The following is a 51513-nucleotide window of genomic DNA, read 5'->3' as shown; positions in this document are numbered from 1 at the left end:
GTGAGAGGACGGCGACAGCGGTCAGGGCGGCGGAGGTGACCGTCAGGGATCGCCTGAGGGCCTTCTTGGGTGCGGGCACGAGCGAGAACGTACCGTCCGGCAGCGGCGCGCTCCCACCCCCCTCCCCACCCCGCGCGCGGATCCGGGCGCCCGGCGGCGATACTGGAGCGGTGCCGTGCCCGTCGGGGGGACAACCCCCGGACCCCCGGTCGGTCAGGGGGGCACGGTGATGCGAGGAAAGGTCCGTTTCTGTGAAGCTCAGCCGCCCCGTCTCCTGGTTCCTGCTCGTTTTCGGGGTGTGGAGCTGGATCATCTGGATCACTTTCGTCAACAATCTGATCAAGGACAGCAGCGGGCTCGCCTTCGAGGACGGCGACCCGACGGCCTACTTCTGGGTGCACCTGCTGCTCGCCGTCGTCTCTTTCGTATGGGGGACGGCCATCGGGGTCATCGGGTTGCGCGGACTGCGCGCACTGCGCCGAACGTCATAGGCGTCGCGGCGTCACAACGGAGGGGATACGGCGGCATGGTGGTCGTCTTCGCGCTCGTCGCGTTGACCGTGGTGGGCGTGGTCGTCACGGCGAACTGGTACGTGTGGCGGCGGCTGTTCCGCGACACGACCCGGGGCCCCGGCCCCGTGCGCCGCGTCGGCGCGGTGGTGCTCGCCGGAGGCTGGGCGCTGGCGGTGGGCGCGCTGGTCGCCGAACGCACGGGCGCCCCCTTCTGGCTCCAGCGCGTCCTGGCCTGGCCGGGCTTCCTGTGGCTGGCGCTGTCGATCTACCTGCTGCTGGCGGTGCTGGCGGGCGAGGTCGTACGCCCGCTGCTGCGGCGGCTGCTGGAGCGCCGGGCGGCCGCGCGGCAGACGCGCCCGGAGCCGCTGGTGGCGCCGGCCAAGGACGCGGAGCGCATACCGGCCGCGACGGCCCCGCCCGGGACACCCGAGGCGCCCAGGACACCCGAGGCGCCCAGGACACCCGAGGCGCCCAGGACAGCCGAGGCGCCCGAGGCGCCCGAGGCGCCCGAGGCATCCGAGGCACCTGTGACGCCGGTCACCGACGGCGCCGCCCCCGGAGCCACCCCCGCGAGCCCCCTGGCCGTGCCCTCCCGCCGCCTCTTCGTCTCCCGCGTCGTCGCCGGTGCCGCCGCCGCGGCGGCCGTCGGAACGGTCGGCTACGGCACCTACGGCGTCCTGAACGGACCGCGGGTGAAGCGGGTGACCGTGCCGCTGGCCAAGCTGCCGCGCGCGGCGCACGGTTTCCGCATCGCCGTGGTCAGCGACATCCACCTCGGTCCGGTGCTCGGCCGGGGCTTCGCGCAGAAGGTCGTCGACACGATCAACTCCACGCAGCCCGACCTCGTCGCGGTCGTCGGCGACCTGGTGGACGGCAGCGTGAAGGACCTCGGCCCGGCGGCGGCCCCGCTCGCACAGCTCAGGGCCCGGCACGGCGCGTACTTCGTCACCGGCAACCACGAGTACTTCTCCGGCGCCGAGCAGTGGGTCGCCGAGGTGCGGCGGCTCGGCCTGCTCCCGCTGGAGAACGCCCGCACCGAGCTGCCCCACTTCGACCTGGCCGGCGTCAACGACGTGGCGGGCGAGGAGGAGGGCCAGGGCCCCGACTACGCCCGCGCCCTCGGCGACCGGGACCGGGCCCGCGCGTGCGTGCTGCTCGCCCACCAGCCGGTGCAGATCCACGACGCCGTCGACCACGGCGTCGACCTCCAGCTCTCCGGCCACACCCACGGCGGCCAGCTCTGGCCGGGCAACCTCATCGCGGGCGCCGCCAATCCGACACTGGCCGGTCTGGAACGCTACGGCGACACCCAGCTCTACGTCAGCCGCGGCGCGGGCGCCTGGGGCCCGCCCACCCGCGTGGGGGCGCCCTCGGACATCACCGTGATCGAGCTGGCGTCGCGTCAGGCCTGATCGGCGGCCTTCCTGGCCGCGGGGTCGGGAAGGGCCTTCGTCATCCCGGGCAGGAAGTCCGTGAACAGCTCGTGCACCTCGCGCACCAGCGGGCGCAGCACGCGGAAGCGGGCCAGCACGACGCCCCGCGCGGTGAGCCGGGCGCCGCGCTCGGCGAGGCGGTAGCTGCGCTCGCGGCCCTCCGTGCGGTCGAAGATCCAGTACAGGACGAGGCCCATCTGGGAGAGCCACATCAACTCGGGCAGGATGTCCCGCAGTTCCTCCGGCACCTTGGTCTTCGCGCCGGCCAGCACCGACCGGTGGATGCCGATGGCCTCCACGCGCGCGTGCTCCGACTCCGGGGAGAACGGGCTGAGCGGGCTGTCCGGGTCGGCGGCGTTCTTGAAGAACTGCACCGCGAACTCGTGGTACGGCGTCGCGATGTCCAGCCAGACCTTCAGCACGCCCGCCAGCCGCGCCTCCAGGTCGGTCTCCCGGGCCAGGACCTCCCGGACCGCGGCCCGGTGCTCGGCCGCGATCCGGTCGTAGAAGCCCTGGATCAGGTGCTCCTTGCCGGCGAAGTAGTAGTAGGCGTTGCCGACGGAGACCCCGGCCTCCTGGGCGATGGCCCGCATCGTCGTCCGGTCGTAACCGCGTTCCTGGAACAGCCGCATGGCCGTCTCCAGGATCAGCGCGCGGGTCTGCTCGGACTTGCTGAGGGGGGCACCGTCGTCGGGGCCGTCGTTCTTCGCAGGCACGGGACCAGAGCCTAGCCAGTGGCGCAGGCGCCGTCGTCACAGCCGGGCCCACGGTACGTCCAGCCGAGGCCCGGCTCGTACACCCAGCCGTCCGCGCGCCGGTAGCCGTTGCCGCCCCACCGCCGCTGTCCGCCCCGCCACTTGGCGGCGGCCAGGACGGCCCCCCGGGCCAGCCTGGCCCCGGTGGGCGTGCTGAGCCGGTGGGCGAGCCGGCGGTGCGCGCGCAGCGCCCACAGGACGACGATCCAGGCGGCGGCGCCCCGGTAGACCTGTCCGCCGTCACCGACGGCGGTGACCTCCTCCAGGGAGGCGCCGTGGTCGAGTCCGGGGAACCGCCGCCGGGCCTCGTCCGACCCGGCCGGGAGCAGTTCCAGCGGTACCAGCCGCGGCTGCCGCAGCAGCCAGTCCCGTACGTGGGTGCACAGGGAGCACTCGGCGTCGTAGAGGACGGTGAGCCGGCGCACCGGGGCGCCGGCCGTCGTCGGAGCGGACGTCATCGGCTCAGGCCCCGGCCGCCGGGGCCACCCAGCCCTGCGGCGGGACCGGCGGCACCTGCTCCCGCTCCATCATGCCGCGCCGCCGGATCTTGTTGAGCACGTACACGTTGCCCAGGTGCATCGCGCCGAGCACCAGGAGCACCACGCCGAGCTTGGTCGAGAGCGCCTCGAAGATGCCGCGGGTGTCGGTGACGGTCTCGTCGCCGCTCAGGTAGAGGGCGACGAAGCCGAGGTTGACGAGGTAGAAGCCGACGACCAGGAGGTGGTTGACGGCGTCGGCGAGCTTCTCGTTGCCGTGCAGGACGTCGGCGAGGAAGACCCGCCCGTTGCGGCTGAGCGTGCGGGCCACCCAGACGGTCAGACCGATGCTGACGACCAGGTAGATGACGTAGGCGATGACGGTGCGGTCCATGCCCCACCCCTTCTTGAACGCGTTCAAAACGCTGACGGGACTGACTGTAGACCTGCTTTTGAACGTGTTCAACTCAACGGGGGAGTGGTCCGCGTCACGCGACCGGTGACGGGCGGCGGTTACGGTCGCCGGCCGAGCTCCGGACGCTTGGAGTAGTCGGTGAGGCCGATGACGTTGCCCCACGGGTCGGCGAACTCGACGGTCCAGCCGGTGGCCACGGGGAACGGTTCGTCGAGCGGCGGGACGCCGGCGTCGCGCAGCATACGGGCCGCCTTGCGCGCGTCCGTCACCTCCAGCCACACCCGGGCGGAGGGCCAGAGCGGCGGCTGACGCCCGAACTCCTCCTCCACCCGCAGCAGGAGGCCAGGGGTCTCGCCCCCCACCTTCAGCAGGGCGATGCCGGCCTCGTCGAGCCGGTAGGCGACCGGGAAGCCGACGCGTTCGTAGAAGCCGACGGCCTCCGCGAGGTCCCCGACCGGCAGGAGCACGTTGTCGAACCCGAGCAGTTCGTACGACTCGTCATCTGACATGGTGTCAGGCTAGGACGGTCATCGCCCGGAACGGCTGATTGTCAGCCCTGCCCGGGTGCGGGCTTACTCCGTCCGGCGGCAAGGATCTCGGCGACGTCCAGGGTGACCTCGGCGCCGAGGGAGCCGGGGAGGGTGACGGTCTCACCGGGGGAGTGGACGCGGTGGGTGGAGTAGTCGGCGCAGTCGGGGTGATCTTCGATGTCGGTGTCCACGATCGCCAGGTCCGGGATCGCGTAGTGCTCGGCGTCCATGGGCAGCCGGAGACCGATGCCCTGGTGTACTTCGGTTTCACCGTCGTCAAGGCCCGATGCGATGAACGGGCGCATGAGTGTGGTGAGGGCCCGCGAGTGCGGAACGTCCGGTGGCGGGGTCACGACGAGCCGGCCTCCGGTGATCGCGACGCGGTAGCCCGGATTGCGGTCCATGAGACGGTTCGCCTCAGCGATCAGCGGAAGTCCGCCGTGGGGCAGCCCGACGGATGCTGCGGACATCGCGTGCCTCCCAGGGGCTGGTGTCGAGACCATCGTCGTAGGGCGGCGGGCGCCCTCACGTCCGTCGCGGCGCCCTTCACCCGATGGTGTGGCATATGCCAGAGGGCCCCGTCTCCAGCGGAAACGGGGCCCTCGCGGACGTACGGCGTCGTCAGTCGGCGGACGTCAGAAGCGGCGCGTGATCAGCGCCCGCTTCACCTCCGCGATCGCCTTGGTGACCTCGATGCCGCGCGGGCAGGCGTCCGTGCAGTTGAAGGTCGTGCGGCAGCGCCAGACGCCGTCGCGGTCGTTGAGGATCTCCAGCCGCTGCTCGCCGGCCTCGTCGCGCGAGTCGAAGATGAAGCGGTGGGCGTTGACGATGGCCGCCGGGCCGAAGTACTGCCCGTCGTTCCAGAACACCGGGCACGAGGACGTGCAGGCGGCGCACAGGATGCACTTCGTGGTGTCGTCGAAGCGCTCGCGGTCCTCGGCGGACTGCAGGCGCTCACGCGTCGGCTCGTTGGTGTCCTTCGTGATCAGGAAGGGCATCACGTCCCGGTACGCCTGGAAGAACGGCTCCATGTCGACCACGAGGTCCTTGAGGACCGTCAGGCCCTTGATGGGCTCGACCGTGATCGGCTTCTCGGGGCTGATGTCCTTGATCAGCGTCTTGCAGGCCAGCCGGTTCTTGCCGTTGATCCGCATGGCGTCCGACCCGCAGATGCCGTGCGCGCAGGAACGGCGGAAGGTGAGGCTTCCGTCGAGGTCCCACTTGATCTTGTGCAGCGCGTCGAGGACGCGCTCCTTCGGGTCGATCTCCAGCTGGAAGTCTTCCCAGGTCGCCTCGGCCGAGACCTCCGGGTTGAACCGCCGGACGCGGAAGGTGACCGTGATGTACGGGGAGTCGGCGAAACCGGGCTCGGGGGCCTTGTCGCTCTTCTCCATGACAGGGGTAGCCATCAGTACTTACGCTCCATCGGCTGGTAGCGGGTCTGGACGACCGGCTTGTAGTCGAGCCGGATGGACTCGGCGCCGTCGTCGCCCACCTCGCGGTACGCCATGGTGTGGCGCATGAAGTTGACGTCGTCGCGGTTGGGGTAGTCCTCGCGGTAGTGACCGCCGCGCGACTCCTTGCGGGCGAGCGCGGACACCGCCATGACCTCGGCCAGGTCGAGCAGGTTGCCCAGCTCGACGGCCTCCAGCAGGTCGGTGTTGAACCGCCGGCCCTTGTCCTGGATCGCCACGTTCTTGTACCGGGCGCGCAGCTCGGCGATCTTCTCGACGGCCGTCTTGATCGTCTGCTCGGTGCGGAACACCATGACGTTGGCGTCCATGCACTCCTGCAGCTCGCGGCGGAGCGTCGCCACCCGCTCGGTGCCGGTGGAGTTGCGCAGCCGCTCGATCTGCTCGACGACCAGGGACTCCGGGTTCTCCGGCAGCTCGACGAAGTCCGCCTTCTGGGCGTACTCCGCGGCGGCGATGCCGGCCCGCTTGCCGAAGACGTTGATGTCCAGCAGCGAGTTGGTGCCCAGTCGGTTGGCGCCGTGCACGGAGACGCAGGCGACCTCTCCGGCGGCGTACAGGCCCGGGACCACGGTGGTGTTGTCCGCGAGGACCTCGCCCTCGACGTTGGTCGGGATGCCGCCCATCGCGTAGTGCGCGGTGGGCTGGATCGGGATCGGGTCCGTGTAGGGCTCGATGCCGAGGTAGGTGCGCGCGAACTCCGTGATGTCGGGCAGCTTGGCGTCCAGCTGCTCCGGCGGGAGGTGGGTGAGGTCGAGGTAGACGTGGTCGCCCTCGGGACCGCAGCCGCGGCCCTCGCGGATCTCCGTGTAGATGGAGCGGGAGACGACGTCGCGCGAGGCGAGGTCCTTCATGACCGGCGCGTACTTCTCCATGAAGCGCTCGCCGTCCTTGTTGCGGAGGATGCCGCCCTCACCGCGGGCGCCCTCCGTCAGCAGGATGCCCATGCGCCAGATGCCGGTCGGGTGGAACTGGAAGAACTCCATGTCCTCCAGCGGCAGCCCGCGCCGGTACACGGCCGCCTGGCCGTCACCGGTCAGCGTGTGCGCGTTCGAGGTGACCTTGAAGAACTTGCCGGTGCCGCCGGAGGCGTAGATCACGGACTTCGCCTGGAAGACGTGGATCTCACCGGTGGCCAGCTCGTACGCCACGACGCCGGCGGACTTCTTGACGCCGTCGACCTCGGTGATCAGCTGGTCCAGGACGTAGAACTCGTTGAAGAACTCCACGCCCTCCTTGACGCAGTTCTGGTACAGCGTCTGGAGGATCATGTGGCCGGTGCGGTCGGCCGCGTAGCAGGAGCGGCGGACCGGGGCCTCGCCGTGGTTGCGGGAGTGACCGCCGAAGCGGCGCTGGTCGATCGTCCCGTCGGGCGTCCGGTTGAACGGCAGGCCCATCTTCTCCAGGTCGAGGACCGAGTCGATGGCCTCCTTCGCCAGGATCTCGGCGGCGTCCTGGTCGACCAGGTAGTCACCGCCCTTGACCGTGTCGAAGGTGTGCCACTCCCAGTTGTCCTCCTCCACGTTGGCCAGCGCGGCGGCCATGCCGCCCTGCGCGGCGCCCGTGTGGGAGCGGGTGGGGTAGAGCTTCGTCAGGACGGCCGTGCGGCTGCGCTTGGTCGCCTCGATGGCGGCCCGCATACCGGCGCCACCGGCGCCGACGATGACGGTGTCGTACTTGTGTACCTTCATGATTTTCGCAGCCCCGTGCCTAGCGGATGTTCGGGTCGAAGGTGAAGATCACCAGCGTGCCCAGCAGGATGGTGAACACCGTGGCGGTGTAGAGCAGGCCCTTGAGCCACAGGCGGGTGTTCGGACGCTCCGCGTAGTCGTTGATGACCGTGCGCAGGCCGTTCGTGCCGTGCAGCATCGCGAGCCAGAGCATCAGGAGGTCCCAGACCTGCCAGAAGGGCGAGGCCCAGCGGCCCGCCACGAAGGCGAAGCCGATCTTCGAGACGCCGCCGTCCAGCACCAGCTGGATGAGCAGATGACCGAGGACCAGGACGACCAGCACCACGCCGGACAGGCGCATGAAGAGCCAGGCGGCCATCTCGAAGTTGCCGCGCGTGGACTTCGGGGACTTCTTGGTGCGCTTGCGGGGCGGCTCGATCAGCGGCGCCGGGTTGTCGGCCGTGTAGAGGGAGGCGCCCTCGACGGGGCCGATCCCGGTGGCGGGGGATTCAGTCGTGGACATTGGCGTCAGCTCCCGAACAGTTCACGAGCGGCGTGGCCGAGGACGGGGTAGATCGCCCCGATCATCAGCACGACCCACAGGGCGACGACGGTCCAGAGCATCTGCTTCTGGTAGCGGGCGCCCTTGACCCAGAAGTCGACGGCGATGACGCGCAGACCGTTGAGCGCGTGGAAGAGGATGGCGGCGACGAGGCCGTACTCCAGCAGCGCGACGATCGGCGACTTGTACGTGGCCACGACGGTGTCGTAGGCCTCGGGGGACACACGGACGAGTGCGGTGTCCAGCACGTGAACGAACAGGAAGAAGAAAATGAGGACGCCGGTGACTCGGTGAGCCACCCAGGACCACATTCCTTCCCGGCCGCGGTACAGCGTTCCAGCCGGCACGGAAATTTCCTCCGGGAGCGGGGATTGGGGCCGCGCCGGCTTTCCTTGTCGGTCGGGCCCGGCCGGGTACGGTCCACCGGCCCCCAGCATGGTAGCGACGGTTGCCCGCGGCGCTCACGGCGGGCCTGCCGTTGTGATCAAACTTGCACTCAAAGGAGCGGCGGCGGGTGGGCCACCGGGCGGCCACCGGGTGCGGATTCGAGCGGTGCGCCGGGTGCGGCTGGTCGGTGGTGGCCCGCGTCCGCGCGGCGGAGCCGCGTATCCCTACAGCTCGCGGTCCCGGAGCAGGTGGGACAGCCGCGCCCTCGCCAGGCGCCGGAGTTCGTCCGCCGCCACCAGGCGCTCCTCCTCCGGATCGTTCGCCAATCGTGACCGGATGTCCTCGAGCACGTGGTCCAGGGCCTCGCTCGCGGGCATGCCGTCCAGGCAGATGACGAACGCGTGTCCGAATCGGCTCTCGTAGGCCGCGGTGGCCGCGCTCAGGGCCGTGTGGGCCGCCGCGTACGTGTCCTCCGGCAGGGTCGGCAGCGCCTCCGCCGCCAGGGCCTCCGTCAGGCCGTCCGGGGACAGGTCGTAGGCCGCCTCGTCCGCCGCCGCCAGCAGGGAGGGGAGGTCCGGGTAGGTGCGGTGGGCGGTGAGGCGGTGGGCCCAGTCGCGGCTGTTCAGGCAGGTCAGAAGGGTCTGGACGGCCTCGTCCTCGGGAGCGGTGTTGAAGTGCTCCAGCGAGGGGGCCGTTACCGGTGTGGCGCGGGTTTGCATCGGTACCGGTATGGCCACTCGGCCGGGGAGGTCTGGGAGACGGTGCGCAGGCAGCGTGGATCCTTGTGGGCGTCACGTGTGTGTCGGCAGGGGATTGTGCGAAAGGTGTGCCGTCACGTTATCGAGTGACGGCAGCACGTGTCCGTCCGTTGCTCGAATTTCACCCGAACGGGAGAGTTTCAGAACATGTGGTGGACGCATGGTGAAGCTCACGGCCCTAGGTTGGCGCTGTGAGCCAGCACGGACGCCGGAATCCGGCGCACAAGGTGAGGCAGCGGGCCGTGATCGCCGGTGCGGCGGTCGCCGCGCTCGGTGCGGGAGTCGGCCTGTGGGCCACCGACGGTGAAAGCGACGGCGGGCCGGCGGGGCCGGCGGCGGCCCTGTCCTCCGACGAGGCGGCGGCGCCCTCCACCCCGCCCGGCCCCAGCCGTTCCTATGCCCTGTCCGAGGAGCCGCGCACCATACCCGCCGTGCGCGACCACACCCCGGCCCGCGGCCCCGGCTGGCAGCCCGAACGCGGCCACCGCGTCGTCGTCGCCGAGCGCGGCCTCGCCGACGAGGGGCGCCTGATAGCCGGCGAGCTGGGGCTGACGTACGCGGGGGAGAAGGACGACGAGCGCGCCGGCGACCTGCGTCTGGAGGTGAAGCAGGACGAGGGCGCCGACCCGGAGTCGTACAGCATGACCGTGCGCGACGGCCGCGTCACCGTCAGCGGGCCCGCGGAGGCGGGCGTCTACTACGGCACCCGCACCCTCAAACAGGCGGTGGACGGCGGCGGCACCGCGCCCGAGGGCGTCGTGAAGGACGAACCGGACAAGCCGCGCCGCGGGTTCATGCTCGACATCGCGCGCAAGCACTACGACGCCGACTGGATCAAGGACCGGATACGCGAGCTCGGCGACCTGAAGTTCAACGAGCTGGGCCTGCACTTCTCCGACGACCAGGCCTTCCGCATCGAGTCCGACTCGCACCCGGAGATCGTCTCGGACGACCACCTGACCAAGGCCGAGATGAAGGAGATCATCGATCTCGCCGCCTCGCGCCACATCACCGTCGTCCCCGAGATCGACTCGCCCGGCCACCTCGGCGCCGTGATCGCCGCCCACCCCGACCTGCAACTGCGCAACGCCCAGGGCAGGGCCACGCGCGGTGCCATCGACATCTCCAAGCCGGAGGCCGCCGAGATCGTCGACGACCTGCTCGACGAGTACGCCGACCTCTTCCCCGGCTCCCAGTTCCACCTGGGCGCCGACGAGTACCAGGCACTCGTGGTGCCGGACCCCGAGGCCTCCTACCCGACGCTGGCCGCCGCCGCCCGCGAGGCGTACGGCTCCGGCGGCACCGTCGCCGACCTCACGACCGACTGGCTGAACGACCGGGCCAGGACCGTCCAGGCCCACGACCGAACCCCGCGCGCCTGGAACGACGGCTTCTTCAAGGACACCTCCGTCGAGCCCCTGAAGGACCTCAAGGTCGCCTACTGGACCGGCAAGGAGATCGGCGCCCGGCAGCCGGCGGAGTACCTGGGCGCGGGCCGCGAGGTCCTCAACTACAACGACGAGTTCCTCTACTACGTGCTCGGCGAGCCGCAGACCTTCGTCTACCCGACCGGTGAGCGCATCTACGAGCAGTGGACCCCGCGGGTGCTGCGCGGCACGCAGCCGGTCGACGCCCGGTACGACGACCAGATACTCGGCGGCAGCTTCGCGGTCTGGGGCGACCTGCCGAACGCCCAGACGCAGGAGCAGGTCGCCGACGGCATACGGCTGCCGCTGGCCGCGACGGTCCAGAAGCTGTGGGACCCGGACAAGCCCGAGCTGTCGTGGGCCGACTTCAGGGCGCTGGCGAACCGGCTCGACTGACCCGGGGCCCGCCCGGGGCGCCCCGGACGGCACGCGGATTGCCCGATCCGGCTGCGGACCCGCGCACGGCTGTGGTGGTCTGTGGACGAGCCGAACCGAACACGCCGGGGGGACCGGGACATGGGCTACTGGGGGTATTTCGTCGTGGGCCGCGCCGATCGGCCGCTTTCTGCACTGGATGCGTTGTCGGGCGCCGCGGACATGACCCTGCGCCTGTCCGCGCCGGAGGGCTGGCAGGTGTGGGAGTTCCCCGGTGGCGACGGAGACGTCGGGAACATGAACGACCTGGCCGGGCAGACCGGCGCGCCCGCGCTGTTCGGGTACGTCATGGACAGCGACTGTGTGGTCGTGGAGGCGGCGGCCCCGGAGAGCGGGGCGTGGACGACCTGTCTGGCGCGGACCGCGATGGCCGGATACCTGGGCGCCGAGAAGGAGGGGCTCACCCTGGAGGACTACTTCCTCGAACCCCACGACGCCGCCGAACGCGCCGTCGCCTGGGCCGCGGAGGCCGGACGCACCGCGAACGCCGGGGAACTGGCGGAGGTGCTGGCGGCCGATCCCGGTGCCGGCACCGGAGACGACGGGGTGGCTGAGCACCTCTTCTTCCGGTTCCTCGACCGGCTGGGCGTGGTGCCGCTGTGACGCGGGGCTGAACGCCGGGCCTCGGCAGGGACGAGGCCGCCCCGGTCCGGGAACGAGGGTGTCGGCCAAGGCAACGGCCGGAGCCGCCACCCCCCACAGGAGAGGCCCCGGCCGTCGCGCGGCACGGGCCGCGCGGCGGCCCGTACCTGGTACAGCGCCGGGACTGCGTTTTCTGTCACACCCCCGCGCGTCACGGGTTAGTTGCATCTTGTACGGCAATGCGAGGAGGACATGGACGAGTGGCGGTTTCACGACGTAACGTGCCGTTCGCGCCGACCGGCGGGAGCCTCCCTCCCGCACCAGACCCGCGGTGGACCACCGCGACGATCGACAAGAGGAACCACGACGGCGAGCACCCGGTCCGCGAGAGCGGCACCGGCTTAGGCGCGAAGAGAGGCACGTTCGGTGCTGGGGGACGACGCGGAGCTGACCGCCGCGGTGCGTGCGGCACAGGACGGGGACGAGACCGCGTTCCGGACTGTGTACCGCAGCGTGCATCCGCGGCTGCTGGGATACGTACGGACACTGGTCGGTGACCCCGACGCCGAGGACGTGGCGTCCGAGGCGTGGCTGCAGATCGCCCGCGACCTGGAACGGTTCACCGGCGACGCCGACCGGTTCCGCGGCTGGGCCGCCCGTATCGCCCGCAACCGCGCGCTGGACCACATCCGCATGCGCGGGCGCCGGCCCGTGATCGGCGGCGACGAGACGGAGCTGACCGGCAGGCCCGCCGAGTCCGACACCGCGGGGGAGGCGATCGAGGCCCTGGCCACCGACACCGCCCTGTCCCTGATCGCCCGGCTGCCCCAGGACCAGGCCGAGGCGGTCGTCCTGCGCGTGGTGGTGGGCCTCGACGCCAAGAGCGCCGCCGAGACGCTGGGCAAGCGGCCCGGTGCCGTCCGCACGGCGGCGCACCGCGGCCTGAAGCGCCTGGCCGAACTGCTCGGCGGCGATCCGGAATCGGACGGCGGTCTCGAAGTCCTGCCGCCCCAGCGAGAACCGCGCGGCCGAGCGGTGACGTCCGCGAGTGTGACGCACACGCGTGCGCGGACGCAGAGGGACATGTGATGGCCGACGAGCAGGACGAGTGGCTGGACCGCGAAACGGCGGAGCTCTTGCTGCGCGGAGAGTCACCGCAGACAGTCGACCCGGCGGCCCGCGACCGGGCCGAACGACTCGTCAAGGCCCTGGGCGCTCTCTCGGCCCCACCCGCGCCGGCCGGCGAGGAGCTCCCCGGCGAGGCCGCCGCGCTGGCCGCCTTCCGCAAGGTGCGCGCCGAGCGGGCCGACACGCTGGAGGGGCCGTCGGCCGCCCTCCGTCACGGCACCGCGGCGGGGTCCTCCGACGCCGCGGCGGTCCGCGCCGGCCGGCGCGGCGACGCGGTCCGGCGCCCCCGCTGGAACCGTCCCCTGCGCCTCGGGCTGGCCGCCGCGCTGACCGCCGGCATGGTCGGCGGGGTGGCGGTCGCGGCCGGAACCGGAGTCCTGCCGACGCCGTTCGACGGCACCGAACCGGACCCCGCCGCCACCGTCTCGGCCGTCGCGTCCCCCGACCGCCCGCGCGCCTCGCCGGCGCCGCTGGACGGCGTGCGGGGCGGATCGACGCCGGGCGGCACCCCGCCCGGCACGCCCGACCGGGGCACCGCGCGAGAGGAGGGCGACGACGACGGCGCCCGCGACCGCGAGTCCCGCGAACGGGGGACCGGCGGCTCCGACGCCCGGCGACCGGGCCTCGCCGCGTCCTGCCGCGACGTACGCGCCGGCAGGGCACTGGACGGCACCCGGAAGCGGGCGCTGACGGAAGCGGCCGGGGGCTCGTCGCGGATCGGCACGTACTGCGCGGGCCTCCTCGCCGCTCCCGGTCCCGCGGCCGGGGAGCGGGGCGGCGCCGGGGACGGCGGGGAGCCCGGTGAGCCCGGGGAGGAGCGCCGGGAGCGGCACACCGGGAAGGACTCCGGCGACAGGGACGACCGGGGCGGCGAGGGCGACCGGGGCGGCGAGGGCGGCAAAGGCGGTCAGGACGGCGAGGGCGACAGGGACGACCGGGGCGGTGACGGCGGCAAGGACGACCGGGGCGGCAAAGGCGGTCAGGGCGGAAAGAAGGGGGGCGGCGGCAGGGGCGATGACGACCGCCACCGCGGAGCTCCCCCGCCGCATCCGTCGTCCCGCCTCGGGTCGGCCGCCTGACCCGCGATTCCGCCGTCGCCCGGGAGCGTCTCGCGGGGGTGTGACACTTTCGGCCACCGTGACGCAGTGATGAGTGAGCCGACTGGTCATCGGCTTCCGCACCGAGCCGGGGTTCCCCCCGTACCTACGGCTCGTGCATCTCGGCGCGGGCGGGACACGTTCCCCCTGTCCCGCCCGCGCCCCTTCCGCACGGTGCCGTCTCAGCCGTCTCACCGGTACACGACGACCTTGTCGCCGTTCCTCACCTGCGCGTAGAGGTCCGCGATCGCCGCCTCGTCCCGCACGTTGACACAGCCGTGCGAGGTGCCCGCGTACCCACGGGCGGCGAAGTCGTACGAGTAGTGCACGGCCTGGCCGCCGCTGAAGAACATCGCGTAGGGCATGGCGGAGTCGTAGAGCGTCGACCAGTGGTGACGGGACTTCCAGTAGACGTGGAACACGCCCTCCCGGGTCGGCGTGTACTGCGAGCCGAACCGCACCGGCATCGTCGACACGGTCCGCCCGTCGACCATCCAGCGCAGCGTCCGGCTCGTCTTGCTGACGCACAGCACCCGGCCGGTCAGACAGCGCGGATCCGGAGCGGCGGCCGGCTGACCGCCCATCAGGTACAGCTCCCACCTGCCCGGCTCCCGCGTCATCCCCAGCAGCCGCTGCCAGGTGACGGTGTCGGTCCGGCCCGTTCTGGGCAGCCCGCGCTTGCCCTGGAAGCCGCTCACCGCGCGCTCGGTCAGGTCGTCGTACGTCCCGGTCGGCCCGTCGACGAGCCACTGGACCTGGCGCAGCCGGGCCTGGAGCTCACGGACCTCCGGGCCGGTGTCGCCCCGCCCCCACAGCACCCGGGGCTCCAGACCGGCCCGCGGCGCCCCGGACGGCCGGTCGTCGGCCGGCGTGTTCCCCGACGGTGTCCCGGTGACGCCGATGCGCACCGGTGAGCGCCCGTTGCCGTCGACGCCCGTGCCCTGCACCGTGCAGCCGCCCACCAGCAGCGCGATCCCCAGGGCGACCGCGACCGCCCTCCCGGTGCTCCCCGCACTCCCCGTGCCTGTCGTACGCATCCCGGCCCCCCGTCGTCTCACGGCCCCGCACGGACGTCCCCCTGAGATGTTCCCCGCGGATGACGCGCCGCGAACGGCACGGCATCGTTGTGACCGGGACCGCATCGAGGTTGTGAGCAAGGTCCCAGCGTGCGCCCCTGCACCGGGTGCGCGTGCGCCGATACAGTCCGTCGAAGGGCCGGCCTGTACTGGCGAGTAACTGACGGGTAGTTCGAACATGTCGAACATGTGCTCAGCGGGAGGCATCACACCATGGCGCGCGAGTCGGGCAGTGCACGGTCCACCGAGAGCGGACTGCCCATCGAACCAGTCTACGGGCCCGAAGCCCAGGAGGGCTGGGACCCGGCCGAGAAGCTGGGCGAACCGGGGAAGTACCCCTTCACCCGGGGCGTGTACCCGTCGATGTACACCGGCCGGCCGTGGACGATGCGCCAGTACGCCGGTTTCGGCACGGCGACGGAGTCCAACGCCCGCTACAAGCAGCTGATCGCCAACGGCACGATGGGCCTGTCGGTCGCCTTCGACCTGCCCACCCAGATGGGCCACGACTCCGACGCCCCGATCGCCTCGGGCGAGGTCGGCAAGGTGGGCGTGGCGATCGACTCGATCGACGACATGCGGGTGCTGTTCGGCGGGATCCCGCTGGACAGGGTCTCGACGTCGATGACGATCAACGCCCCCGCGGCCCTGCTGCTCCTGCTGTACCAACTGGTCGCCGAGGAGCAGGGCGTGGGCGCCGACCAGCTCACCGGCACGATCCAGAACGACGTGCTGAAGGAGTACATCGCGCGCGGGACGTACATCTTCCCGCCCAAGCCCTCGCTGCGGCTGATCGCGGACATCTTCAAGTACTGCCGGGCCGAGATCCCCAAGTGGAACACCATCTCGATCTCCGGCTACCACATGGCCGAGGCGGGCGCGTCCCCCGCGCAGGAGATCGCCTTCACCCTCGCCGACGGCATCGAGTACGTGCGGACGGCGGTCGCGGCGGGCATGGACGTCGACGACTTCGCGCCCCGTCTCTCCTTCTTCTTCGTGGCCCGCACGACGATCCTGGAGGAGGTCGCCAAGTTCCGCGCGGCCCGCCGGATCTGGGCCCGGGTGATGAAGGAGGAGTTCGGCGCGGAGAACCCCAAGTCGCTGATGCTGCGCTTCCACACCCAGACGGCGGGCGTGCAGCTGACGGCCCAGCAGCCCGAGGTGAACCTGGTCCGCGTCGCCGTCCAGGGCCTGGCGGCCGTCCTCGGCGGCACCCAGTCGCTGCACACCAACTCCTTCGACGAGGCCATCGCGCTGCCGACCGACAAGTCCGCCCGTCTCGCCCTGCGCACCCAGCAGGTCCTCGCCTACGAGACGGACGTGACGGCGACCGTCGACCCCTTCGCCGGTTCGTACGTCATCGAGAAGATGACCGACGACGTCGAGGCGGCGGCGCTGGAGCTGATGCGCAAGGTCGAGGACCTCGGCGGCGCGGTCAACGCCATCGAGCACGGCTTCCAGAAGAACGAGATCGAGCGCAGCGCCTACCGCATCGCCCAGGAGACCGACTCCGGCGAACGGGTCGTGGTCGGCGTCAACCGCTTCCAGCTCGACGAGGAGGAGCCCTACGAGCCCCTCCGCGTCGACCCGGCCATCGAGGCCCAGCAAGCCGAACGCCTGGCCAAGCTCCGGGCGGAGCGCGACCAGGCGGCGGTGGACTCGGCACTGGCGGCCCTGAAGAAGGCCGCCGAGGGCGAGGACAACGTCCTGTACCCGATGAAGGACGCGCTGCGGGCGCGGGCGACCGTGGGCGAGGTGTGCAACGCGTTGCGGGAGGTCTGGGGGACGTATGTGCCCTCGGATGCCTTCTAGAACCTGCTGAGCCGGGTCGTCACCTCGGACGGGAGATCGGGGGCCGAACGGCGGGGAACGGTGTCGAAGCCGGTGACGAGATCCTCACGCCGGCGACCACTGGGCCGGCCCGCCCGGACGGGCCCCGGTCCGGGCCTCAGGAGCCCAGCCCGAACCGTTCCAGGTAGGTGCCGAGGCCCTCCGGCGTGTCCCCGGCCCATCCGACGTACCCGTCCGGCCGTACGAGGAACAGCCCCGCCCCGTACGCCCCGTACGCCCCGTGCGCGCCCCCGCGCACCACCCGTACCGCCGCCCCCACGCCACGGCCGGGCGCGTCGACGCCCAGCGCCAGCAGCGTCCAGTGCGGCCCCCGGAAGGCGTCGAAGAGCCGTACGCCGTCCACCCTCCCGTCGGGCGCGCGGTCACCGGCCCGTACCGTGCCCTCGTCGACGGCGCCCCGCGTCTCCACCGTCAGCGAGGAGTCCCGGTACCCGATCCCCAGCTGCCGGGTCGCCGCGCCGCGCCGCACCTCGCCGCGGTGGACGGCGGTCGACAGGTCGAGCATCTGCGCGGCGACCGGCCGCCGTTCCTCCTCGTAGCTGTCCAGGAGCGCGGCCGGAGCGTCCCCCTTCAGCACCGCGTCCAGCTTCCAGCCCAGGTTGTAGGCGTCCTGGACGCTGGTGTTCAGCCCCTGACCGCCCGCGGGTGAGTGCACGTGCGCCGCGTCACCGGCGAGGAAGACCCGGCCCGAGCGGAAACGGTCGGCCAGGGCCGCCCGCGGCCGGAAGTCGGAGGTCCAGCGGACCTCGGTGACGTCCTCGGCGGTGATGTGCGAGCGCTCCGCGACGACCTTGCGGACGCCGTCCGGGGAGGTGTCCACGTCCGCGCCCTCCGGGAACCGCGCCATCACCTGGAAGTCCTCGGTGCCGGCCAGGGGGCAGACGGCGAGGAGGTCGTCGCCTTCGCGCGGCGGGAAGACGTGCCAGTTGTCCCGGTCCAGGCCGTTGATCCGGACGTCCGCCACCAGCGTCGGGCCCGGGTCGACGGTCCCGCCGGTCATGCCGATGTCCAGCGCGCGGCGCACCGCCGACCGGCCGCCGTCCGCCGCGAGCAGGTAGCGGGCGCGCACCGTCCCGCCCGAGGAGAGGTGCGCGGTGACGCTCTCGTCGTCCTGCGAGACACCGACGACCTCGTGCTGGAAGGCGATCCTGCCGCCCAGTTCCGCGAGCCGTGCCGCCAGGATCTCCTGCGTGCGCCACTGCGGCACCATCCACGCCCTGTTGTAGGGCGAGTCCTCGCTCGGCTCGGCCGGGTCGAACATGTGGTGCTCGCCGACCCGCTCGCCGTTCTTCCAGATCATGCCGATCGGGTAGGGGCCGCCCGCCGCGTGGATCGCGTCGATGACGCCGAGGTCGTCGAGGACCTCCATCGTGCGGGGCTGGAAGCCCTTGCCCCGCGAGCCGGGGAAGAGCGCCCGCGCGCGCTCCACGACCAGCGCGTCCACGCCACGCCGGGCCAGGTCGACGCCGAGGGCCAGGCCGGTGGGGCCCGCGCCGACGATCAGGACGTCCGTGTTCATGCCGAGTCTCCTTAACGCCGTTAAGTCCCTGTCGCGCCCCAGCATCGCCTTAACGACGTTAAGGTGTCAAGCTGTCCCCCGTGGGAACGGAACGACGCACCCCCCTCGACCGCCGACGGGTCGCGGACACGGCGCTGAAACTGCTGAACGAGGTGGGCCTGGACGGCCTCACCCTGCGCGCCATCGCCAGGGAACTGGACGTGAAGGCGCCCGCCCTGTACTGGCACTTCAAGGACAAGCGGGCCCTGCTCGACGAGATGGCCACCGAGATGTACCGGCGGATGGTCGCCGGCACCGCGCTGGACCCGGACGACACCTGGCGGGAGCGGCTGCTCAAGGCCAACCGAGGCCTGCGCGCGGCCCTGCTCGGCTACCGCGACGGCGCGAAGGTGTTCAGCGGCTCACGCTTCACCGGCGTGGAGCACGCCGAGCAGCTGGAGGACAGCCTGCGTCTGCTCACCGCCGCGGGCTTCAGCCTCCCCCAGGCGGTCCGGGCGTTCACGACGGTGTACCTGTACACCCTCGGCTTCGTCACCGAGGAACAGGGTGTCCAGCCCCCGCCCGACGAGCGCAGCGAGGGCTTCGACCTGATGGAGGAACGCGCCCGCCGGCTGGCCGGCTACCCGTTGGCGGCAGCGGCGGGCGCGGAGCTCTTCACGGACCACGACCGGCACTTCGAGGAGGGGCTGGCGCTGCTGATCGAGGGGATCGGGGTGCGCTACGGCCTCGGCTGAGGCACCCCGCCCGCCTTCGCCCGCCGCGTCGCCCGGTACCGCCGCACCGCCCGGGTGACGGCCGGCGGCAACAGGTCCAGGGCGAGACGCCGGGCCCGCCCGCGGCGGGACACCGGCCGCGCGGGGGACCGCTCGGACCGCTGGGCCTGCTTCACCTGTGCCGGTACCGACGGCGCCTTTGCCCGTGACCGCCGGGCCGCCGCGGACGCCCGGTACCGCGAGGACGGCAGCGACGGCGGCCGCATGCTCCTGTCCTTGGCCCGGACGCGGACCAGCCGGTGCCCGGCGGCCCGCTCCACGCTCACCCCGCAGTCGTCGCGCCCGTGCAGCGCGGCGAGCAGCTCCTCCTGGACGGGCCCGGGGTCGCCCCAGGTGCCGTACAGCTTCTGGCTGCTCAGGCAGACGGGGCGCAGCCCCCGGTTGAGGACGGCCTCCCAGGCGGCGGCGGCGACGCCCGGGGTGTGTTCGGTGCGGAAGTCGTCGAGGACGACGATGCCGTCGGGCCGCAGCAGGTCGCGGGCCGCGGCGATGTCGGAGTGGACGTGCTCGTACAGGTGCGAGGCGTCGATGTGGACGAACCGGCAGCTGCCGGACGCGACCGCGTCGGTGATGGCGGAGGTGGGGGCCTGGACGACGGTCGGCAGGGTGTCGTGGAAGGAGAGGTAGTTCCGCTCGAACGCCTGCCGGGTGAGCGTGGAGTACGACCGTGCCGTCTCGGCCCGGTTCGCGTCGTCCGGCGCGTCGGCCCCGAAGAGGTCACAGACCGTCAGCGTCTCGCCGTCCCGCAGGTGGTGGCCCAGCAGGATCGCGCTCTTGCCCAGGTAGGCACCCAGTTCGAGCAGGTCGCCGCGGGTTCCCCCGGCCTCCTGCCACTGAAGGAACCAGGAGAAGAGCACCTGGTCCAGCGGCCAGAACCAGCCCGGGACGTCGCCCAGCTCGGCGGGGTACTCGTGCGTCTCTTGCGCAGTGGCCATGAGGGGAGCATGCCTCTTGGGGCGTACGACGCGGTCGGCGCGCGCGATCCCATGGACGGAAGATCACACGAATCGCCCAACGGGCCCGGCCGGTTCTCGCTTCCGCTGCCGGACGTCCGTCGTTCACCCCCGCTTCACGGTGGTGGTGCAGATATGGCGGCACCGGACGCAACCGATGTGGGGGGAGAAGCATGAAGAGAACGACGAGACACGGGGCGTGGTCCGTCGGCGTGCTGGTCGTGGCGGCAGCGCTCGTCACCGGGCCGGCCAGGGCGACCGTGGGTGAACCGGTCGGCGACGGGGCCGGAACCTATCTCGCGAGGATCGTGGTGGGCGACACGGAACGCGCCTGTTCCGGGGCGCTGATCGAGGCGCGCTGGATCGTCACGGCGGCGAGCTGCCTCGCCGCCGAGCCGTCCCGGCACGCGTCGCTCGCCGCGGGCCCGCCTCCCCGTCCCACCGAGGTCACCGTCGGACGCACCGGCCCGGGTACCACCGGCCAGGTGCGCGACATCGTCGAACTGGTGCCCCGTGCCGACCGGGACCTGGTGCTGGCGCGGCTCTCCTCGCCGGTGTGGGGCATCACGCCCGTGGCCCTCGGCGCCGAGGCCCCCGTCGCCGGCGAGGAGCTGTCCGTCGCCGGTCACGGACGCACCACCGGCGAGTGGGTGCCCGAACGGCCGCACGCCGGCACGTTCACCGTCACCGGCACCCGCGGAGCGGAACTGGACGTCGAGGGACGGGACGGCGCCGCGATCTGCAAGGGCGACGCGGGCGGCCCGGCGGTCCGCTCCGGCGCCGCCGGCGACGCGCTCGTGGCGGTCAGCAGCCGTTCCTGGCAGGGCGGGTGCTTCGGCTCCGAGGAGACCCGGCGCGGCGCCGTCCAGACCCGCCTGGACGACATCACGGACTGGGTCGGCGCCCAGGTCGCCCGCTGGTCCTTGAAGGCCCAGGCCAACGACAAGTACGTGTCCGCCGAACTCAACGCCACCGGCGCCCAGGAGGGCAGGCTGCGGGCCCGCGGTGACGAGGTGGGGGGCTGGGAGCAGTTCACGCTCCACACCCGCGACGGCGGCACGACGGTGGCGCTGCGGTCCGCCGCCAACCACTCCTTCGTCACCACCGAGATGAACCAGACCGGAGCCTACGAGGGGATGCTGCGCGCCCGCAGCGGGACCGTCAACGGGTGGGAGTCCTACACCCTGGTGCCGCAGGGCGACCGCAAGTACGCCCTGCGGTCCACGGCGAACGGCAAGTACGTCGTCACCGAGGCCAACTACACCGGGGCCGACGCGGGACTGCTGCGCGCCCGCTCGGACAGCGCCGCCGGCTGGGAGCGCTTCACGCTGGAGCACGCCGACAACTTCCGCGTCACGGGCGTCGCCCCGGCAGGCCCGGCTCCGCTGCCCCTGGGCTGACCCCGGCCGCTGTCACCGGCCGCTCGGCCCGGGCCCGGCGCGCGGCGGAGCTCGCTCCGCCGCACACCGGGTACGGGCCGAGCGCGCTCAGCGGGTCCGGGAGAGCACCGACCGCAGCCGCGGTGTGAGCGGCTCCTCGACGAATCGATTCAGCAACCAGGCCAGCAGCAGCATCGCGGCCGTCGTCAGCACGAACGTCGCCGCCGACGGCACGTGCAGGTCCCGGTGCAGGGTGTGGATCACCACCCAGCCCAGGTGCTCGTGCACCAGGTAGAAGGGGTACGTCAGGGCCCCGGCCACCGTCAGCCAGCGCCAGTTCGCCCAGCTCAGCCAGCCCAGCGCGATCGCCGCCACCGCCACGAAGCCGAAGGCGACGACGAGGACGATGCCGAAGGTGGTGCGGTGGGCGAAGGCGTCCGGGTCGGAGGCGTTCCACAGGTCGGCCACCGCGTAGTGCTGACCGACCAGGAAGCTCACGGCCGTGATGCCCCACCCGTGGGCGTCCCGCCGGTCGCGGTGGACGAGGTACAGGCCGATGCCGCCGACGAAGAACGGGGCGTACTGCGGCATCAGCACCAGGTCGAGCAGCGGCTCACGCGCGGCCTGCGCGAGCACCGCCGCCATCAGCCAGCCACCGCAGAACAGCAGGACCCGTCGGCGGTTCGCACCCGGCAGGACGACGCACAGCGCGAACAGCGCGTAGAAGCGGACCTCCACCCACAGCGTCCAGCACACGCCCAGCACCCGGTCCGCGCCCAGGGGCTGCTGCAGCATCGTCAGGTTGACCAGGGCGTCGCTCGGTGAGACCGCCTCGTAGGCGACCACCGGCAGTGCGAACACCGCGGTCACCAGCACGACCGCCACCCAGTACGCGGGCATCAGCCGGGACACGCGGGACGCGAAGAACGACGTCAGGGACCGCCCCCAGCCGCTCATGCAGATCACGAACCCGCTGATCACGAAGAAGACCTGGACACCGAGACAGCCGTAGGAGAACAGCGTGTGCAGCGTCGGGAACTGGTGCGCGGGCGAACTGCCCCAGGCGTCGGTGACGTAGCCGCCGCGTCCGCCGTAGTGGTATGCCGCCACCATCAGGGCGGCCACCAGCCGCAGTCCGTCCAGGGCGCGCAGCCGCCCCCGGGCGGGCTTCTTCCCCCCGGGCGCCGGGCCGGCCGGCGCCGCCGGTGCGGCGGCCGTCCCGGGCCGCGCTGTCGAGGTGCTCACGACCGTCTCGGTCACGCTCGTACTACTCCTTAGACCGTGGTGCGGTCGATGTCGGTCCTCAGGACGCCCGCAGGTTCCGAGGAGATCCCCGCATCACCTTGCGCGAGAAATGACAGTGAACGGGTGAAGGGAAAGTGAAGGGAGAGCGGAACCGTGATCGACGAGCCGGCGTTCATGTCCCCGACATCGGGAATTCCCTCACCGTTTGATCGAACGCCGAATGGACCTCGCCCGTCGCACCACCTTGCGGGCCGCGGAATTGTGCGGCAGGAATGCCAGCCGCTCCGGAATGCCACCGGGCAGGCCCAGAGAGGTCAGCCGCCGTTTCTTGAAGTACCGGCGGGTGCGGGCGTTCAGGTTGCTCCGCAGGTACTCCTCGGCCGCGGGCCGCAGCTCGGGCAGGATCTTGGGCTGCATCGCGAACCCGACGGCCCGCACCAGCGCGGCGAGGGCGTCCGTGTCCAGGCCCGGTCGCCCCTCGGCGACGGCGGCGGCGTCGGCCGGCTCGGGCAGCAGCGCGTCGACGATGGTGACGGGGACGCGGTTGCTGTTCTCGTACGGCGTCAGCCGGTCCAGCAGGGTGTCGGTGCCGACCCGGGCGACCGGCAGCCCGTACAACGCGGACGCGGTCAGCAGGGCCGTGGAGAAGCAGCCGACGACCAGCCCCGGGCGCATCCGCTGGTACAGCACCTCCGCCAGGACCGGTGTGTCCAGCACGGTGAGGTCGACGCCGAGCCGCTCCGCCTCCTGCTCCAGGGTGCGGGTGAAGCGGGCCGGTGCCGTGGGGTGCGGCTTGAACACCACGCGGGTGTGGCCGAGTCCGACGGCGCCCGTCAGCATCGTCACGTGCAGGCTCTCCTCCTCCTCGGCGGAGAGGATGCCCAGCGCCGACAGGTACTGGCCCAGCAGCAGCGCCGGCCGCTCGACCTCAGGCAGGCCGGCGTCGCCGTCCGCCAGCTCGGCCAGCACCTTGGTGAACGCCGGGGTCGGCACGATCTCCGCCGCGACGTCGAACTCGGTCAGCAGCAGCGGCACCAGCCCCGGGACCAGGTCGAGGTGGAGCAGCCGCTCCACGCGCGTGCCGACCAGCGGGTCGAGCTTGTTGCGGGTGGGGCCGTAACTCATCAGGCCGTCGGCGTAGACGGTGAGGGGAGCGTCGGTGAAGATCTGCGCCACCCCGAGCGCCGGGTGCACCTGGATCGACTCCACGGCGAGCGCCACGTCGTCGTCGCCCAGATCCCAGGCCAGCCGCAGGTACCGCTCCCACATCGGCGCGTCCTCCACCCGCGGCGACCAGCCGCCGGGGTGGAAGGGGAAGATCGTCTCGTTCCACGACACCACGTCGTCGAACCGCGACCGCAGCCGCTCGAACCCGGGCATCGCGTCCAGGGAGGGCGTCGTCTCGGGCGTCGTCGCGTTGTTGGAGACGAGCAGGATCCGCCGGTCGGCCGGGGCGAAACAGCCCGCGTCCAGCGCCGCGGCGAGCGTGGCCGTGCCGTACAGCGTCGACGCCAGGAAGATCTGCGTGGTCACGCCGCCACCTCCGCACCCGGCAGTGCGCGGCGGCGCAGCCGGCGCAGCAGCGTGGCGCGCTCGGCGTCCATCGAGCGGAGCACCTCGTCGAGCGTGTCCTGCGGCATGCGCCGCAGGGCGGCGGCGCTCATCGCCTTCAGTTTGCGGGCCACGGCAGGCTCGAACCTTTCGATGGAACCTAGATGGTGGGAAATGATCGCGCAGTACGTGCGCACGGCCTTCGGCAGCAGACGCGCGGCGTCGGCGTCCTCGGCCGTCTCCGTGACGACCTCGTCGAAGGCGCGGATGAAGTCGAGCTGGCGGACGTCACCGATCTGGGTGAGCGAGGAGGCCACCCCGCGCCGGTAGAAGACACCGAGCAGTCCCGTCACCGCGAACGACTCCGCCTCCCGGTGCAGCTTCCAGATCCACGGCCGGTCCTCGGCCGTGCGCAGCCCGTCGGTGAAGTGCAGCAGACCGCGCTCGACCAGCCGGCGGTGGTAGACGCCGGCCCAGGCGTACGCGTAGTCGACGGAGGTGGACCGGTGCGCGGGCAGGATCGCGTCGCGCGGACGCAGGCGGACGTTGCGGCGGCCGTGCGGCACCCGGTGCACGAGGCGGGACCGCGCCGTGCACTGGACGTGGTCGGTGCGCACGAAGTCGCAGCCCAGTTCCTCGATCGTGGCGACGAGCCGGTCGTAGTAGCCGGGGGCCAGCCAGTCGTCACCGTCCAGGAAGGTCAGGTACTCGCCGCGTGCCCGGTCGATGCCGGTGTTGCGGGCGGTGGCCAGACCGCCGTTTCGTTCGTGTCTGACCAGCACCGCCCCCGGCAACTCGGTCTCGGCCCGCGCGAGGAGGTCAACGGTTCCGTCGGACGAGCAGTCGTCGACGAGAATGAATTCGAAGTCGTCCCGCGCGTTCGCGCGCAGACTCCGCAGGGTGTCGGGTGCGTATTGCCGCACGTTGTAGAACGGCACGATGACGGAGAGCTTTGGCACGGGAACGACGTTAGGGGGTCGGCCCGGCATCGGGCTTTGCCTGCACCTTGATATGCGGTGAACGAGGCATGGCGAAGCCGTGAAGCGCGCGGTGTTCCGGGTGCCGGGCGGCTCGATTCGCCAGTCGGCGTTGTGCTGTTCACCATTTGTTGGATTCCGGTTGGGCGGTTCCTAGAAAAGCCTTTTTAGCGTTTGCGACGTGCCAGCAAGTGCAACGAAGGCCCTGCGAGTCGCCGTCCTGGCGGACTCCGACACCCGGTGGAAATGGGGCGCGCTCACCGCGAGCCGCATCTCCCCCGAGGACGCGGACATCCACCTCGACGGCTACCTCCTGCGAGGCCGAGCCACCCCCACGCCCCGCCAGCTGCGGGAAGTCGGCGTCACCGCGGACTCGCTCCGCGAGGTGACCGCCGTCGAGTTCCTGCGCACGATGGCCGAGGAGCCGTACGACGTCCTCGTCCTCGCCCTGGTCGGCGGCGGCGTCCAGGCCATGCTGCACGGCCTGGGGCGCGTGTGGGAGGACCGCTCCGACCGGCCCGTCGTCGTCACCGGCTACGTCGGCGTCGTCTACGAGAAGCTCGCCGACGGCCTGCTCCTGCGCCACGGCGCCGACCTCGTGCTGGCCAACTCCCGACAGGACGCGGACCGTTTCCGCGCCGTGTACGAGGGGGTCGGCGCCGACGCCTCCGCGGTGACCGAGGTCGCCCTGCCCTTCCTCGGCGGGGCCGCCTACACCGGCGAGCACGATCCGTACACCGTCGTCTTCGCCGCCCAGCCCTCCGTCCCGGACAGCCGCAAGGACCGCGCCTACCTGCTGGACCGCCTGATCCAGCACGCCCGGCGCCATCCGGAGCGCGAGGTGCTGCTCAAGCTGCGCTCCAAGCCGGGCGAGCACACCACGCACATCGAGGAGCTGCCGTACCAGAAGCTGGTGCAGCGGGCCGACCCGCCGTCCAACTTCCACCTCGTCTACGGGCACATGGGCGAGGTCCTCGACCGCACCGACCTGCTGGTGACCGTCAGCTCCACGGCGGCCCTGGAGTCGCTGCACCGCCGCATCCCCACCGTCGTGCTCACCGACCTCGGGGTGCGCGAGGCGCTCGGCAACCACCACTTCGTCGGCTCCGGCTGCCTCGCCTCCTGGGACCAGCTCGACGACGGCCACCGCCCGGTCCCCGACCCGGAGTGGATCGCCCGGCAGGGCGTGGCGGCGGGCGGAACCGGCGCGGGGGAGAGCACGTACGCGACCGCCTTCGACCGGGCCCGCGCACGCATCGCCTCCCTGCTCGCCCGGCCCGGCGGCCTGCCGCCGCTCACCCCGTACTACACACCCGTCACCGCCCCCGGCTACCTGCCCGGCATCCTCGCCCGCCACCACCTCGGCCCGGACGGCACCCCGCTGCCCGGCGCGCCCGCCGCCGACCGCGAGCCCGGCCCGGTCCGGCAGATCGTGCGCCGCGCGGCCCGCGGCGCCTACCGGCACGGCGTGCAGCGCGTCGCCCCGGTCATCCGGCGGATGGGGGAGCTGTGACCGGCCCGAACCATCAGCAAGGAGTACAGCCCATGTCCCAACCGGAACCGGGCCGGGGCGCCGACGTGCGCCGTGTGCTCGCGGTGATTCCCGCGCGCGGCGGCTCCAAGGGCGTGCCCGCGAAGAACCTCGCCCCCGTCGGCGGCGTGCCCCTGGTGGCCCGCGCGGTGCGCGAGTGCCGGGCCGCCCGCCTCGTGACGGACGTCGTCGTCTCCACCGACGACCAGGCCATCGCGGCCACCGCCCGCGAGGCCGGCGCCGAGGTCGTCCTGCGCCCCGCCGCCATCGCCGGGGACACGGCGACCTCCGAGGCCGCGGTGCTCCACGCCATGGACGCCCACGAGGCCCTGCACGGATCGGCCGTCGACGTGGTGCTCCTCGTGCAGTGCACCAGCCCCTTCCTCGTCCGCGAGGACATCGACGGGGTGGCCGGCGCGATCGTGGAGGGCGGCGCCGACACCGCGGTGACCGTGGCCCCGTTCCACGGCTTCGTGTGGCGCGACGGCGCGGACGAGGCGGACCAGGAGGAGGGCGGCTACGGCGTCAACCACGACAAGTCCTACCGCCCGCGCCGCCAGGACCGCCCCCAGGACCTGCTGGAGACCGGCGCCGCCTACGCCATGGACGCGCCCGGCTTCCGCAAGCACGGGCACCGCTTCTTCGGCCGCACCGAACTGGTCCGCACCGACCCGGCCCGCGTCCTGGAGATCGACGACCCGCACGACCTGGCCCGCGCCCGCGCCCTGGCCCCCCACTTCGACACCGCACGGCCGGGCGCCCTCCCGACCACGGCCGACATCGACGCGGTCGTCCTCGACTTCGACGGCACCCAGACCGACGACCGGGTGCTGATCGACTCCGACGGACGGGAGTTCGTCTCCGTGCACCGCGGCGACGGACTCGGCATCGCGGCCCTGCGCCGCAGCGGCCTGCGGATGCTGATCCTGTCCACGGAGGTGAACCCGGTCGTCGCCGCCCGCGCCCGGAAGCTGAAGCTCCCGGTGCTGCACGGCATCGACCGCAAGGACCTCGCACTCAAGCAGTGGTGCGAGGAGCAGGGCATCGCGCCCGAGCGCGTGCTCTACGTCGGCAACGACGTCAACGACCTGCCGTGCTTCGCCCTCGTGGGCTGGCCCGTGGCGGTCGCCAGCGCCCACGACACCGTGCGCGACGCCGCACGCGCGGTCACCACCGTGCCCGGCGGCGAGGGCGCGATCCGGGAGATCGCCGCCTGGCTCCTCGGCCCCTCGCTCGACTCGCTCCACGTCCCCGACTCCCTCGAGTCCTTCGACACCCCCACCACGATCACCCAGTCCAAGTAAGGAACCCCCCGCCATGAGCACCAACTCCCGCATCCGCTCCTTCGGTACCCGCGAGGCCGGCCCCGGCCGCCCCGTCTACATCACCGGCGAGATCGGCATCAACCACAACGGCGACCTCGAGAACGCCTTCAAGCTGATCGACGCCGCCGCCGAGGCCGGCTGCGACGCCGTCAAGTTCCAGAAGCGCACCCCCGAGATCTGCACCCCGCGCGACCAGTGGGACATCGAGCGCGACACCCCCTGGGGCCGGATGACGTACATCGACTACCGCCACCGCGTGGAGTTCGGCGAGGACGAGTACCGCCAGATCGACGAGTACTGCAAGTCCAGGAACATCGCCTGGTTCGCCTCCCCGTGGGACACCGAGGCCGTCGCCTTCCTGGAGAAGTTCGACGTCCCCGCCCACAAGGTCGCCTCCGCCTCCCTGACCGACGACGAGCTGCTGCGCGCCCTGCGCGCCACCGGCCGTACGGTCATCCTCTCCACCGGCATGTCCACCCCGAAGCAGATCCGCCACGCCGTCGAGGTCCTGGGCAGCGACAACATCCTGCTCTGCCACGCCACCTCGACCTACCCGGCGAAGGCCGAGGAGCTCAACCTGCGCGTGATCAACACGCTCCAGCAGGAGTACCCGAACGTCCCGATCGGCTACTCCGGCCACGAGACCGGCCTGCAGACCACCCTCGCCGCCGTCGCCCTCGGCGCCACCTTCGTCGAGCGCCACATCACCCTCGACCGCGCCATGTGGGGCTCCGACCAGGCCGCCTCCGTCGAGCCGCAGGGCCTGGCCCGCCTGGTCCGCGACATCCGCACCATCGAGGCCTCCCTCGGCGACGGCGTCAAGAAGGTCTACGACTCCGAGCTCGGCCCCATGAAGAAGCTGCGCCGCGTCACCGGTGTGGTCGCCGAGGCGGAGATCGCCGCGGCGGCGGGCGAGCCGGTCTCGGTCTGACCTCACCCCCACCCCCCACCACGACGGGACGGTCGTACGCCGATGAGCCCCCGCGCCGGGAACGCCGGCCCCCACACTCTCGCCTTCGTCGAGAGCCCGGTACAACTGCTGAACGTGCTGGAGTGGGCGCACGCGCGCGCACCCGGCGCGGAGCTCACCCTCGTGGTCCTCTCGCCCGTCGACCCGATGACCCGCGGCCAGCTGCGCCGCATGGCCGAACTGGCCCGCAAGGAGGGCCACCAGGTCCGCTGGGAGGAGGCGCGCGGCGGCGCCACCGCCCCCTTCCGCACGGTCGGCGGCCTGACGACCGCCCTGCGCCGCGCGGACCGGATCGTCATGGGCGACCCCTTCTCCCGCTACGTACAACTGCTCCTCACCATCACCCGCGCCCGTGACCTGGTCGTCGTCGACGACGGCACGGCCACGATGGAGTTCGTCACCCAGCTCGCCCACGGTGAACGCCTGGTGCGCTGGCACCGCAAGGGCAGCCGTTCCGGCCCTCGCGACCTGCTCTTCGGACCGGTCTCCGCGTCCGCGCGGCGCCGCCTCACCCCGGCCCGGGGCCGCGGCGTGGAGGTCTACTCCTCCATGCCCATCGAGGACACCCCGGACGGCGTCACCGTCACCGCGAACGACTTCGCCTGGACCCGCGCCCGCTTCGGCCCGCCCCGCATCACCAAGGGGGCCGACATGGTCGGTACGTCCCTGGTGGAGACCGGCGTCGTGGACGGCGACCGCTACCTGGACGCCGTACGCGTCCTGGCGAAGACCCACGGGGCGACCCGCTACTTCGCCCACCGCCGCGAGAGCGCCGAGAAACTGCACCGGCTGGCGGTGGAGACCGGCCTGGAGATCGTCCGCCCCGACCTCCCGCTGGAGCTGATCGCCCGCCGCGGCCCGATCGGCCGGACCGTCCTCAGCTTCCCCTCCACCGTCGTCCACACCCTCCCCCTGGCCCTGGCCGGCACCGAGGTCCGCGTCGCCGTCTGCGACATCGACCCCGCCTGGCTCACCCGCTCCGCCTCCCCCCGCGCGAGCGGCTTCCTGTCCGGTGTGACGGACACGGCCCGCAACGCGCACCGGCTGTCGGCGGTGGCGAGCACGGGGTAGCTCCCGCGGGGAGCCGGCCCGGGTGGCCGACGACCTCCCCGTACGAACGGTCAGGAGCCGGCCTCGTACCGGCGCACCCGGAGGAAGTGACGCAGCGCTCCCGGGGTGGCCGCGACCGTCCCCGCCACGGCGCGCGTGGGGCGGTCGTCGCGTGGTACCTGTATCCCGAGCGGGCGCCGCCGAGTGGTTCGAACCACTCCCGGTGGATCTCTCATGATCGGCTCGGCCGGAAAGACGGGCGAGTTTACCCAGGCAACTCGACAGCTATGCGTAGGGCGGCCCAACTTTCTTCCCCTAAGGGGCTGAATTTTGTTGATCGTGGGTCCACCGACCGCTCGGGCGCCCTACTCTGCAAAGGGTGAAAGCGTTGATGTCCCCAGAGTCCGAGGCCGACACTCCCGGTGAGACCGCGCTGCCCGGCGCATTGCCCGAGGCGCTGCGCGCCGAGCTCGTCGCCTTCCGTCGCGACCTGCACATGCACCCCGAACTGGGCAACCAGGAGTTCCGCACCACCGCCGCGATCAAGGAGCGGCTGGAGCGGGCCGGCCTCAGGCCGCGGGTGCTCCCGATCGGCACCGGACTCGTCTGCGACATCGGCACCAGCACCGACTCGGGACAGTGGGCCGGCGGGCCGCGCATGCTCGCCCTGCGGGCCGACATCGACGCGCTGCCCATCCCGGACACCAAGAACGAGTGCGCCTACCGCTCGACGGTCCCGGACCGCGCCCACGCCTGCGGGCACGACGTCCACACCACCGTCGTCCTCGGCACCGGACTCGTGCTCGCCGATCTGCACCGGCGGGGCCTGCTGCCCCGGCCCGTGCGGCTGATCTTCCAGCCGGCGGAGGAGGTGCTGCCCGGCGGTGCCCCGGACACCATCGAGGGCGGCGCGCTCGACGGCGTGCGCCGCATCCTGGCCGTGCACTGCGATCCCCGGGTGGACGCCGGGAGGATCGGACTGCGGGTCGGCCCCATCACCTCCGCCTGCGACCGGCTCGAGATCGCCCTGAACGGCCCCGGCGGCCACACCGCCCGCCCGCACCTCACCACCGACCTGGTCACCGCCGCCGCGCGGGTGGTCACCGACGTGCCCTCGCTCGTCGCCCGGCGCGTGGACAGCCGCAGCGGGCTCGCCCTGACCTGGGGGCGGATCGACTGCGGCCACGCCCCGAACGTCATCCCGCAGCACGCCGAACTCGCCGGGACCGTGCGCTGCCTCGACCTCGACGCCTGGCGGCAGGCGCCCGACCTGGTCGTCGGCGCCATCGACGAGATCGCCAACCTGTACCGGGCCAAGTCCGAGATCACCTACGTCCGCGGAGTCCCCCCGGTCGTCAACGAGGTCACCAGCACCGAACTGCTCCAGGCCGCCATGGTCGCCCGGCGCGGTACCGACTCCGTGGAGGGCACCGAGCAGAGCCTCGGCGGCGAGGACTTCTCCTGGTACCTGGAGCAGGTGCCCGGCGCCATGGCCCGGCTCGGCGTCCGCCCGCCCGGCGAGCGCACGGTGCGCGACCTGCACCAGGGTGACTTCGACGTGGACGAGCACGCCATCACGGTGGGCGTGGAGATGTTCACCGCGGCGGCACTGATCGACGCCGTCCAGTAGGAGCCGGCCGTCCGGCCCGCCGCGGTCACGGCCTCGGCGGGCCGGGCGCGGCACGCCCCGGCACCCCTTTCCACCCCGTACGGCCGGGTGGTTCACAAGGCCGTAACCGGCCAGCGGCACGAATGGGTAACGGCCCCGCGGAACCCCGTTCCCAGGAGTTTCTACGCGCGTTAATGTGCGCCGAACCGAGCGCCCGCTGCGGGGCTTTGGAGAATGGGGAACTTCAGATGCGTCGGATATCGAGACTGACCCGTGCCGCGGTGGGGGTCGCGTCGCTGGCACTCGCCGCCACGGCCTGCGGCGGCACCAGCGGCGACAGCGGCAGCGGCGACGAGGGCGGCAAGGGCCTCGCCATCGCCTACGACGTCGGCGGCAAGGGCGACCAGTCCTTCAACGACGCCGCGTACGCGGGTCTGGAGCGGGCCCGGAAGGAGTTCGGCTACAAGACCGCCGACATCGAGCCCACCGACGGCGAGACCGACGCCGACAAGGAGCAGCGCCTCGCCTCCCTCGCGAAGCAGGGCTACAACCCGATCATCGGTGTCGGCTTCGCCTACGGCCCGGCGATGAAGGCCGTCGCCGCGAAGTACCCGGACACCGCCTTCGGCATCGTGGACTCCGTGGTCGAGGGCAAGAACGTCGCGTCCCTCGTCTTCGCCGAGAACGAGGCCTCCTATCTCGCGGGCGTCGCGGCGGCCAAGACGACCAAGAGCAACGTCGTCGGCTTCGTGGGCGGGGTCGACGTACCGCTGATCCACAAGTTCGAGGCCGGCTACAAGCAGGGCGTGCGGGACACCGACCCCAAGGTCAAGGTGGTCTCGCGGTACCTGACGCAGACCGTGGAGGAGGGCGGCTTCACCAGCCCGGACAAGGGCCGCGCCGCGGCCGAGGGCCAGATCGAGGAGAAGGCCGACGTCGTCTACCAGGCGGCCGGTCTGTCCGGCCAGGGCGTGATCGAGGCCGCCGCCAAGGCGAAGGTCTGGGCGATCGGCGTCGACTCCGACCAGTACCGGCAGGAAGCCCTCGCGAAGTACAAGGACTCCATCCTGACCTCCGCCCTCAAGGACGTCGACGGTGCGGTGTACGCCCTGGCCAAGTCGGTGAAGGACGGCAAGCCGCTGACCGGCACCCAGACCTTCGACCTGAAGTCCGACGGCGTGGGCCTGTCCGACAGCAACCCGAAGTACGCCGGGATCCAGGGGCTGACGGACGCCGTGACCAAGGCCAAGGCGGGCATCATCGACGGCTCCATCAAGGTCAGGACCGAGTAGACCGACGGCTCCATCAAGGTCAGGACCGAGTGGAGCGACGGCTCCATCAAGGTCAGGACCGAGTGGAGCGGCGGCTCACGCACAGCTCAGGGCCGAGGAGCCCGGCGGCTCCCGCAAGGCTCAGGACCGAGGAGCCCGGCGCGGCACGGAACCGGACGAAGCGGGCGGGCACCCCGGGTGTCCGCCCGCTTCGGCGTGCCGCGCGCGGGCGCCCCGGCGTCACCCTCCGCCACCCTCCGTTTGCGTCCGGCAAGCCCCGCCCCCCTGTCCGCGGCGGCTTGCTCACGGGCGGATAACAAGGTGGACAGAAGGGGTTTTCAGGCAGGTCTACGCGCGTTAATCTGCGGCGAAGCCAGCGCCGTAGCCGAACCGTCCGGCGCTTGTACGACAGGAGCACCAGACATGCGCCGGATTACCCGGATCACGGTCGCAGGCGCAGCGACCGCCTCCCTGGCCCTCGCCCTCGCCGCCTGCGGTGGTACCTCGACCTCCTCCGGGTCGGAGTCCAAGGGTGACAAGGGCCTCGCCATCGCGTACGACGTCGGCGGCAAGGGCGACCAGTCCTTCAACGACGCCGCGTACGCGGGTCTGGAGCAGGCGAAGAGCGAGTTCAAGTACGAGACGGCCGACGTCGAGCCCACCGACGGCGAGACCGACGCCGACAAGGAGCAGCGCCTGGTCTCCCTGGCCAAGCAGGGCTACAACCCGGTCGTCGGCGTCGGCTACGCGTACGCCGCCGCGCTGAAGAGCGCCGCCGAGAAGTACCCGGACACCACCTTCGGCATCGTGGACGACGCCACGATCGAGGCGAAGAACGTGGCCGACCTGGTCTTCAACGAGGAGCAGGCGTCCTACCTCGCCGGTGTCGCCGCCGCCAAGAGCACGAAGACCAAGACGGTCGGTTTCGTGGGCGGTGTGGACATCCCGCTGATCCACAAGTTCCAGGCCGGCTTCGAGCAGGGCGTCAAGGACACCGACCCGAAGGTCAAGGTGATCTCGCAGTACCTGACGCAGACGGCGGAGGAGGGCGGCTTCTCCAGCCCCGACAAGGGCAAGACCGCCGCCGAGGGCCAGATCGAGAAGAAGGCCGACGTCGTCTACGCGGCGGCCGGTCTCTCCGGTCAGGGCGTGATCGAGGCCGCCGCCGCCAACAAGGTGTGGGCGATCGGCGTCGACTCCGACCAGTACAAGCAGGAAGCCCTCGCCAAGTACAAGGACAGCATCCTGACTTCGGCCACCAAGGACGTCGCGAAGGCGGTCTACAACCTCGCGAAGTCGGTCGAGGACGGCAAGCCCGAGACCGGTATCGTTCGGGGCGATCTGAAGTCCGGCGAGGTCGGCCTCTCGGTCTCCAACCCGAAGTTCGCGGACGACGCCGAGCTCCAGGCAGCCATCACGACGGCCAAGGAGAAGATCGTCAGCGGCGAGATCAAGGTCAAGAGCAGCTGAACCGAGCTGAGCTGAGCACCACCTCGAACAGCGTGTAACCCGCGGGGTTGCACCGGCTCGGCGGGGTACGGGGAGGCCGCCTCCCCGTACCCCGTCGTGTGGTGTGCCGCCGCTTCAGATGCCGAAGGGGCGCTACACGCGTAGACGGCCCCCGTCCCCAGGAGAGTGCGCCATCAACGCGTCCAGCAGCCCTCCGGCCGGAGCGGCGGTCAACGAATCGGTGACCGCCGTCGAACTCGCCGGGATCACCAAGCGTTTCCCCGGTGTCGTGGCCAACCACGACATCCACCTCACGGTCCGCAAGGGCACCGTCCACGCCCTCGTCGGCGAGAACGGCGCCGGCAAGTCGACCCTGATGAAGATCCTCTACGGCATGCAGAAGCCGGACGAGGGCACCATCACGATCGACGGCGAGCAGGTCTCCTTCTCGTCTCCCGCCGACGCCATCGTCCGCGGCATCGGCATGGTCCACCAGCACTTCATGCTCGCCGACAACCTCACGGTCCTCGAGAACGTGGTCCTCGGCAGCGAGAAGCTCCACGGCATCGGCGCCCGGGCCCGCCGGAAGATCAACGAGATCTCCGAGCGCTACGGCCTCGGCGTACGCCCCGACGTCCTGGTCGAGGAGCTGGGCGTCGCCGCCCGCCAGCGCGTGGAGATCTTGAAGGTCCTCTACCGCGGCGCCCGCACGCTGATCCTGGACGAGCCGACGGCCGTCCTGGTGCCGCAGGAGGTGGACGCCCTCTTCGACAACCTGCGCGAGCTGAAGGCCGAGGGCCTGTCGGTCATCTTCATCTCCCACAAGCTGGGCGAGGTCCTCTCGGTGGCGGACGACATCACCGTCATCCGCCGCGGCACCACGGTCGGTACGGCCGTGCCCGCCGAGACCACACCGCGCCAGCTCGCCGAGCTGATGGTGGGCAGCGAGCTGCCGACGCCCCAGACGGCGGAGTCGACGGTCACCGACCGCCCGGTCCTCACCGTCGACACGCTGCGCCTGGTGGCTCCGGGCGGCAAGGCCCTGCTCGACGACGTCTCCTTCACCATCCACGCCGGCGAGGTCCTCGGCATCGCCGGTGTCGAGGGCAACGGCCAGACGGAACTGGTCGACGCACTCATCGGCCTGCGCCACGCCGACTCCGGCACCATCCGCTTCCTCGACCAGGACATCACCGCGCTGCCCACCCGCAAGCGCCGTGAGCGGGGCGTCGGCTACATCCCCGAGGACCGCCACCGCCACGGCCTGCTCCTGGAGGCCCCGCTCTGGGAGAACCGCATCCTCGGCCACGTCACCGAGAAGCCCAACAGCAAGGGCTTCTGGCTGGACCCGAAGGGCTCCCAGGAGGACACCCGCCGCATCGTCGAGACGTACGACGTCCGCACCCCCGGCATCGACGTCACCGCCGCCTCGCTCTCCGGCGGCAACCAGCAGAAGCTGATCGTCGGCCGCGAGATGAGCCACCAGCCGCGCTTCCTCATCGCCGCCCACCCCACGCGCGGCGTGGACGTCGGCGCGCAGGCCGCGATCTGGGATCACATCCGCGAGGCCCGCCGCGAGGGCCTGGCCGTGCTGCTGATCTCCGCCGACCTCGACGAGCTGATCGGCCTGTCCGACACCCTCCGGGTGATCTACGACGGCAAGCTGGTCGCGGACGCCGACCCGGCCACCATCACCCCCGAGGAGCTCGGTTCGGCGATGACCGGCGCCGCTTCCGGTCACCTCGAACACGAAGAGACCCCGGCCGACGGTGGCCGGGGTGCGGAAGACGAGGCCCGCTGATGAAGAAGTTCGACAAGGAGCGCGTGCTCCTCGCGGTGGCCGGACCGGTCATCGCGCTCGCCGTGGCCTTCGTGCTGAGCGCGATCGTCCTGATCGCCTCGGGCAAGAACCCGGTCGAGCCGTTCGCCCTGATGTTCGAGCAGGCCGGTTTCTCCGACATCCAGGTACTGATCATCAACCAGGCGTCGATGTACTACATCGCGGCCCTCGCGGTCGCCATCGGCTTCCGGATGAACCTGTTCAACATCGGCGTCGACGGCCAGTACCAGCTCGCCGCCATGATCGCCGCGATCGTCGGCGCCCACGCCGACCTGCCGGCCGCCCTCCAGATCCCGCTCCTGCTCCTGACCGCCGTCCTCACCGGCGCCTTCTGGTCCGGCATCGCGGGCGTTCTGAAGGTCACCCGCGGCGTCAGCGAGGTCGTCGCGACGATCATGCTCAACGCCATCGCCACCGCCGTCATCGGCTACCTGTGGCTGCCGGACGTCTTCGGCGTCAAGATCGGCAACAACAACACCACCGGCGAGATGCACGAGTCCGGCTGGATCCCCGGCATCGACATGGGCGCGGCGGGCGAGGTCTACGGCCTGGTCATCCTCGCCGTCCTGCTCGGCATCGGCTACTGGATCGTCCTCAACCGCACCCGCTTCGGCTTCGACCTGCGCGCCTCCGGCGCCTCCGAGTCCGCCGCCGCGGCCAGCGGCGTGGACCCCAAGCGCATGGTGCTCACCGCGATGCTCATCTCCGGCGGTCTCGCCGGTCTCGCGGGCCTGCCGATCCTGCTCGGCGACACCCACACCTACAGCCTCAACTTCCCCACCGGCATCGGCTTCCTCGGCATCGGCATCGCCCTGCTCGGCCGCAACAGCCCGGTCGGCATCGCCTTCGCCGCCCTGCTGTGGGCCTGGCTCGACAAGGCCTCGCCCGAACTGGACTTCCACGGCTACGACAAGGAGATCGCGGTCATCATGCAGGGCCTGATCGTCCTGTCCGTCGTCGTCTCCTACGAGGCCGTCCGCGAGTGGGGCCTGCGCCGCCAGCAGCGCCGGGTCGGCGCGGAGCTGGCCGCCGGACACGTCCTCGGCGCCACCGACAACACGAAGAAGGAGGTGGCCGGCCGATGACCGCTCCGACCACAGCGACCGACATCAACCAGCCCTCGCTGCAGCCCGGGGCGCCGGCCGGCCGCCGCATGTCGCTGCCCGTCCTGATGCTGGTCATCGCCGGAGCCCTGGCACTGACCTCCCTCGTCCGCCTGATCACCGGCGCCGACGGCATCACCAACGTCAGCCAGATGTCCACCGCCCTCCAGCTCGCCGTGCCGATCGGCCTCGCCGGCCTCGGCGGCCTGTGGGCCGAGCGCGCGGGCGTCGTCAACATCGGCCTCGAGGGCATGATGATCCTCGGCACCTGGTTCGGCGCCTGGGCCGGCTTCCAGTGGGGCCCGTGGACCGGTGTCCTCGTCGGCATCGTCGGCGGCGCGATCGGCGGACTGCTGCACGCGATCGTCACCGTCACCTTCAACGTCAACCACATCGTCTCCGGTGTGGCCCTCAACATCCTCGCCCTGGGCGCCACCCGCTACCTCGCCCCGCTCGCCTTCGAGGGCCACCAGGGCGGCTCGGCCAAGCAGTCCCCGCCGGTCGACTCCCTCGGCCACTTCACGGTGCCGGGACTGTCCGACGGCCTCCAGACCCTCAACGACAAGGGCTGGTTCCTGATCTCGGACATCGCCGGCCTGCTCGGCGGCCTGGTCACAGACGTCTCCTGGCTGACCCTGATCGCCGTCGCGCTGGTCCCCGCCACCTGGTGGATCCTGTGGCGCACGCCGTTCGGCCTGCGCCTGCGCTCCTGCGGCGAGAACCCGGTCGCGGCCGAGTCCCTCGGCGTCAACGTCTACAAGTACAAGTACCTCGCCGTGATCATCTCCGGCGGTCTGGCCGGGCTCGGCGGTGTCTTCCTCTCCATCGTGGCCAACCCCTTCTACCTGGAGGGCCAGACCAGCGGACGCGGCTACATCGGCCTCGCGGCGATGATCTTCGGTAACTGGATGCCGGGCGGTCTCGCCATCGGCGCGGGCCTGTTCGGCTACACCGACAGCCTCAACCTGCGCGGCGGCTCCGCCAACGTGCACGCCCTGCTGCTGCTCGGCGCCCTGCTGCTGCTGGCCGGCGCCATCTGGCTGGCGGTCCGCAAGAAGTACGTCAAGGCCGTGGTCACGCTGGTCGTCGGCGCCCTGGTCTTCGCCTGGTACGCCGGCACCGACGACGTCCCCAACCAGGTCGTCTCCGCCACCCCGTACGTCGTCACCCTCGTCGTCCTCGCGCTGTCCGCGCAGCGCCTGCGGATGCCGAAGGCGGACGGCATGCCGTACCGGAAGGGGCAGGGCAAGTGACCGACGTCGACTGGGAGGCGCTGCGCACGGCGGCCCGGGACGCCATGTCCCGGGCGTACGCCCCCTACTCCGGGTACGCCGTGGGCGCCGCCGCCCTGGTCGACGACGGCCGCACGGTGACAGGCTGCAACGTGGAGAACGCCAGCTACGGCGTCGGCCTGTGCGCCGAGTGCGGCCTGGTCTCCCAGCTCCAGCTGACCGGCGGCGGCCGGCTGACACACTTCGCCTGCGTCGACGGCCACGGCGAGACCCTGGTGCCGTGCGGACGCTGCCGCCAGCTGCTGTACGAGTTCGGCGGCCCGGAGATGCTGCTGGAGACCCCCGCCGGAGTGCTCCCGCTCTCGGAGATGCTCCCGCAGGCCTTCGGCCCCGGCCACCTCACCAAGTAACTCCCGCAATCCCGTAAGGAAAGCCAGACATGGGCATGGACGTCATCTCCGTCATCCGCACCAAGCGGGACCGCGGCGAACTCAGCGGCGAGCAGATCGACTGGGTCATCGACGCGTACACCCGCGGCGAGGTGGCCGACGAGCAGATGTCGGCCCTCGCGATGGCGATCCTGCTCAACGGCATGAACCGCGGCGAGATCGCCCGCTGGACGGCCGCGATGATCGCCTCCGGCGAGCGCATGGACTTCTCGTCCCTGTCCCGCCCGACCGCCGACAAGCACTCCACGGGCGGCGTCGGCGACAAGATCACCCTGCCGCTCGCCCCGCTGGTCGCGGCCTGCGGCGCGGCCGTCCCGCAGCTCTCCGGCCGGGGCCTCGGCCACACCGGCGGCACCCTGGACAAGCTGGAGTCGATCCCGGGCTGGCGCGCGCTGCTGTCCAACGAGGAGATGCTGAACGTCCTGGACGGTGTCGGCGCGGTGATCTGCGCGGCGGGCGACGGCCTCGCGCCCGCCGACAAGAAGCTCTACGCCCTCCGGGACGTCACGGGCACCGTCGAGGCGATCCCGCTGATCGCCTCCTCCATCATGTCCAAGAAGATCGCCGAGGGCACCGGCTCCCTGGTGCTGGACGTGAAGGTGGGCAGCGGCGCCTTCATGAAGACGACCGAGGACGCGCGGGAGCTGGCGCGGACGATGGTCGGCCTCGGCACCGACCACGGCGTGAAGACGGTCGCCCTGCTGACGGACATGGCCACCCCGCTCGGCCTCACCGCGGGCAACGCCCTGGAGGTCCGCGAGTCCGTCGAGGTCCTGGCCGGCGGTGGCCCGTCCGACGTGGTCGAACTGACCCTCGCCCTGGCCCGCGAGATGCTCGACGCGGCGGGGCTGCCGGACGCCGACCCGGCGAAGGCCCTGGCCGACGGCTCCGCGATGGACGTCTGGCGGCGCATGATCGCGGCCCAGGGCGGTGACCCGGACGCTCAGCTGCCCACGGCCAAGGAGCAGCACGTCGTCAAGGCGGGCGCCTCCGGCGTCCTGACCCGCCTCGACGCCTACGACATCGGCGTCGCCGCCTGGCGCCTCGGCGCGGGCCGCGCCCGCAAGGAGGACCCGGTACAGGCGGGCGCGGGCGTCGAGCTGCACGCGAAGCCCGGCGACACGGTGACCGAGGGCCAGCCCCTGCTGACCCTGCACACGGACACCCCGGACCGCTTCGCGTACGCCCTCGCGGCGGTGGAGGGCTCCTACGACGTCGCCCCGGCGGGCACGGACTTCACCGCCTCGCCGGTGGTGCTGGAGCGCATCGCCTGACCAGGGGATTCCTCGATCGGGTGAACGGGACCGGCGGACCTCCACCGGTCCCGTTCGGCATGCCGACGGCGGGCACCGATGATTTCCCGGCCCGCCCCGGGTCTACCGCACGTGGACGCTGTGACACCCGCCGTACTCGTGCTGCCGGGGCCTGTCTCCCGAGGGGAGACACCCCGGCTCTGCGACGAGGTGCGCGCACTGCTGGCAAGCACCCGGGCCCAGGTGGTCGTCTGCGACGTCGGCGGTCTGGGGCCGCCGGGGCTCGCCGTCGTCGATCTGCTGGCCCGCCTGGAGCTCACCGCCCGGCGGGCCGGGGGCCGGATCCGGCTGCGCGACCCCGACCCCGCCCTGCACGCCCTACTGGACCTCGTCGGCCTCCGCTTCGAGACGGAGCGGCAGGTCGAACAGCGGGAACCACCGCTTGGTGTCGAGGAAGCAGTGGAACCCGGTGATGCGGCCGTCTGAGATCTCCAGCACCTGGACCGCCCACGGCGCGTAGCCGCCCGCCTCCGGGTCCGGCTTGTACTGAGCGAAGGCAGGCAGCCCATTGGCCCGCACCGGGATCAGCCGCGAGTTCGCGCACGCGGCGCCGAGCGTCGTCATGAAACCGGTGATGTCCACCGGACCGGTCAGCCACAGGTCGAACGGCGGCATCGTCATGACGGCGTCCTCGTGCAGCAGCGCCGTCAGCGCCGTCATGTCATAGCCCTCGAAGGCCGCCACATACCGCTCCAGGAGCTTCTGCTGCTCCTCGTCCAGCGGGTCGGACACCGCCGCGCGCTCGCCCCGCTCCTCCCGCTCGGCGAGCGTCGCGCGGGCACGCTGCAGCGCGCTGTTGACGGAGGCGACCGACGTGCCGAGCAGCTCGGCGACCTCGCTCGCCTTCCAGGCCAGCACCTCGCGCAGGATCAGCACCGCCCGCTGCTTGGGCGGCAGCTGCTGGAGGGCGGCCATGAAGGCGAGCCGCACCGACTCCTTGGCCACCGCGGCCTCCGCCGGGTCGGCGGTCGACGGCAGCACGCGGGCGTCCGGCATCGGCTCCAGCCAGGTGCTGTCCGGGCGGGGGGACAGCGCGGCCCGGGCCAACGGCGTCGAGTCCGTCAGGTCCATCGGGCGGGCCCGCTTGTTGCCCGCGGTCAGCATGTCGAGGCAGACGTTGGTCGCGATCCGGTAGAGCCAGGAGCGGAGGCTGGAACGGCCCTCGAACTTGTCGTAGCTCCGCCAGGCGCGGACCAGGGTGTCCTGGACCGCGTCCTCGGCCTCGAAGGAGGAGCCGAGCATCCGGTAGCAGTACCCCGTCAGCTCGACGCGGTGCTTCTCCAGTGCGGATTCCAGCTCCGTGGTCACGGTGCCGTTGGTCATCGTCCACCCACCCCTGTGGCTTCCCGTCCTGCGCGTCTTCGCGCCTCGCACTTCGGAAGCTACCGCAGGGGACTGACAATGGCCCGTGCAGTCGGGGAATCCGCAGGTCGCGAGGGTGCGCGCTCCGGCCCGTCCGGGTCTCCTCAGGCGCGCGCCGGCACGCTCCGGGCCGTCCGGCGCGCCGCCAGCGTCCCGGTCACCGTGATCGTCACGACGCCCAGCACCGCCAGCAGCCCGACCCCGACCGTCCCGGCCCAGCCGCCGGAGTGGAAGGCCGTCGCGCCGACCGTGCTCCCCACACTGGAGCCGATGTAGTAGGCCGACTGGTACAGGGCCGACGCCTGCGCCCGGCCGTGCGTCGCCGTCCTGCTGACCGCCGAGGACGCCACCGCGTGCCCGGCGAAGAAACCCGCCGTGATCAGCACCAGGCCCAGCAGGACCAGTGGCAGCCAGGGGGCGAGGGACAGCAGCAGGCCCGCCGCCGTCGTGCCGCCGCCCAGGTACAGCGCCCCGCGGCGGCCGAGACGGCCCACCAGCCGGCCCGCCGTCGACGCCGAGACCGTGCCGACCAGGTAGACCAGGAAGATGGAGCCGACCACACCCTGCGGCAGGGAGAACGGCGCCTCGGCCAGGCGGTAGCCGATCACCGTGTACACGCCGCCGAACACCGTCATGAACAGCGCGCCGATCGCGTACAGGCGGCGCAGCAGCGGGTCGGCGAGGTGGTCGCGGACCGTGCGGGCCAGGACGCGCGGGCGCAGCGAGCCCGGCGTGAAGTGCCGGGGCGCCGGCAGCAGCAGCCGGAAGGCCACCGCGCACGCCACCGCCACGGCGCCGATCACCCCGACGGCGATCCGCCAGCCCCACTCCTGGGCGACCCACCCGGTGATGACCCGCCCGCTCATCCCGCCGACGCTGTTGCCCGCCACGAACAGACCGATCGCCGTCACCAGCGCCCGCGGGGACACCTCCTCCGCGAGGTACGCCGTCGCCGACGCCGGCAGCCCGGCCAGCGCCGCGCCCTGCACCGCGCGCAGCGCGACGAGGGCCGGCAGCGACGGGGCGAAGGGGACCAGCAGCCCGACGGCCACCGCGACCGCCAGCGACGCCGTCATGACCGCACGCCGCCCGAAGCGTTCCGACAGCGCGCTCATCGGCAGGACGAACACCGCGAGGCCACCGGTCGCGGCGGCCACCGTCCAGCTCGCGTCGCTCGCCGTGACGCCCAGGTCGCCCGAGATCAGCGGCAGCAGCGCCTGGGTGGAGTAGAGCAGCGCGAAGGTCGCGACACCCGCGAGGAACAGGGCGAGGCTCATCCGGCGGTAGCCGGGGCCGCCCGGCGTCATGCGCGCGTCGAAGGGGGCGGGAGCGGAGACTGCGGAGGCGGCGCCCACGGCGGTGGACGCCCCGGTATCGGCGGGAGTCATACCGTGACGGTACGAAGCCCGTCGCTCATCCGTCCAATGCATGGAATGGCCATAATCGTTCCCATGGTGCATCAGCAAAGCTCACGGCCACGCCTGTCACCGTCCGGTGACACAGAAGACATCGTCGCGCTGCTCGCGCCCCGCCTCGCCCACTTCGCGGGCGTGGCCCGTACCGAGCACGTCACCCGGGCCGCCCAGGAGATGAACGTCCCCCAGTCGACCCTCTCGCGGGCCCTCGTCCGCCTCGAAGCGGACCTGGGCGTCGACCTGTTCGTCCGCCGCGGCCGCACGCTCGCGCTGACCGTCGCCGGACGCACCTTCCTCGGCTCCGTCGAACGCGCCCTCGCCGAGGTCGAGCGCGCCGCCGAGGAGGTCCGCGCGGACGCCGACCCGGCCACCGGCAAGGTCGCCTTCGGCTTCCTGCACACCATGGGCGCCGAGACCGTCCCCGGCCTGCTGCACGCCTTCCGCGCCGGCCACCCCCGCGTCCGCTTCAGCCTCGTGCAGAACTACGGCGAGGCCATGCTGGAGCGCCTGCGCGCCGGCGAGCTCGACCTCTGCCTCACCTCCCCGGTCCCGGACGCCCCCGACCTGGTCGCCCGCCGCCTCGACGAGCAGAAGCTGCGCCTCGTCGTCCCGGCCGACCACCGGCTGGCCGGCCGCAGGCGCGTCCGCCTCGCCGAGGCCGCCGACGAGACCTTCGTGACCCTGGAGCCCGGCTACGGCCTGCGCCGCATCACCGACGCCCTGTGCGGGGAGGCCGGTTTCCGGCCCCGGGTGGCCTTCGAGGGGGAGGAGGCGGAGACGCTGCGCGGCCTGGTCGCGGCGGGCCTCGGCGTCGCCCTGCTGCCGCCGCCCGCCGTCCCCCGCCCCGGCGTGGTCGAACTGACGGTGACCGCCCCGCGCGCGGCCCGCGAGATCGGCGTGGCCTGGCTCGCCGGACGTACGGACACGCCACCGGTGGCCGCCTTCAAGAAGTTCCTGCTGTCCAGGAGGGGGCACCTGCTCCCGGCCTGAGCCGCCTTCCGGCCCTACCGCCGCAGCGACTTCCCGAACCCCACCGCCAGCGGCATCCTCAGCCCGAGCGGCGGCGGAGCGGCCAGCGCGTCCTCCACCGGCCGCGAGAAGGACCGACCGAACAGCGCGCCCATGACGAAGTCGGCGGCCAGCGACGCCACTTCGTCGCGGTAGTGGCGCAAACCGTGGCCGTCGGAGTGCACTTCGAACCGGCACACGTCACGGTTCGCCTTCTTCGCCCGGGCGGCCAGCCGGAACGACAGTTCGGGGTCGCAGCGTTCGTCGTTCGTGCCGTGCACGATCAGCACCTGGCGCCCGGCGAGCTGCTTCACCGGTTCGGGTGGCGCGGCCATGTCCTCGTCGGGCAGCCAAGGGGCGATGGCCAGCACCGAGTTGACGGCCTCGTGCCCGCCCGCCCGCAGCGCGGCCCGCCCGCCCATGCCGACGCCGACGAGGCAGACGGGGACGTCGCCGTAGCGCCGTACGGCCTCCGCGGCGGCCCAGTCGGCGTCCCGGGCGAGATGGGCCTCCGCGCCGTTCCAGCCGCGCCGGCGGTAGTGCACGACATGCGTGGCCAGACCCTCGTCCCGACCCGTCCGTGCCAGCCTGCGCCCCAACGCCCGTACGGACGCCGCCGCCAACGGGGACGGCTTGCGGGCGGAGACCTCGTCGCCACCGGGGAGCAGCAGCACCACGCCGCTCACCGCCGTCTCCCGCGGACCTAGCGTTCGCCCCAGCCGGGCCTGACGGACCGGCGTCGCTTGCTGTGCCATGACAGAACATTCTCAGAAGACCGGGTGTACGCCACCCGTCCTCGCAGTCACCGTTACATATCGGCGGAGTCGTACACCGGCGCGTCCCTTTCCTCCCCCGGTCCACGTACCCCTGCGTTCTACGCGCGTAGGGGCTACAGTGCGGAAATGACGAGCCAGAGCACCGCGAAGAGCGCCGCGACGAACACCGCGAGGACTCCGACGCCGGACCAGATCCGCCGGGCGCCGAAGGTTCTGCTGCACGATCATCTCGACGGCGGGCTGCGCCCCGGCACGGTCGTCGACCTCGCCCGTACGACCGGCTACGCGGAGAACCTGCCCGAGACCGACCCCGACCGGCTCGGCCGCTGGTTCCGCGAGGCCGCCGACTCCGGATCGCTGGAGCGGTACCTGGAGACCTTCTCGCACACCGTCCGTGTCATGCAGACCCGCGACGCCCTCGTCCGGGTCGCCGCCGAGTGCGCCGAGGACCTCGCGGCGGACGGGGTCGTCTACGCCGAGGTGCGGTACGCCCCCGAGCAGCACCTCGAACAGGGGCTGACCCTCGAGGAGGTCGTCGAGGCCGTCAACGAGGGCTTCCGGGAGGGCGAGCGGCGCGCGAGGGACGACGGGCACCGCATCCGCGTCGGGGCCTTGCTCACCGCCATGCGGCACGCCGCCCGCTCCCTGGAGATCGCCGAGCTCGCCAACCGCTACCGCGACCTCGGCGTCGTGGGCTTCGACATCGCGGGTGCGGAGGCCGGATACCCGCCCACCCGGCACCTGGACGCCTTCGAGTACCTCAAGCGGGAGAACAACCACTTCACCATCCACGCCGGCGAGGCCTTCGGGCTGCCCTCCATCTGGCAGGCCCTGCAGTGGTGCGGCGCCGACCGGCTCGGGCACGGGGTGCGCATCATCGACGACATCCAGGTCCACGAGGACGGCACGGTCAAGCTCGGGCGGCTGGCCTCGTACGTGCGGGACAAGCGCATCCCGTTGGAGCTGTGCCCCAGCTCCAACCTCCAGACCGGGGCCGCGGACTCCTACGCCGAGCACCCCATCGGACTGCTGCGCCGACTGCACTTCCGCGCCACCGTCAACACCGACAACCGCCTGATGTCCCACACCGGGATGAGCCGGGAATTCGAGCACCTGGTCGACGCGTTCGGCTACACGCTCGACGACATGCAGTGGTTCTCCGTCAATGCGATGAAATCGGCGTTCATTCCTTTCGATGAACGGCTGGCCATGATCAATGACGTGATCAAGCCCGGTTATGCAGAGCTGAAGTCCGAATGGCTGTTTCAGCAGACGGCTTCCACCAGCGGTTCTTCCGGCGGAGAGGGCTGAGGGGGGAGTCGGCGGAAAGCGGAAATGCGGACGCGCTTTCACAGTTCGTCCGCATTTCGATGTTTGCCGTGGGAGGTCCCGCGTGTTTACGGTCGGGCACCGCTCACATTCCCCGACATCCCATTTCGAGGACGTATTCCATGAAGCAGTCTGCTGCCAGGACCCTCGGTGTCGCCGCTCTCGGTGCCGCCTTCGCCGCCGTCGGCGCGGGTGCCGCCAACGCCGCATCGGCCGTTCCGGACGCCGCCCCGGTCCTGGACAACGTCACCCGGACCCTTCCCGCCGACAACGTCTCCAAGGTGCTGCCGGGCCAGGGCGGCACGCTGGAGCAGGGCCGGACCGAGCAGGCCACCGGTCTGCTCGGCGGACTGCCGGCGCAGAAGCTGCCGACGCAGGGCGTGCATGTGAACGGCCTGCCGGTCGGCTGAGCCGCGCCTGCCACGACGTGCCGATGGGGCGCACCCGGTGACACCGGGTGCGCCCCATCGGCTTACCGGGGGGACACACGTGAAGGAGGTGCGTGCGAGGCGCCGCCGCTACCAGGCCGTCCGCGCGGCCGTCTTCTCGGACGGCAGCAGGATCCACAGGGCGAGGTAGAGCAGGAACTGCGGGCCGGGCAGCAGGCAGGAGACCAGGAAGATCACCCGCATCGTGGTGTTGGAGGTGCCGAAGCGGCGGGCCAGCGCGGCGCACACTCCGCCGATCATGCGGCCGTGGGTGGGGCGGGCGGGGCGGGACATCGCGGCTCCTTCGTGAGCGTGGGGTGGGGCTGCCGACCGGCTACCCCTTCATCTGCCCTCCACGCTACGGAGACGAACGGTGCAAAGCGTCGCTCTACGGGGCGATACCGACCCTGGGAATCGTCGGGGTCCGACCCTGAGCGGGCTCCTCCTGGGGGACGTCCTCCCGCGGCCCCCGCTCCGACCTGCGGCGGAGCCGGGCACGGCCCGCGGGGACGAGGGCGAGGTGCACGAGTGCCACGCCCGCCGTGTTCAGGAGCAGCGAGTCGACGTCGACGACCTGACCGGGCACCCCGGTCTGCAGCAGCTCGATGCCCGACGACAGCAAGGCGCCCGCGGCCGTCGTGCGCAGCAGGGAGGCCAGCGGTGAGACGGCCAGCCTGCCGCCCGCCATCGGCAGCAGCACTCCCAGCGGCGCCAGCAGGGCGAGCGAACCGCCGAGGGCACGGGCCGCCGCGGGCCAGCCGAGCGTCAGGTCGGCACGGATCCCGTCGAGCGGATGGACGTTGGGCGGCAGCACCCAGGGGACGTCCAGGGGACGCAGCGTGTACCAGGCGACGAACGCGAGGTGTGCGACCAGGAGGACGCCTCCTGTCGCACGGATGCGGAGCGCGACGCTGCCGCCGAGGAACCCATGACGCTGCACGTCCCCCTAGACGCCGCCCGTGCCACACGCGGTTCCGGCCTCTCCCACGCGAGGGTGAGTCCTGCGCCACACGGCCCGGTGGGCGGCCCGCCCACCCGGCCACCGGCCGCAGTGGGCCCTGGGGCCTGCCAGACCGCTGCCGGCCGTCTCGCGACCACGGTCGGGCCCTCGCCGTCAGCCGCCGGTGACCTCGCTGGACGGCGGTTCGTTGCTGCCGGGCCGGGCGCGGACCTCGTCCGTGCAGGTGTAACGGCGCACGGACCGGTCGGTGGGGCCGGCCAGGACGACGGAGCCGTCGCCCTCGGCCGCGGCCGAGGCGGAGAAGGTGCACACGACCTGGGCGAGGGCGAACGAGGTGAGGTCGTCCGGGTCGGTGCTCAGCCGCAGCGTGTCCTCGGGGTCGCCCGGGCGCGGGCCGGTCACCCTGGTGCCGCCGTGGACGTCCGTCGTGTAGCCGGCCTCCTTCTCCGGGTCCGACGGCGGCACCGCGAGCTGGTCCAGCAGCCCTTGGGCCACCAGGACCCGCCGCGCGGAGTCCGCCGCGCCGTCCTGGACCCGTACCGTCCGGTCCACGGCCACCAGCGACGAGCCGCACAGCAGGAACACCCGCACCGGCAGGCCGGGCGCGGTCCGGGCCGACACGTCGGGCTCGGCGAGCGAACAGCGCACCCGCGAAGGAGCGGGACCGTAGTCCGTGGGCACCTCCGTGGCACGGATGCCGCACCCGGCGAGCAGCGCGGCCAGCACGGCGAGCCCGGGGAGTGCCGTCAGGCGGCGTACGGTCATCAGGGCTGTCCCTTCGCGTCCTTGCCCTTGCTCTCGTCCCCCGCGGCGGCGTCGGCGCCCTCGTCGGCCGGCGGCGACGAATCCTGCGGCAGCCGCAGCGTGAACACCGCGCCCCCCTCGGGAGCGTTCTCGGCGGTGATCTCACCGCCGTGGATGTGCGCGTTCTCCAGGGCGATGGACAGGCCGAGCCCGCTGCCCTCGGAGCGCGGCCGGGAGGCGCTCGCCTTGTAGAAGCGGTCGAAGACGTGCGGCAGGACGTCCTCGGGGATACCGGGCCCCTGGTCCCGCACCCGGATGACGATCTCGTCGTCCGCCCGCGTCACCGACACCCGCACCGGCGACCCGCCGTGCTTGAGCGCGTTGCCGACCAGGTTGGCCAGGATGACGTCCAGGCGGCGCGGATCGAGGCGGGCGTGGATCCCCCGCTCGGCGTCCAGCTCGACGGCGTCCAGCCAGGCGCGGGCGTCCATGCAGGCGGTGATCTGGTCGGCGACGTCGACGTCGTCCAGGACCAGCCGGGCGGTACCCGCGTCGAAGCGGGTGACCTCCATCAGGTTCTCCACCAGGTCGTTCAGCCGCCGTGTCTCGCTGACCACCAGCCGTACGGCGGGCTCGATCATCGGGTCGATGCCGCCGCCCTCGAACTCCAGCTCCTCCTCCAGCACCTCCGTGACGGCGGTGATGGCCGTCAGCGGCGTGCGCAGCTCATGGCTCATGTCCGCGACGAACCGCCGGGAGGCCTGCTCCCGGCCGGCCATGTCCGCGACGCGCTTCTCCAGCGCCTCGGCGGCGCTGTTGAAGGTCCGGGACAGGTCGGCCAGTTCGTCGGTGCCGGACACGCGCAACCGGGTGTCCAGCTTCCCCTCGCCGAGCCTCCGCGCCGCGACACCGAGCCGGTGCACGGGCTTCAGCACGGTCGTCGCCAGTGCCTGCGCGAGCAGCGCGGAGCCGAGCAGGGCGAGTGCGGTGGCGATCCCCAGCGACCAGGCGAGCGAGTTGAGGTCCTTGGCCTCCGGCTCCAGCGACTTGAGCATGTAACCGGTCGGTCCGCCGCCGATCACCTTCGTGCCGGCCACCAGGTAGGGGGTGCCGTCCTCGGTGACCCGCTGCCAGTACAGGTGGTACGGGTGCTTGTTGGCCGAGGTGACCTTCTGCTCCTTGTTCACCGCCGTGCGCAGCGACTCGGGCACGTCGGCGAGCGCGAAGCCGCCCAGGCCGCCCGAACTGCCGTAGACGGCCTGCCCGTCGGCGTTCTCGGCGACCAGCAGCACGCCGAACCGCTGGCTGCTGTTGGCCATCTGTCCCGCGGTGTGCTGCAGCTCGTCCTGCGTGGGGTGCTCGGGCAGCGCGCCCGCCCGGTTCTGCATCTCCTGCTCGAAGTCGCGCAGCACGGCGTCCTGGGTGCGGGTGAGCACCGCCTCGCGGTTCAGCCAGTACGCGATGCCGGACGCGGACACGGCGGCGGTGAGCGCGACCAGTCCGAAGACGAGGACCAGCCTGAGGCGCAGGCTGGTGAAGCGCAGCCAGGACCAGATTCCCTTGCGAGCCGCGGCCCAGCCGCGCGAACCCCCCTGGTTCTCCTGTGTCACTGAGGCGGATCCAGCCGGTAACCGACACCCCGCACGGTACGGATCAGGGTGGGGGACGACGGCACGTCCTCGACCTTGGCGCGCAGCCGCTGGACACAGGCGTCCACGAGCCGGGAGTCACCGAGGTAGTCGTGCTCCCACACCAGCCGCAGCAGCTGCTGCCGGGACAGCGCCTGCCCCGGCCGCCGGCTCAGTTCGAGCAGCAGCCGCAGCTCGGTCGGCGTGAGCTGGAGGTCCTCGCCGTTCTTCGTCACGGTCATCGCCGACCGGTCGATGACCAGGCTGCCGAAGCTCGCCGAGTCGCTCGACTCCCGTTCCCCGCGCCGCAGCACGGCCCGGATACGGGCGTCCAGCACCCGTCCCTGCACGGGTTTGACGACGTAGTCGTCGGCGCCCGACTCGAGACCGACGACCACGTCGATGTCGTCGTTGCGCGCGGTCAGCAGGATGATCGGCAGCTGGTCGGTGCGCCGGATGCGACGGCACACCTCGAAACCGTCGATGCCGGGCAGCATCACGTCCAGCACGATCAGGTCCGGCCGCTGCTCGCGCAGCAGCTTCAGACCGTCCTCACCACTGGCAGCGGTGGCCACCCGGTGGCCCTGGCGGGTCAGGGAGAGCTCCAGGGCCGTACGGATGGCGTCGTCGTCCTCGATCAGCAACAGGGAAGGCACGCGCTCATTCTGGCCCATGGAGGGGGTGCGGTTCGACCTGCGGGTCCGGATGCGGCCCCGCCCTGCCGCCGGACCCTGTGAAGGAAGCGTGCCGCACCGGTGACGGGCCCCTGTGACAGCTCTGTGACAGACGGCGGACACGGCCATGAAGTGGCCCGGGCAAGCTCTTCATCACAAGCACCACGGCACGTCGCAGCACAGCAGGCCGAACACCGGAAGTCCACGACGGGGGGCGCGAGATGAACACGCTGAAGGGCACCAGCACCAGCGCAGTGGTCACGCGTCTGCACGACGTGCACACGCACCGGGGTTCAGAGAAGTCCGGTGCCGCCGTGAGCGGGCGGGGGTGCGCTCGCGGCGGCACCGGGCGTCAGCACACCGCCTACATGACGGTGGTCGACGCCCGCCAGGCGGAGACGCACGGGGCGACCGCGTGCGGGCAGCCCGAGGGGGAGCGCCGCTCGCTGTCGGAGGCGGAGTTCACCGCCTACGTCCAGGAGCGCCGCGCCTCCCTGTACGCCACCGCCTACCACCTCACCGGCGACCGCTTCGAGGCCGAGGACCTGCTGCAGAGCGCGCTGTTCTCGACCTACCGGGCGTGGGACCGGATCACGGACAAGGCGGCGGTCGGCGGCTACCTCCGCCGCACCATGACCAACCTGCACATCAGCGCCTGGCGGCGCCGCAAGCTCAACGAGTACCCGACCGAGGAACTGCCGGAGACGCCCGGCGACACGGACGCGATGCGCGGCACCGAGCTGCGCGCGGTCCTGTGGCAGGCGCTCGCCCGGCTGCCCGAACTCCAGCGCACCATGCTGGTCCTGCGCTACTACGAGGGCCGCACGGACCCGGAGATCGCGGACATCCTCGGCATCAGTGTCGGCACGGTGAAGTCCAGCATCTGGCGGTCGCTCCGCCGGCTGCGCGACGACGAGGTCCTCAGCTTCGGCCGTGACCGGGAGGACGCCTTCGGCGAACTGGTCGCCTGAGGGTGGAGGGGGGTCCGGGGGGGCCCGCGAAAAAAAGTTGGAGTCCGGGTGTATCACGGGGGCGACCCCGGGCTCTTACTCACGGGGAAGCACCACGGGGGAAACGGGGGAG

General features: G+C 72.0%; 50 protein-coding genes. 26 read left to right on the top strand and 24 right to left on the bottom strand.

Annotation, left to right across the window (positions count from 1 at the left end; genetic code table 11):
• Positions 1–251: 251 nt before the first annotated feature.
• Together KUM32_RS27395 and KUM32_RS27390 are read left to right on the top strand one after the other, a co-directional pair.
• Positions 252–491 (top strand): SCO4848 family membrane protein, encoded by a 240-nt coding sequence (locus KUM32_RS27395; RefSeq protein WP_217144645.1) that lies wholly within the window; start codon positions 252–254, stop codon positions 489–491.
• A gap of 35 nt (positions 492–526) precedes the next feature.
• The gene (locus tag KUM32_RS27390; protein ID WP_217144644.1) at positions 527–1924 is read left to right on the top strand and encodes a metallophosphoesterase; all 1398 of its coding nucleotides are present in this window, start codon (positions 527–529) and stop codon (positions 1922–1924) included.
• Here the strand turns inward: KUM32_RS27390 and KUM32_RS27385 are convergent.
• The 10 genes from KUM32_RS27385 to KUM32_RS27340 all read right to left on the bottom strand — a co-directional run bounded on the left by KUM32_RS27385 (position 1915) and on the right by KUM32_RS27340 (position 8931).
• Positions 1915–2661, bottom strand: a complete 747-nt coding sequence (locus tag KUM32_RS27385) for a TetR/AcrR family transcriptional regulator (RefSeq protein WP_217144643.1) — start codon at positions 2659–2661, stop codon at positions 1915–1917. The genes KUM32_RS27390 and KUM32_RS27385 overlap by 10 nt on opposite strands.
• An 11-nt stretch (positions 2662–2672) precedes the next feature.
• On the bottom strand, positions 2673–3158 hold the full coding sequence (locus KUM32_RS27380; RefSeq protein WP_217144642.1) for a thiol-disulfide oxidoreductase DCC family protein: 486 nt from the start codon (positions 3156–3158) through the stop codon (positions 2673–2675).
• A gap of 4 nt (positions 3159–3162) precedes the next feature.
• Positions 3163–3570 carry a hypothetical protein gene (locus tag KUM32_RS27375; protein WP_217144641.1) on the bottom strand — a complete coding sequence of 136 codons (408 nt, stop codon included), beginning with the start codon at positions 3568–3570 and terminating at the stop codon, positions 3163–3165.
• Positions 3571–3689: 119 nt separating this feature from the next.
• On the bottom strand, positions 3690–4100 hold the full coding sequence (locus KUM32_RS27370; RefSeq protein ID WP_217144640.1) for a VOC family protein: 411 nt from the start codon (positions 4098–4100) through the stop codon (positions 3690–3692).
• Positions 4101–4141: 41 nt separating this feature from the next.
• The gene (locus KUM32_RS27365) at positions 4142–4591 is read right to left on the bottom strand and encodes a Uma2 family endonuclease (RefSeq protein WP_217144639.1); all 450 of its coding nucleotides are present in this window, start codon (positions 4589–4591) and stop codon (positions 4142–4144) included.
• Between the two features lie 165 nt (positions 4592–4756).
• The gene (locus KUM32_RS27360; protein WP_029394386.1) at positions 4757–5530 is read right to left on the bottom strand and encodes a succinate dehydrogenase iron-sulfur subunit; all 774 of its coding nucleotides are present in this window, start codon (positions 5528–5530) and stop codon (positions 4757–4759) included.
• Complete coding sequence (gene sdhA, locus KUM32_RS27355) at positions 5530–7284, bottom strand: succinate dehydrogenase flavoprotein subunit (protein WP_217144638.1); 1755 nt, start codon at positions 7282–7284, stop codon at positions 5530–5532. Before sdhA ends, KUM32_RS27360 begins: the two co-directional genes overlap by 1 nt.
• Before the next feature lie 19 nt (positions 7285–7303).
• Positions 7304–7786 carry a succinate dehydrogenase hydrophobic membrane anchor subunit gene (locus KUM32_RS27350; protein WP_217144637.1) on the bottom strand — a complete coding sequence of 161 codons (483 nt, stop codon included), beginning with the start codon at positions 7784–7786 and terminating at the stop codon, positions 7304–7306.
• A gap of 5 nt (positions 7787–7791) precedes the next feature.
• Positions 7792–8172 carry a succinate dehydrogenase, cytochrome b556 subunit gene (gene sdhC, locus KUM32_RS27345; protein ID WP_217144636.1) on the bottom strand — a complete coding sequence of 127 codons (381 nt, stop codon included), beginning with the start codon at positions 8170–8172 and terminating at the stop codon, positions 7792–7794.
• A 264-nt stretch (positions 8173–8436) separates the two neighbouring features.
• Positions 8437–8931: a 2-oxo-4-hydroxy-4-carboxy-5-ureidoimidazoline decarboxylase gene (locus tag KUM32_RS27340; protein WP_217144635.1), complete on the bottom strand. Its 495-nt coding sequence runs from the start codon at positions 8929–8931 to the stop codon at positions 8437–8439.
• A gap of 281 nt (positions 8932–9212) precedes the next feature.
• On the opposite strand from KUM32_RS27340, the gene KUM32_RS27335 reads away from it, so the two are divergent.
• From KUM32_RS27335 to KUM32_RS27320, 4 genes are all read left to right on the top strand, one after another.
• Entirely contained in the window at positions 9213–10793 is a 1581-nt protein-coding gene (locus KUM32_RS27335; RefSeq protein WP_217144672.1) for a glycoside hydrolase family 20 protein, read from the top strand.
• A gap of 120 nt (positions 10794–10913) precedes the next feature.
• Complete coding sequence (locus KUM32_RS27330) at positions 10914–11435, top strand: hypothetical protein (protein ID WP_217144634.1); 522 nt, start codon at positions 10914–10916, stop codon at positions 11433–11435.
• Positions 11436–11840: 405 nt separating this feature from the next.
• Positions 11841–12503 carry an RNA polymerase sigma factor gene (locus KUM32_RS27325; protein WP_217144633.1) on the top strand — a complete coding sequence of 221 codons (663 nt, stop codon included), beginning with the start codon at positions 11841–11843 and terminating at the stop codon, positions 12501–12503.
• A complete protein-coding gene (locus KUM32_RS27320; RefSeq protein ID WP_217144632.1) occupies positions 12503–13621 on the top strand; it encodes a hypothetical protein in 1119 nt (372 codons plus the stop codon). The genes KUM32_RS27325 and KUM32_RS27320 overlap by 1 nt, the downstream gene beginning before the upstream one ends.
• A gap of 209 nt (positions 13622–13830) precedes the next feature.
• On the opposite strand, the gene KUM32_RS27315 is transcribed toward KUM32_RS27320, so the two are convergent.
• Positions 13831–14676: a L,D-transpeptidase family protein gene (locus KUM32_RS27315; protein ID WP_217144631.1), complete on the bottom strand. Its 846-nt coding sequence runs from the start codon at positions 14674–14676 to the stop codon at positions 13831–13833.
• Between the two features lie 252 nt (positions 14677–14928).
• Between KUM32_RS27315 and KUM32_RS27310 the strand changes: the two genes are divergently transcribed.
• On the top strand, positions 14929–16527 hold the full coding sequence (locus tag KUM32_RS27310; protein WP_217144630.1) for a methylmalonyl-CoA mutase: 1599 nt from the start codon (positions 14929–14931) through the stop codon (positions 16525–16527).
• A gap of 136 nt (positions 16528–16663) precedes the next feature.
• Here the strand turns inward: KUM32_RS27310 and KUM32_RS27305 are convergent, their stop codons facing one another.
• A complete protein-coding gene (locus tag KUM32_RS27305) occupies positions 16664–18085 on the bottom strand; it encodes an FAD-dependent oxidoreductase (RefSeq protein WP_217144629.1) in 1422 nt (473 codons plus the stop codon).
• An 80-nt stretch (positions 18086–18165) separates the two neighbouring features.
• Between KUM32_RS27305 and KUM32_RS27300 the strand changes: the two genes are divergently transcribed.
• Entirely contained in the window at positions 18166–18819 is a 654-nt protein-coding gene (locus KUM32_RS27300) for a TetR/AcrR family transcriptional regulator C-terminal domain-containing protein (RefSeq protein WP_217144628.1), read from the top strand.
• On the opposite strand, the gene KUM32_RS27295 is transcribed toward KUM32_RS27300, so the two are convergent.
• On the bottom strand, positions 18804–19793 hold the full coding sequence (locus tag KUM32_RS27295) for a class I SAM-dependent methyltransferase (RefSeq protein WP_217144627.1): 990 nt from the start codon (positions 19791–19793) through the stop codon (positions 18804–18806). The two genes, KUM32_RS27300 and KUM32_RS27295, sit on opposite strands and share 16 nt — an antisense overlap.
• A gap of 191 nt (positions 19794–19984) precedes the next feature.
• Between KUM32_RS27295 and KUM32_RS27290 the strand changes: the two genes are divergently transcribed.
• Positions 19985–21211, top strand: coding sequence for a trypsin-like serine protease (locus KUM32_RS27290; protein ID WP_217144626.1), 1227 nt, complete (start codon positions 19985–19987; stop codon positions 21209–21211).
• Between the two features lie 87 nt (positions 21212–21298).
• On the opposite strand, the gene KUM32_RS27285 is transcribed toward KUM32_RS27290, so the two are convergent.
• The 3 genes from KUM32_RS27285 to KUM32_RS27275 form a co-directional block, all read right to left on the bottom strand.
• Positions 21299–22450 carry an acyltransferase gene (locus tag KUM32_RS27285; RefSeq protein WP_217144625.1) on the bottom strand — a complete coding sequence of 384 codons (1152 nt, stop codon included), beginning with the start codon at positions 22448–22450 and terminating at the stop codon, positions 21299–21301.
• 183 nt (positions 22451–22633) lie between these two features.
• The gene (locus KUM32_RS27280; RefSeq protein ID WP_217144624.1) at positions 22634–23968 is read right to left on the bottom strand and encodes an alpha-2,8-polysialyltransferase family protein; all 1335 of its coding nucleotides are present in this window, start codon (positions 23966–23968) and stop codon (positions 22634–22636) included.
• Positions 23965–24945, bottom strand: a complete 981-nt coding sequence (locus tag KUM32_RS27275; RefSeq protein ID WP_217144623.1) for a glycosyltransferase family 2 protein — start codon at positions 24943–24945, stop codon at positions 23965–23967. The genes KUM32_RS27280 and KUM32_RS27275 overlap by 4 nt, the downstream gene beginning before the upstream one ends.
• A 199-nt stretch (positions 24946–25144) precedes the next feature.
• Between KUM32_RS27275 and KUM32_RS27270 the strand changes: the two genes are divergently transcribed.
• The 13 genes from KUM32_RS27270 to KUM32_RS27210 all read left to right on the top strand — a co-directional run bounded on the left by KUM32_RS27270 (position 25145) and on the right by KUM32_RS27210 (position 40531).
• On the top strand, positions 25145–26476 hold the full coding sequence (locus KUM32_RS27270; RefSeq protein ID WP_217144622.1) for a DUF6716 putative glycosyltransferase: 1332 nt from the start codon (positions 25145–25147) through the stop codon (positions 26474–26476).
• Positions 26477–26508: 32 nt separating this feature from the next.
• Entirely contained in the window at positions 26509–27798 is a 1290-nt protein-coding gene (locus tag KUM32_RS27265) for an N-acylneuraminate cytidylyltransferase (protein WP_217144621.1), read from the top strand.
• Between the two features lie 13 nt (positions 27799–27811).
• On the top strand, positions 27812–28750 hold the full coding sequence (locus KUM32_RS27260; protein ID WP_217144620.1) for an N-acetylneuraminate synthase family protein: 939 nt from the start codon (positions 27812–27814) through the stop codon (positions 28748–28750).
• A 42-nt stretch (positions 28751–28792) separates the two neighbouring features.
• Positions 28793–29860, top strand: a complete 1068-nt coding sequence (locus KUM32_RS27255; RefSeq protein ID WP_217144619.1) for a hypothetical protein — start codon at positions 28793–28795, stop codon at positions 29858–29860.
• Between the two features lie 370 nt (positions 29861–30230).
• Positions 30231–31469, top strand: coding sequence for a M20 family metallopeptidase (locus KUM32_RS27250; protein ID WP_217144618.1), 1239 nt, complete (start codon positions 30231–30233; stop codon positions 31467–31469).
• A gap of 227 nt (positions 31470–31696) precedes the next feature.
• The gene (locus KUM32_RS27245; RefSeq protein ID WP_217144617.1) at positions 31697–32740 is read left to right on the top strand and encodes a BMP family protein; all 1044 of its coding nucleotides are present in this window, start codon (positions 31697–31699) and stop codon (positions 32738–32740) included.
• 402 nt (positions 32741–33142) lie between these two features.
• On the top strand, positions 33143–34189 hold the full coding sequence (locus KUM32_RS27240; protein WP_217144616.1) for a BMP family protein: 1047 nt from the start codon (positions 33143–33145) through the stop codon (positions 34187–34189).
• Positions 34190–34409: 220 nt separating this feature from the next.
• The gene (locus tag KUM32_RS27235; protein ID WP_217144615.1) at positions 34410–35969 is read left to right on the top strand and encodes an ABC transporter ATP-binding protein; all 1560 of its coding nucleotides are present in this window, start codon (positions 34410–34412) and stop codon (positions 35967–35969) included.
• Positions 35969–37093 (top strand): ABC transporter permease, encoded by a 1125-nt coding sequence (locus KUM32_RS27230; RefSeq protein ID WP_217144614.1) that lies wholly within the window; start codon positions 35969–35971, stop codon positions 37091–37093. Before KUM32_RS27235 ends, KUM32_RS27230 begins: the two co-directional genes overlap by 1 nt.
• Positions 37090–38364: an ABC transporter permease gene (locus KUM32_RS27225; RefSeq protein ID WP_217144613.1), complete on the top strand. Its 1275-nt coding sequence runs from the start codon at positions 37090–37092 to the stop codon at positions 38362–38364. The genes KUM32_RS27230 and KUM32_RS27225 overlap by 4 nt, the downstream gene beginning before the upstream one ends.
• Entirely contained in the window at positions 38361–38753 is a 393-nt protein-coding gene (locus KUM32_RS27220) for a cytidine deaminase (RefSeq protein ID WP_217144612.1), read from the top strand. Before KUM32_RS27225 ends, KUM32_RS27220 begins: the two co-directional genes overlap by 4 nt.
• A gap of 29 nt (positions 38754–38782) precedes the next feature.
• The gene (locus KUM32_RS27215; RefSeq protein ID WP_217144611.1) at positions 38783–40066 is read left to right on the top strand and encodes a thymidine phosphorylase; all 1284 of its coding nucleotides are present in this window, start codon (positions 38783–38785) and stop codon (positions 40064–40066) included.
• A 78-nt stretch (positions 40067–40144) separates the two neighbouring features.
• Positions 40145–40531: an STAS domain-containing protein gene (locus KUM32_RS27210; protein ID WP_217144610.1), complete on the top strand. Its 387-nt coding sequence runs from the start codon at positions 40145–40147 to the stop codon at positions 40529–40531.
• On the opposite strand, the gene KUM32_RS27205 is transcribed toward KUM32_RS27210, so the two are convergent.
• Together KUM32_RS27205 and KUM32_RS27200 are read right to left on the bottom strand one after the other, a co-directional pair.
• Entirely contained in the window at positions 40424–41428 is a 1005-nt protein-coding gene (locus KUM32_RS27205) for a sigma-70 family RNA polymerase sigma factor (RefSeq protein ID WP_217144609.1), read from the bottom strand. The genes KUM32_RS27210 and KUM32_RS27205 overlap by 108 nt on opposite strands.
• A 143-nt stretch (positions 41429–41571) precedes the next feature.
• Positions 41572–42855, bottom strand: a complete 1284-nt coding sequence (locus tag KUM32_RS27200) for an MFS transporter (RefSeq protein ID WP_217144608.1) — start codon at positions 42853–42855, stop codon at positions 41572–41574.
• 63 nt (positions 42856–42918) lie between these two features.
• Here KUM32_RS27200 and KUM32_RS27195 point away from each other — a divergent pair, with 63 nt between their 5' ends.
• Positions 42919–43872, top strand: coding sequence for a LysR family transcriptional regulator (locus KUM32_RS27195; protein WP_217144607.1), 954 nt, complete (start codon positions 42919–42921; stop codon positions 43870–43872).
• Positions 43873–43886: 14 nt separating this feature from the next.
• Here KUM32_RS27195 and KUM32_RS27190 read toward each other — a convergent pair whose 3' ends face one another.
• A complete protein-coding gene (locus KUM32_RS27190; RefSeq protein ID WP_217144606.1) occupies positions 43887–44645 on the bottom strand; it encodes a prolyl oligopeptidase family serine peptidase in 759 nt (252 codons plus the stop codon).
• Positions 44646–44792: 147 nt separating this feature from the next.
• Here KUM32_RS27190 and KUM32_RS27185 point away from each other — a divergent pair, with 147 nt between their 5' ends.
• A complete protein-coding gene (locus KUM32_RS27185; RefSeq protein ID WP_217144605.1) occupies positions 44793–45977 on the top strand; it encodes an adenosine deaminase in 1185 nt (394 codons plus the stop codon).
• Between the two features lie 140 nt (positions 45978–46117).
• A complete protein-coding gene (locus KUM32_RS27180) occupies positions 46118–46405 on the top strand; it encodes an ATP-binding protein (protein ID WP_217144604.1) in 288 nt (95 codons plus the stop codon).
• Between the two features lie 108 nt (positions 46406–46513).
• Here the strand turns inward: KUM32_RS27180 and KUM32_RS27175 are convergent, their stop codons facing one another.
• From KUM32_RS27175 to afsQ1, 5 genes are all read right to left on the bottom strand, one after another.
• The gene (locus KUM32_RS27175) at positions 46514–46717 is read right to left on the bottom strand and encodes a PspC domain-containing protein (RefSeq protein WP_217144603.1); all 204 of its coding nucleotides are present in this window, start codon (positions 46715–46717) and stop codon (positions 46514–46516) included.
• 94 nt (positions 46718–46811) lie between these two features.
• A complete protein-coding gene (locus KUM32_RS27170) occupies positions 46812–47363 on the bottom strand; it encodes a VanZ family protein (RefSeq protein WP_217144602.1) in 552 nt (183 codons plus the stop codon).
• Positions 47364–47537: 174 nt separating this feature from the next.
• Positions 47538–48149: a hypothetical protein gene (locus KUM32_RS27165; protein WP_217144601.1), complete on the bottom strand. Its 612-nt coding sequence runs from the start codon at positions 48147–48149 to the stop codon at positions 47538–47540.
• On the bottom strand, positions 48149–49738 hold the full coding sequence (locus tag KUM32_RS27160; protein WP_217144600.1) for a HAMP domain-containing sensor histidine kinase: 1590 nt from the start codon (positions 49736–49738) through the stop codon (positions 48149–48151). The genes KUM32_RS27165 and KUM32_RS27160 overlap by 1 nt, the downstream gene beginning before the upstream one ends.
• On the bottom strand, positions 49735–50412 hold the full coding sequence (gene afsQ1 / locus KUM32_RS27155) for a two-component system response regulator AfsQ1 (RefSeq protein WP_029394402.1): 678 nt from the start codon (positions 50410–50412) through the stop codon (positions 49735–49737). Before afsQ1 ends, KUM32_RS27160 begins: the two co-directional genes overlap by 4 nt.
• Positions 50413–50651: 239 nt before the next feature.
• Between afsQ1 and KUM32_RS27150 the strand changes: the two genes are divergently transcribed.
• Positions 50652–51401, top strand: a complete 750-nt coding sequence (locus tag KUM32_RS27150) for a SigE family RNA polymerase sigma factor (RefSeq protein WP_217144599.1) — start codon at positions 50652–50654, stop codon at positions 51399–51401.
• Positions 51402–51513: the final 112 nt, after the last annotated feature.

The organism is Streptomyces sp. AC627_RSS907, assembly GCF_019049165.1.
The sequence above is the reverse complement of the archived record's forward strand: the minus strand, read 5'-3'. Positions and strand labels throughout refer to the sequence as shown.

Coding starts and splice junctions, on each gene's coding strand:
- KUM32_RS27390 (WP_217144644.1), top strand. CDS start 527: ATGGTGGTCGTCTTCGCGCTCGTCGCGTTGACCGTGGTGGGCGTGGTC.
- KUM32_RS27380 (WP_217144642.1), bottom strand. CDS start 3,158: ATGACGTCCGCTCCGACGACGGCCGGCGCCCCGGTGCGCCGGCTCACC.
- KUM32_RS27375 (WP_217144641.1), bottom strand. CDS start 3,570: ATGGACCGCACCGTCATCGCCTACGTCATCTACCTGGTCGTCAGCATC.
- KUM32_RS27370 (WP_217144640.1), bottom strand. CDS start 4,100: ATGTCAGATGACGAGTCGTACGAACTGCTCGGGTTCGACAACGTGCTC.
- KUM32_RS27365 (WP_217144639.1), bottom strand. CDS start 4,591: ATGTCCGCAGCATCCGTCGGGCTGCCCCACGGCGGACTTCCGCTGATC.
- KUM32_RS27360 (WP_029394386.1), bottom strand. CDS start 5,530: ATGGCTACCCCTGTCATGGAGAAGAGCGACAAGGCCCCCGAGCCCGGT.
- sdhA (WP_217144638.1), bottom strand. CDS start 7,284: ATGAAGGTACACAAGTACGACACCGTCATCGTCGGCGCCGGTGGCGCC.
- KUM32_RS27350 (WP_217144637.1), bottom strand. CDS start 7,786: ATGTCCACGACTGAATCCCCCGCCACCGGGATCGGCCCCGTCGAGGGC.
- KUM32_RS27340 (WP_217144635.1), bottom strand. CDS start 8,931: ATGCAAACCCGCGCCACACCGGTAACGGCCCCCTCGCTGGAGCACTTC.
- KUM32_RS27330 (WP_217144634.1), top strand. CDS start 10,914: ATGGGCTACTGGGGGTATTTCGTCGTGGGCCGCGCCGATCGGCCGCTT.
- KUM32_RS27320 (WP_217144632.1), top strand. CDS start 12,503: ATGGCCGACGAGCAGGACGAGTGGCTGGACCGCGAAACGGCGGAGCTC.
- KUM32_RS27315 (WP_217144631.1), bottom strand. CDS start 14,676: ATGCGTACGACAGGCACGGGGAGTGCGGGGAGCACCGGGAGGGCGGTC.
- KUM32_RS27310 (WP_217144630.1), top strand. CDS start 14,929: ATGGCGCGCGAGTCGGGCAGTGCACGGTCCACCGAGAGCGGACTGCCC.
- KUM32_RS27305 (WP_217144629.1), bottom strand. CDS start 18,085: ATGAACACGGACGTCCTGATCGTCGGCGCGGGCCCCACCGGCCTGGCC.
- KUM32_RS27295 (WP_217144627.1), bottom strand. CDS start 19,793: ATGGCCACTGCGCAAGAGACGCACGAGTACCCCGCCGAGCTGGGCGAC.
- KUM32_RS27290 (WP_217144626.1), top strand. CDS start 19,985: ATGAAGAGAACGACGAGACACGGGGCGTGGTCCGTCGGCGTGCTGGTC.
- KUM32_RS27265 (WP_217144621.1), top strand. CDS start 26,509: ATGTCCCAACCGGAACCGGGCCGGGGCGCCGACGTGCGCCGTGTGCTC.
- KUM32_RS27260 (WP_217144620.1), top strand. CDS start 27,812: ATGAGCACCAACTCCCGCATCCGCTCCTTCGGTACCCGCGAGGCCGGC.
- KUM32_RS27255 (WP_217144619.1), top strand. CDS start 28,793: ATGAGCCCCCGCGCCGGGAACGCCGGCCCCCACACTCTCGCCTTCGTC.
- KUM32_RS27250 (WP_217144618.1), top strand. CDS start 30,231: ATGTCCCCAGAGTCCGAGGCCGACACTCCCGGTGAGACCGCGCTGCCC.
- KUM32_RS27245 (WP_217144617.1), top strand. CDS start 31,697: ATGCGTCGGATATCGAGACTGACCCGTGCCGCGGTGGGGGTCGCGTCG.
- KUM32_RS27240 (WP_217144616.1), top strand. CDS start 33,143: ATGCGCCGGATTACCCGGATCACGGTCGCAGGCGCAGCGACCGCCTCC.
- KUM32_RS27230 (WP_217144614.1), top strand. CDS start 35,969: ATGAAGAAGTTCGACAAGGAGCGCGTGCTCCTCGCGGTGGCCGGACCG.
- KUM32_RS27225 (WP_217144613.1), top strand. CDS start 37,090: ATGACCGCTCCGACCACAGCGACCGACATCAACCAGCCCTCGCTGCAG.
- KUM32_RS27215 (WP_217144611.1), top strand. CDS start 38,783: ATGGGCATGGACGTCATCTCCGTCATCCGCACCAAGCGGGACCGCGGC.
- KUM32_RS27210 (WP_217144610.1), top strand. CDS start 40,145: ATGATTTCCCGGCCCGCCCCGGGTCTACCGCACGTGGACGCTGTGACA.
- KUM32_RS27205 (WP_217144609.1), bottom strand. CDS start 41,428: ATGACCAACGGCACCGTGACCACGGAGCTGGAATCCGCACTGGAGAAG.
- KUM32_RS27200 (WP_217144608.1), bottom strand. CDS start 42,855: ATGACTCCCGCCGATACCGGGGCGTCCACCGCCGTGGGCGCCGCCTCC.
- KUM32_RS27195 (WP_217144607.1), top strand. CDS start 42,919: ATGGTGCATCAGCAAAGCTCACGGCCACGCCTGTCACCGTCCGGTGAC.
- KUM32_RS27190 (WP_217144606.1), bottom strand. CDS start 44,645: ATGGCACAGCAAGCGACGCCGGTCCGTCAGGCCCGGCTGGGGCGAACG.
- KUM32_RS27185 (WP_217144605.1), top strand. CDS start 44,793: ATGACGAGCCAGAGCACCGCGAAGAGCGCCGCGACGAACACCGCGAGG.
- KUM32_RS27180 (WP_217144604.1), top strand. CDS start 46,118: ATGAAGCAGTCTGCTGCCAGGACCCTCGGTGTCGCCGCTCTCGGTGCC.
- KUM32_RS27175 (WP_217144603.1), bottom strand. CDS start 46,717: ATGTCCCGCCCCGCCCGCCCCACCCACGGCCGCATGATCGGCGGAGTG.
- KUM32_RS27165 (WP_217144601.1), bottom strand. CDS start 48,149: ATGACCGTACGCCGCCTGACGGCACTCCCCGGGCTCGCCGTGCTGGCC.
- KUM32_RS27150 (WP_217144599.1), top strand. CDS start 50,652: ATGAACACGCTGAAGGGCACCAGCACCAGCGCAGTGGTCACGCGTCTG.